At 70.3% G+C, this 40,785-nt stretch carries 37 protein-coding genes and 2 tRNA genes; 31 read left to right on the top strand and 8 right to left on the bottom strand.

From position 1 onward, the window contains the following. Nucleotides 1-207 precede the first annotated feature (207 nt). Nucleotides 208-435: a hypothetical protein gene (locus AB0I73_RS30510; RefSeq protein ID WP_363042737.1), complete on the top strand. Its 228-nt coding sequence runs from the start codon at nucleotides 208-210 to the stop codon at nucleotides 433-435. A gap of 326 nt (nucleotides 436-761) precedes the next feature. Then, nucleotides 762-1,508, top strand: a complete 747-nt coding sequence (locus tag AB0I73_RS30515) for an AfsR/SARP family transcriptional regulator (protein ID WP_363042739.1) — start codon at nucleotides 762-764, stop codon at nucleotides 1,506-1,508. Nucleotides 1,509-1,520: 12 nt separating this feature from the next. Here the strand turns inward: AB0I73_RS30515 and AB0I73_RS30520 are convergent, their stop codons facing one another. Beyond that, nucleotides 1,521-2,528 carry a DUF2156 domain-containing protein gene (locus AB0I73_RS30520; protein ID WP_363042741.1) on the bottom strand — a complete coding sequence of 336 codons (1,008 nt, stop codon included), beginning with the start codon at nucleotides 2,526-2,528 and terminating at the stop codon, nucleotides 1,521-1,523. Between the two features lie 363 nt (nucleotides 2,529-2,891). On the opposite strand from AB0I73_RS30520, the gene AB0I73_RS30525 reads away from it, so the two are divergent. The 16 genes from AB0I73_RS30525 to AB0I73_RS30600 all read left to right on the top strand — a co-directional run bounded on the left by AB0I73_RS30525 (nucleotide 2,892) and on the right by AB0I73_RS30600 (nucleotide 18,998). Next, the gene (locus AB0I73_RS30525) at nucleotides 2,892-4,448 is read left to right on the top strand and encodes an aldehyde dehydrogenase family protein (protein WP_363042743.1); all 1,557 of its coding nucleotides are present in this window, start codon (nucleotides 2,892-2,894) and stop codon (nucleotides 4,446-4,448) included. 126 nt (nucleotides 4,449-4,574) lie between these two features. After that, nucleotides 4,575-5,711: an acyl-CoA dehydrogenase family protein gene (locus AB0I73_RS30530; protein WP_363042745.1), complete on the top strand. Its 1,137-nt coding sequence runs from the start codon at nucleotides 4,575-4,577 to the stop codon at nucleotides 5,709-5,711. A gap of 12 nt (nucleotides 5,712-5,723) precedes the next feature. After that, nucleotides 5,724-7,049 (top strand): aminotransferase class III-fold pyridoxal phosphate-dependent enzyme, encoded by a 1,326-nt coding sequence (locus tag AB0I73_RS30535; RefSeq protein ID WP_363042747.1) that lies wholly within the window; start codon nucleotides 5,724-5,726, stop codon nucleotides 7,047-7,049. After that, nucleotides 7,042-7,557 carry an SRPBCC family protein gene (locus AB0I73_RS30540; RefSeq protein ID WP_363042749.1) on the top strand — a complete coding sequence of 172 codons (516 nt, stop codon included), beginning with the start codon at nucleotides 7,042-7,044 and terminating at the stop codon, nucleotides 7,555-7,557. Before AB0I73_RS30535 ends, AB0I73_RS30540 begins: the two co-directional genes overlap by 8 nt. Continuing rightward, nucleotides 7,557-8,063 (top strand): hypothetical protein, encoded by a 507-nt coding sequence (locus AB0I73_RS30545; protein WP_363042751.1) that lies wholly within the window; start codon nucleotides 7,557-7,559, stop codon nucleotides 8,061-8,063. The genes AB0I73_RS30540 and AB0I73_RS30545 overlap by 1 nt, the downstream gene beginning before the upstream one ends. Nucleotides 8,064-8,128: 65 nt before the next feature. Next, nucleotides 8,129-8,368 (top strand): phosphopantetheine-binding protein, encoded by a 240-nt coding sequence (locus AB0I73_RS30550; RefSeq protein ID WP_363042753.1) that lies wholly within the window; start codon nucleotides 8,129-8,131, stop codon nucleotides 8,366-8,368. After that, on the top strand, nucleotides 8,368-9,624 hold the full coding sequence (locus tag AB0I73_RS30555) for a beta-ketoacyl-[acyl-carrier-protein] synthase family protein (RefSeq protein ID WP_363042755.1): 1,257 nt from the start codon (nucleotides 8,368-8,370) through the stop codon (nucleotides 9,622-9,624). The genes AB0I73_RS30550 and AB0I73_RS30555 overlap by 1 nt, the downstream gene beginning before the upstream one ends. Before the next feature lie 149 nt (nucleotides 9,625-9,773). Continuing rightward, nucleotides 9,774-9,860 (top strand) — tRNA-Arg (locus tag AB0I73_RS30560). A 183-nt stretch (nucleotides 9,861-10,043) separates the two neighbouring features. Further along, complete coding sequence (locus AB0I73_RS30565) at nucleotides 10,044-10,724, top strand: methyltransferase domain-containing protein (RefSeq protein WP_363042757.1); 681 nt, start codon at nucleotides 10,044-10,046, stop codon at nucleotides 10,722-10,724. Between the two features lie 17 nt (nucleotides 10,725-10,741). After that, nucleotides 10,742-12,184, top strand: a complete 1,443-nt coding sequence (locus AB0I73_RS30570) for a cytochrome P450 (protein WP_363042759.1) — start codon at nucleotides 10,742-10,744, stop codon at nucleotides 12,182-12,184. A 43-nt stretch (nucleotides 12,185-12,227) separates the two neighbouring features. Further along, nucleotides 12,228-13,247 (top strand): hypothetical protein, encoded by a 1,020-nt coding sequence (locus AB0I73_RS30575; RefSeq protein ID WP_363042761.1) that lies wholly within the window; start codon nucleotides 12,228-12,230, stop codon nucleotides 13,245-13,247. Further along, the gene (locus AB0I73_RS30580) at nucleotides 13,244-15,775 is read left to right on the top strand and encodes an MMPL family transporter (protein WP_363042763.1); all 2,532 of its coding nucleotides are present in this window, start codon (nucleotides 13,244-13,246) and stop codon (nucleotides 15,773-15,775) included. The genes AB0I73_RS30575 and AB0I73_RS30580 overlap by 4 nt, the downstream gene beginning before the upstream one ends. Next, on the top strand, nucleotides 15,772-16,287 hold the full coding sequence (locus AB0I73_RS30585; RefSeq protein WP_363042765.1) for an SRPBCC family protein: 516 nt from the start codon (nucleotides 15,772-15,774) through the stop codon (nucleotides 16,285-16,287). Before AB0I73_RS30580 ends, AB0I73_RS30585 begins: the two co-directional genes overlap by 4 nt. A 207-nt stretch (nucleotides 16,288-16,494) precedes the next feature. Beyond that, complete coding sequence (locus AB0I73_RS30590; RefSeq protein WP_363042767.1) at nucleotides 16,495-17,034, top strand: flavin reductase family protein; 540 nt, start codon at nucleotides 16,495-16,497, stop codon at nucleotides 17,032-17,034. Continuing rightward, complete coding sequence (locus AB0I73_RS30595; protein WP_363042769.1) at nucleotides 17,031-18,431, top strand: FAD-binding oxidoreductase; 1,401 nt, start codon at nucleotides 17,031-17,033, stop codon at nucleotides 18,429-18,431. Before AB0I73_RS30590 ends, AB0I73_RS30595 begins: the two co-directional genes overlap by 4 nt. A gap of 177 nt (nucleotides 18,432-18,608) precedes the next feature. Further along, on the top strand, nucleotides 18,609-18,998 hold the full coding sequence (locus AB0I73_RS30600) for a hypothetical protein (RefSeq protein WP_363042771.1): 390 nt from the start codon (nucleotides 18,609-18,611) through the stop codon (nucleotides 18,996-18,998). Nucleotides 18,999-19,069: 71 nt separating this feature from the next. Here the strand turns inward: AB0I73_RS30600 and AB0I73_RS30605 are convergent. Continuing rightward, nucleotides 19,070-19,156 (bottom strand) — tRNA-OTHER (locus AB0I73_RS30605). Nucleotides 19,157-19,320: 164 nt separating this feature from the next. Here AB0I73_RS30605 and AB0I73_RS30610 point away from each other — a divergent pair. Next, nucleotides 19,321-20,058 (top strand): GDSL-type esterase/lipase family protein, encoded by a 738-nt coding sequence (locus AB0I73_RS30610; RefSeq protein ID WP_363042773.1) that lies wholly within the window; start codon nucleotides 19,321-19,323, stop codon nucleotides 20,056-20,058. Between the two features lie 346 nt (nucleotides 20,059-20,404). Next, nucleotides 20,405-21,274: an alpha/beta hydrolase gene (locus AB0I73_RS30615; protein WP_363042775.1), complete on the top strand. Its 870-nt coding sequence runs from the start codon at nucleotides 20,405-20,407 to the stop codon at nucleotides 21,272-21,274. A gap of 572 nt (nucleotides 21,275-21,846) precedes the next feature. Here the strand turns inward: AB0I73_RS30615 and AB0I73_RS30620 are convergent. Further along, the gene (locus AB0I73_RS30620; RefSeq protein ID WP_363042777.1) at nucleotides 21,847-23,898 is read right to left on the bottom strand and encodes a serine/threonine-protein kinase; all 2,052 of its coding nucleotides are present in this window, start codon (nucleotides 23,896-23,898) and stop codon (nucleotides 21,847-21,849) included. 632 nt (nucleotides 23,899-24,530) lie between these two features. Between AB0I73_RS30620 and AB0I73_RS30625 the strand changes: the two genes are divergently transcribed. Together AB0I73_RS30625 and AB0I73_RS30630 are read left to right on the top strand one after the other, a co-directional pair. After that, entirely contained in the window at nucleotides 24,531-25,064 is a 534-nt protein-coding gene (locus tag AB0I73_RS30625; RefSeq protein WP_363042779.1) for a 2'-5' RNA ligase family protein, read from the top strand. Nucleotides 25,065-25,259: 195 nt separating this feature from the next. After that, nucleotides 25,260-26,315, top strand: a complete 1,056-nt coding sequence (locus AB0I73_RS30630; protein ID WP_363042781.1) for an integrase — start codon at nucleotides 25,260-25,262, stop codon at nucleotides 26,313-26,315. 26 nt (nucleotides 26,316-26,341) lie between these two features. Here the strand turns inward: AB0I73_RS30630 and AB0I73_RS30635 are convergent, their stop codons facing one another. The 3 genes from AB0I73_RS30635 to AB0I73_RS30645 form a co-directional block, all read right to left on the bottom strand. After that, nucleotides 26,342-29,185: a poly(A) polymerase gene (locus AB0I73_RS30635; RefSeq protein ID WP_363042807.1), complete on the bottom strand. Its 2,844-nt coding sequence runs from the start codon at nucleotides 29,183-29,185 to the stop codon at nucleotides 26,342-26,344. Beyond that, nucleotides 29,185-30,924 carry an RNA ligase family protein gene (locus AB0I73_RS30640; protein WP_363042783.1) on the bottom strand — a complete coding sequence of 580 codons (1,740 nt, stop codon included), beginning with the start codon at nucleotides 30,922-30,924 and terminating at the stop codon, nucleotides 29,185-29,187. Before AB0I73_RS30640 ends, AB0I73_RS30635 begins: the two co-directional genes overlap by 1 nt. A 369-nt stretch (nucleotides 30,925-31,293) precedes the next feature. Beyond that, nucleotides 31,294-31,743 carry a MarR family transcriptional regulator gene (locus AB0I73_RS30645; protein ID WP_363042785.1) on the bottom strand — a complete coding sequence of 150 codons (450 nt, stop codon included), beginning with the start codon at nucleotides 31,741-31,743 and terminating at the stop codon, nucleotides 31,294-31,296. A gap of 452 nt (nucleotides 31,744-32,195) precedes the next feature. Here AB0I73_RS30645 and AB0I73_RS30650 point away from each other — a divergent pair, with 452 nt between their 5' ends. From AB0I73_RS30650 to AB0I73_RS30675, 6 genes are all read left to right on the top strand, one after another. Then, complete coding sequence (locus AB0I73_RS30650) at nucleotides 32,196-32,516, top strand: SMR family transporter (RefSeq protein ID WP_363042787.1); 321 nt, start codon at nucleotides 32,196-32,198, stop codon at nucleotides 32,514-32,516. A gap of 45 nt (nucleotides 32,517-32,561) precedes the next feature. Then, nucleotides 32,562-32,963 carry a multidrug efflux SMR transporter gene (locus tag AB0I73_RS30655; protein WP_363042789.1) on the top strand — a complete coding sequence of 134 codons (402 nt, stop codon included), beginning with the start codon at nucleotides 32,562-32,564 and terminating at the stop codon, nucleotides 32,961-32,963. An 82-nt stretch (nucleotides 32,964-33,045) separates the two neighbouring features. After that, a complete protein-coding gene (locus AB0I73_RS30660) occupies nucleotides 33,046-33,726 on the top strand; it encodes a transposase (protein WP_363042791.1) in 681 nt (226 codons plus the stop codon). Continuing rightward, a complete protein-coding gene (locus AB0I73_RS30665; protein WP_363042809.1) occupies nucleotides 33,615-33,947 on the top strand; it encodes a transposase in 333 nt (110 codons plus the stop codon). Before AB0I73_RS30660 ends, AB0I73_RS30665 begins: the two co-directional genes overlap by 112 nt. Before the next feature lie 272 nt (nucleotides 33,948-34,219). After that, nucleotides 34,220-34,615: a class I SAM-dependent methyltransferase gene (locus AB0I73_RS30670; RefSeq protein ID WP_363042793.1), complete on the top strand. Its 396-nt coding sequence runs from the start codon at nucleotides 34,220-34,222 to the stop codon at nucleotides 34,613-34,615. Next, a complete protein-coding gene (locus tag AB0I73_RS30675; RefSeq protein ID WP_363042795.1) occupies nucleotides 34,612-35,250 on the top strand; it encodes a transposase in 639 nt (212 codons plus the stop codon). The genes AB0I73_RS30670 and AB0I73_RS30675 overlap by 4 nt, the downstream gene beginning before the upstream one ends. A 142-nt stretch (nucleotides 35,251-35,392) precedes the next feature. On the opposite strand, the gene AB0I73_RS30680 is transcribed toward AB0I73_RS30675, so the two are convergent. Beyond that, a complete protein-coding gene (locus tag AB0I73_RS30680; protein WP_363042797.1) occupies nucleotides 35,393-37,225 on the bottom strand; it encodes an AMP-binding protein in 1,833 nt (610 codons plus the stop codon). Between the two features lie 218 nt (nucleotides 37,226-37,443). On the opposite strand from AB0I73_RS30680, the gene AB0I73_RS30685 reads away from it, so the two are divergent. Both AB0I73_RS30685 and AB0I73_RS30690 read left to right on the top strand, forming a co-directional pair. After that, nucleotides 37,444-38,286: an alpha/beta hydrolase gene (locus AB0I73_RS30685; protein WP_363042799.1), complete on the top strand. Its 843-nt coding sequence runs from the start codon at nucleotides 37,444-37,446 to the stop codon at nucleotides 38,284-38,286. 1 nt (nucleotide 38,287) lies between these two features. Beyond that, entirely contained in the window at nucleotides 38,288-39,547 is a 1,260-nt protein-coding gene (locus AB0I73_RS30690) for a hypothetical protein (RefSeq protein WP_363042801.1), read from the top strand. Nucleotides 39,548-40,090: 543 nt separating this feature from the next. Here AB0I73_RS30690 and AB0I73_RS30695 read toward each other — a convergent pair. Next, entirely contained in the window at nucleotides 40,091-40,267 is a 177-nt protein-coding gene (locus AB0I73_RS30695; RefSeq protein ID WP_363042803.1) for a hydrophobic protein, read from the bottom strand. Nucleotides 40,268-40,399: 132 nt separating this feature from the next. Here AB0I73_RS30695 and AB0I73_RS30700 point away from each other — a divergent pair, with 132 nt between their 5' ends. Then, nucleotides 40,400-40,573: a CsbD family protein gene (locus AB0I73_RS30700; RefSeq protein WP_363042805.1), complete on the top strand. Its 174-nt coding sequence runs from the start codon at nucleotides 40,400-40,402 to the stop codon at nucleotides 40,571-40,573. Nucleotides 40,574-40,785: the final 212 nt, after the last annotated feature.

Consider the following 40,785-nt stretch of genomic DNA (forward strand, 5'->3'; position numbering starts at 1 on the left):
GTGCCGACCGCCCCCGCGAGGCCGCTCGCCGCCACGAACACACCGACTGCAGAGCTGCTTGACAAACCAGAATGAATCATAACTTTCCGGCATTGAACACCGAAGTCGCACGCTGACAGACGATCTTGGGCGCAGGCTACCGCCCGCGACCAGTACGAGTACGAGATCGCTGACTCACACCAGCCCCGATGACCTGCGGATTCGAAGTTGGATCAGGCTCACTGGAAGATCGAGGCCCTACACCATGTCCGCGACACCACCTTCGCCGAGGACGCCTCGCAAGTACGGACCGGCAACGTGCCCCGCGCGATGGCCACCTGGCGCAACCTTGCCATCGGAGCCCTCCGGACAGCCGGAGCGAAGAACATCGCGGCCAGTCTCCGGCACAACGCCCGCGATCCCCGTTGTCCCCTCGCACTGCTCGGCCTCGGATGATCACAAACCAGGCATCACACGACTACGCCGAAGCCCTGGATAGCCCACACCGGCGAGGGTCGAGAATGAGCCAAATGCGCAGCCAGAGGATCGAGTTTTTCTCTTTCCGGCGCCTTGCCCAGGACTGGAAAGACGCCCGTTGGGTAACATGGCGAACCGACCGTGAATCCGGGCCGCCAGTGGTTTTCCGGCGTGTCCTATCCCAGCGGGCGAGACGGCACCCTGACCGAGGTGCCGACCCCGGCGGGGAGGCGTTCCGTGTGCCCACTCTGCGGTCGTATCAGGAAGGCAACGGGGGAAAATTGAAGATTAACCTTCTCGGACCGATGGAAGTCATCGACGACGGGGTTCGGATCAGGGTACCCGGGGAGAAGTTACGCTCGATCCTGGCGGCTCTCTCCCTGTCGGTGGGGCGCTCCGTTTCACGGGATGAGCTCATCGACGAATTGTGGGGCGAAGAGCCTCCGAGCGGCGCCAAAAATTCACTGCACGGCCATGTTGCCCGGCTACGGCGGGTATTGGTCGCGCACGGGGGAAAGGTCACACTGCGGAATGTCATCCAGACTTCACCGACCGGATACATCCTGGATCTGCCCGAGGAGAACATCGACGCCTCCCGGCTGCTCCAGCTGGTTTCCCGCGCCGACGCGATCAGCGCCGGCAGTCCCCAGGAAGCCGTCGATCTGCTGAACGAGGCGGTTTCCCTGTGGCGCGGCCCGGCATTGATCGACGCCGGGAACGGAATGATCTGCCAGGTGGCCTATACCCAGCTGGAAGAGGTCAGGTTGGGGGCGTACGAAAGGCTTTTCGACCTGCGTCTCCGACTGGAGCACCCCCGGGCCGTCATCCCCGGGCTGGACCAGTTGCACGCCAGGTACCCGCTGCACGAGCGCTTCTGCGAACAACTCATCACCGCGCTCTACCTTGCGGGCCGCCAGGCCGACGCGCTCAACACCTATCACCGCACCCGCGAATACCTGTCGCAGCACCTGGGACTGCAGCCCGGGAACGGGCTGCGCGACACGTTCCAGGACATCCTGCGTCAGGCTCCCCACCTGACGAAACAGTGCTGAGAGGCGGAAGGGTCACACCGATTTCGTGACCCGCAGGATCTGCCAGATGGCCCCCAGCCTCGCCCGACCATGGAAGGCCATGTACTCGGGATGCACGAGCTGCGGGCCCCACTTCTCCTTGTAGGCGAGCTGGCTGGCCGCGGGATAGATCTTGTCCCCGTGGTCGGCCAGCAGCCCGATGACCTTGCGGGTGAGCGCGCTGGCCCCGGCCGGATCGTGCTCGGCGGACAGCCCGGTGAACGGGGTGAAGCCGAAGTGCAGCCACTCCGCCTCTTCCTTGCGGAACGTCTCCAGCGCGGTGAGGTTGATGGCCTCCATCACGCCGGGGGGCGCCTCCGGGAGCCGGCGGCTGAGGTCGTGCAACCACCCGGAGCGCGAACCGTACGCGGGCGAGTACGAGATGTAGGCGATGGCCTTGCCTCCCAGCCGGCCCAGCATCAGCCGGCGCGCGTGCTGCACCGGCCCGCCCAGTTCGCCGACCAAGAACTCGATCTCCTTGACATGCCGCCCCTTGCTCCGCAGCCAGGCGCCGTCGATGGCGGCGACCTCCGCCGCGCACTCCTCGTACGGGACCTCCGTCACCTCCAGACCGCTGCGCCGCGCCCGTGAGATCTTGTTGCGGAGCTTCATGAAGCGGGTGCCGCGCAGGGTGAAGTCCGGCAGGTGCACCGAATACGACGAGCCGATCTGGTTGACGGTGAAACCGCACCGGACATAGAGGTCGACGTCCGAGGTGAGGACCTGTACGACGGCCACCTTACGGCGCCGCCGGCGCGCCTCGCGGAGGAAGGACCGCAACAGCGTCTCCTGCTGGTCCGGCGGGGCGTGGACACCGCCGAACTGGAGCAGGTACGAGCCCGCCTCGCGATAGGCGATGACCCCGTCCGTCGCCGGATCGGTGAAGTACGCGTTACCGGAGTTGAGCGCGAGGAAGCCGCTGGGATTGTCGCCGTTCTTGCGGAGCCTTTCCAGGACTTCGAGCACTTCTTCGTCGGATACCTCTCCGCTGTGCGTCGTCATCTCACTCCCGTTGCCTGATGCCCGTCGTCCGATGTGCCGAGTTACGGGGCAGAGTGCCCGGTGGCGTGCTCCCCAGCACTCTCCGCCATCCCTCTTCCATTTCTCTGAAACGCCCGTCTCAGCGCCGTCTCAGTGCCGTCTCCGGGGATTGTCAGGGAGGCGTGTGATGGTCGTAGCAGCACTTGGAAATGCGAACTTTCCCGTCAGCGGATGGGAAATGGATAGCGGAGGGGCTTCGTGAGCAGCGATATCACAACGCCTTCAGTGTCAGGAGAAGAAGATTCCGGAGCGTCTCGTTCGGAAGTCCCCACCTACCTTTCCCTCATCGAGGGAAAGAGCGTCCCGAGCGGGTCCTGGGTGTACGTGGTCGACTCGGACGCCCTGCTCGACGACGCGTTTTCCACGCTCGCCCTGAAGCGGAAGCTGGAGAGTGGACGCATTCCCGCCGACAACCTGCCGGCCACCATCGTCGCCCGGGTCGCGCGGGCCGACCGCCGGACCACTGACCTGGCCCTGGAAGCGGCGGCAGCGGCCGCTCCGGTCTGGGCCGCGTTCCCCCCGGAGACCCGGATCGAGCAGTTCGGCACCCTGGTGTACCGCCGGCTCGTCGAGCAGGCCGACCGGATCACCGAGGTTCTCGTACGGGAGGGGCACCCGCTGGCACTGGCCCGCTGGCAGGTGTCCGGGGCCCTGGAGGTCTTCGGACCCGAGTCGCTGGGCTTCTACCGGAGCCAGATGCTCCAGGAGTTCCGGCAAGGGGAGCGGCAGATCTCCGTTCGCCGTCGTCCCGACGGTGTGGTCTGCCTCAACCCCCCGCAGAACGCGCCGCTCTCCAGCGCGCTGCTCGGCGTGACCTCGATCATGGCGGGCAACGCCCTCGTCGTACGGGCGCCCCGCAGCGCCCCGCTGGGAGCGATGTACGTGCTCCAGGAGGTCGTGGCCCCGGTCCTGGCGGAGCTGGACGCTCCCCCCGGCACCCTCGGCGTGGTGTGCGGCGACCCGGCGCCGATGCTGGACGCCTGGCTGGAGAGCCCGCTCGTCGACGACATCATGTACTTCGGCAGCAGCGAGAACGGGATGCGCTTCCAGGAGCGATGCATCGCGGCGGGCAAGAAGCCGATCCTCGAACTGGCCGGCAACGACATCGTGCTGGTGTGGAAGGACGCCGACCTGGACCTGGCCGCCGAGGCCATCACGGAGAGCTTCTACGGCTCCGGCCAGCTCTGCATGATCCCCAACCAGGTCGTGGCCCACCCGGACATCGCCGACGACCTGGTCGCCCTGCTGGCGGAGAAAGCCTCGCGGATCAGGCCCGGCCCGTCTTCGCAGGAGGGCGTCCTGCTCACCCCGGTGCTGCGCAACGAGAAGTTCTTCTCGTGCCTGCGCGACGCCGTCGACCACGGCGCGGAGCTGGTGTGCGGCGGACACGCGATCCAGGAGGACGGGACCCGCGACACGGCCGGCATCTTCCTCGAGCCCACCGTCGTGCGGGTCCAGGGCCTGGCGAAGGCCCATGAGGTCCAGGCCGTCCGCGAGGAGACCTTCTTCCCGCTGCTTCCGGTGATCGTGGCCGAGCCCGCCCCCGACGAGGTCCTGCTGGACCGGTTCATCGACTTCGTCAACGGCAACGCCTACGGACTGCGGAACTCCGCGTGGGCCCGCGACCCCGAGGTGGTCGACCGGATCGTCACCCGGATCACCCAGGGCGGACTGCTCAAGGTGAACGACTCCCACATCGGGTTCCTGCCCTACCTGCCGACCCACGGAGGGACCGGACTCACCGGGGGTGTGTTCGGCGAGGCCAACTACCCGATCCTGCGCACCTCCCACGTCCAGGGTGTGAGCGTCGCCACCGGCGTCCGGCCCTCCGAAGCGGTGTTCGGCGCCTGGAAGGCCCTGAAGGCCGCCGCCGGACGCTGACGACACCCCGTACCGGGCCGCCCCGTACGGCACGCCCGGTACCACCGGCCCCCTGTACGGGAAAGGCCCCTCGCGCGCACGTCCGCGCGCCCCAGAAACCACCACGCACGGAACTGAGGAGGCTCCATGCGCTCGTTGGAAGCCGCACGCGCGACATGTGAATCATTCCTGCCCGGTCTGCTCGACCTGCTCTCCGGCATGCCGCTGGAAGAGCTGGAAGCACCGAGGAACCCGGCCCTCGACCACTTCCGCGAGACCGGCGGCCCCGGCCTCGTGATCCCCAAGACCTACGGCGGGGCCGGTGCCGACCCGGCCCAGGCCCTCTCCGTCGTACAGGCACTGGCCTCCAAGGCACCGTCCCTGGCGATCGCCACGACGATGCACCACTTCTCGGTCGCGACCCTGTTCACCCTCGCCGAGTCCATCCAGAGCAGCGGCATGGAGTGGGCGCTGCTCGAGGGGATCGCCGAGCAGCGCCTGCTGGTCGCCTCCGGCTTCGCCGAGGGCCGACCGGGCCGGGGCATCCTCTCGCCGATGATGACGGCGACGAAGGCCGACGGCGGCTATGTGATCAACGGCGCCAAGAAGCCGTGCAGCCTGTCGCACTCGATGGACCTGCTCACCGCGAGCGTGGCGCTGCCCACCGACGGCGGTGAGCCGAGGACGGCGGTGCTCCTGATCCCCCGGAACACCGAGGGGATCACCGTCCACCCGTTCTGGGGAAGCCGCACCCTCGCGGGCGCCGAGAGCGACGAGGTGAGGCTCACGGACGTCTTCGTCGACGAGCAGCTCGTCATGCGCACCGAGCCGGGCGACGCCGGGAACCTGGACAGTCTCCAGACCGTCGGGCTGATCTGGTTCGAACTGCTCATCTCTGCCTGCTACCTCGGCATCGTCAGCGGACTGGTCGAACGGGTCGTCGACGGCGGCCGGGGCAGCGACTCCGACCGTGCCCGGGTGCTCATCCGGCTGGAGACGGCCGCCCTGCTGCTGGCGGGCACCGCGCGCATGATCAGGGACGGTGACACCGGCAACAAGGACCTGGCCGACACGCTCGTCGCCCGCTACGCCGTCCAGGACGCGCTGGGCGACTCGCTGTGCCAGGCCGTCGAACTGCTCGGCGGTACGGCCTTCATGTCCGACTCCGACGTGGCCTACCTGGCCGGCGCCGCCCACGGTCTCTCCTTCCACCCGCCGTCGCGGGCGAGCTTTACCCGGCCGTTCCTCGACCACGTCGTGGGCGACCCGCTGCGTCTGACCTGACGAGGGAGCGTCATGACAACGACACCCTTCCTTCCGTCGGCCGTGCCCCCGGCCTCCGCCACCACGTCCGCCCTCGGGCGGGAGGAGCTGGGCAAGCTGTACCGGTCCCGGCTGAGCAAGGGCCGCGCCACTCTCGGCGAGCTGTTCGGCGGGCACATCGAGGTGGCCTCGCAGGGCGCCTGGGTCACCACCTCGGACGGCAGGAACTTCCTGAACTGCGGGGGCTACGGCGTCTTCCTGACCGGCGCCCGCCACCCCACGGTCGTCCGGCACGTCGCCGAGCAGCTGGCCACGCACCCCGTGGCCACCCGGCTCTTCCTCGAACCGCAGGTCGCGCTGGCCGCCGACGCCCTGGTGTCGGTCGCGCCGACCGGGCTCGAGCGAGTCCACTTCGCCGGCTCGGGCGCCGAGGCGGTCGAGACGGCCGTCAAGCTGGCCCGCACCCGGGGCCGCCACCGGCTGATCGCCACGGAGAACGGCTACCACGGCAAGACCATGGGCGCGCTCAGCCTCACCGGCAAGGACGTCTTCCAGGAGCCGTTCCGGCCGCTGCTCCCCGAGACCTCCCACGTCCCGTACGGTGACGCCGCAGCCCTCGAACCGCTCCTGACGGCGGCCCCCGGCGAAGCGTGCGTCTTCATCGAGCCGGTGCAGGGCGAGGCCGGCGTGGTGATCCCCCCGGCGGGCTATCTGCGCGCGGTACGGGACCTGTGCGACCGGTACGGGGCCCTCCTCGTCCTGGACGAGATCCAGACCGGTCTCGGCCGACTCGGCACCTGGTGGGGCGCGGACCGCGAGGGCGTCTCCCCCGACGTGCTGCTGGTCGGCAAGGGGCTGAGCGGGGGCGTCGTCCCGGTGTCGGCCGTCGTCGCCACCCGCGAGGCGTTCGGCGCCTTCGACCGGGACCCTTATCTGCACACCTCCACGTTCTCGGGCGCGCCGCTGGCGATGGCCGCCGTACGCGGGTCGCTCGCGGCGATGCACGAGGACGACCTCGTGGCCCGCTCCCACGACCTGGGCGCCGAGATCCTGCCGGAGCTGGACCGTATCGTCCGCTCGCACTACGGCGCCGCCGTGCGCGAGGTCCGGGGCCGGGGGCTGCTGCTGGGGATCGAGTTCACCGACCCCGGGCCGGCGGGCGACCTGCTCATCGAGCTGATCATGAACGGCGTCATCGCCAACCACTCGCTCAACTCGCACCTGGTCCTGCGCTTCACCCCTCCCGCGGTGCTGACCAGGGGCGACCTGGACTTCTTCTACGAGGCGGTCGACCGCGCGTGCCGCGCGCAGAGCGCCCGGTACGCACCCACTGCGGAAGGCGACACCATCCATGCGTAGCGTACGAGTGATCATCCGCGTCCACGACATCGACGCCGCGGCGGCGTTCGAGCGGGTCGGCGCCTTCAGCCGGTACCCCGAACTGACCGACGTCATCCGCTCCGTGGCCTCCCGCCGGGTGTCCGACGGCGAGGAGGTCAGCGACTGGGACGTCTACTTCCGCAACGGCATTCTGAGTTGGAGCGAGACCGACCGGTTCGACCGCGAAACCCTGACCATCACCTTCGAGCAGACCGACGGTGACTTCGCCGAGTTCGCCGGCGTGTGGCGGCTCACCGCGGACGGCGCGGACTGCCTGGTCGACTTCAGCGCCGAGTTCGACTTCGGCATCCCCAGCCTCGCGGGCATCCTCGACCCGGTCGCGGAACGGGTCTTCAAGGAGACCATCGCCCGGGTGGTCATCAGCCTCTTCGCGGGCAATGCCGCCGTGGTCGGCGACGAGGCGGTCGCCCGCGCCGTCGCCGAGGTCACGGCCGGGCCCGTCACGGCCGCGTCCGGAACGCGCTGATGGACGGGAAGAACCTCTTCGAGACGCGGATCACCTACCGGCTGATCCGGCTGGAGTACGGGCTCGGTCTGGTGATCGCCGCGGTGTTCTTCTTCGCCCACATCGACGAGGTGAGGTGGCTCCCGGCGATCGGGTTGTTCGTGTACATCGACCTCATCGGCTACATCCCGGGGGCCATCGCCTACCACCGAAGCAGGACGAAGCGGATCCACCGCGGCTACTACGTCGCGTACAACGTGATGCACAGCCTGGCCACCCAGACGCTCGTGGTGCTCACGTGGATCTGGCTGTGGGGTCCCGAGTGGGCACTGCTGGTCGTCCCCATCCACCTCTTCGGCGACCGGGCGCTGTTCGGCAACTTCCTCAAGCCCTTCGCGCTGGACTTCGAACCGGTGGTCCATCCCGAGTACGCCCGCTTCGCCGACCGGTTCGACGCCCCGCCCGCCACGAGCCCCGAACCGGCCGGCGGGACGGCGACCGCCCTCCGGCAGCCCCAGGGAAGCTGACCCCCTCGCACCGCACCGGCACACCGCCCGCCGGCACACCGGCGAACGCCTCTGGAAGGAATCCCATGGAAGACGTCTACACGCGCCTGGTCGAGCTGCTCACCAGCACCTTCGGCCTGGACACCGACAGCATCTCGCCGACCAGCACCCTCAGCGCCCTCGAACTCGACTCGCTCGCCCTCGTGGAACTCTCCGTGGCCGCCCAGGAGGAGTTCGAGGTCTCGATCGAGGACAGCGAGATGGGCCCGGAGTCGACCGTCGGACAGGCGGCCGAGGTCATCTCGCAGAAGACGGCCACCGTCTGATGAGCCGCCCACCGACGACCGCCCCGGCCCGGGCCCGGTTCGACGCCGCGATCACCGGGGTCGGCATGGCCACGGCCGCCGGGGTCGGGGTCGAGAAGAGCTGGGAGCGGATGCGCGCCGGAGCCGGTACGGCGGCCACCGAGGTGCCCGCGCTCGCCGGCATACCCGCCGACTTCGCCTGCGCCGTGACCGACTTCGACCCCGGCGGGCTCATCGACCGCAAGCAGATGTGGCGCCTGGACCGCAGCAGCCAGCTCGCGCTGGTCGCCGCGCACGAGGCCGTCACCAGCTCCGGCCTCGACCGGGACTCCTGGGACGCCACCCGGGTCGGGGTGGTCCTCGGCAACGGCATCGGCGGTGCCGCCACCTGGGAGAAACAGCACCACGTGCTGCTGGAGCGGGGCCCGCGCAAGGTCTCCCCGCTGCTCATCCCCATGCTGTCGCCCAACATGGGCGCCGGATACATCTCCATGATGTTCGGCGCCCTGGGGCCCAGTCTGGTGACGGCGACGGCCTGTGCCTCGGGCACCACCGCGGTGGGCATGGCGCGCGAGTTGCTGCGCAGCGGGGTCTGCGACGTGGTGATCACCGGGGGCACCGAGGCACCGCTGGTTCCCTCGCTGATCACGGGGTTCAGCCAGATGCGGGCCTTGGCCGGGCGCCGCGACGACCTGTCCACCACCTCCCGGCCCTTCGACGCCGACCGGAACGGCTTCGTACCGGCCGAGGGCGCGGCCGTACTCGTCCTGGAACGGGCCGAGGACGCCAGGGCGCGCGGCGCCGACATCCGGGCCATGGTCAGCGGGTACGGCGCCTCCGCCGACGCGCACCACGCGACCGCCCCCGATCCGAACGGCCGGGGCGCCGAACTCGCCCTGCGCGCCGCACTGCGCGACGCCGGGGTCGGCGCCGACGAGGTGGACCACGTCAACGCGCACGGCACCGCGACGTTGCTGAACGACGCCGCCGAGGCCCGGACGATCCGCCGGGTGCTCGGGGAGCGGCCCGCCGTCACCTCCGTCAAGGGCGTGGTGGGCCATTCCCTGGCCGCGGCCGGCGCCATCGAGGCGGTGGCGACGGCGCTCACCCTCGAAGAGGGCCGCATCCCGCCGACCGCCAACCTGGAGAGCCCGGATCCGGAGCTGGAGCTGGACGTGGTGTTCAAGGCCGGACGCGACGTACGCGTCGAGGTGGCCGTCAGCAACTCCTTCGGATTCGGCGGCCAGAATGCCGTACTGCTCTTCACCGCGGCCTGACCGGTCCGCGGCCTCGGCCCCGGCCGGCCGCGGACCGGGGGCAGGCACCCCGGCGGCGGACGGTCTCAGGAAGATCTCAGCGTGATCTCAGAACGCTGCGGCAGCATCGGGGACGCAGCGGGAACGGTGCTCGCTCCGCCCCGAGGCAAGGAGAGGTACCCGAAGTGGCCCAACGGGGTTCCGGGGCGACCCGGATCGGGTGAAAGCCCGCGCAGGTTCAAATCCTGCCCTCTCCGCCGACCATCCGATGCCGTGCCGGGCCCGGCCCCGGGCAGTCGGGCAGGATCGGGCGACGGACGCGCCGTACCGCGCGCGTCGGTCCGTACACCCTTTCCCGGAAACCGCCGGGACCGCCCCCGGAGTTGCCGGCCCGTTCCGTGGCACCACCCAGACGTTGCGAACCGTGAAGGGAAGTCCGGATGATCGAAAAGTTGCTCAGGGCGCCACTGGAGTTGGTGGAGGACAACTTCAAACGGCCGAACGGGTACGCCGGCCGGCTGATCGGCCACGTGATGGCCAGGCAGCACCGTACGCTCACCGTGTGGGCGATCGAGCACATGGAGGTACGGCGCTCCCAGCGCGTCCTGGACATCGGCTGCGGCGGCGGGATGGCCGTCAAGCTCCTCTCGGAGCGGGCGAGTCAGGGATTCGTCGCCGGAGTGGACTACTCCACGGAGATGGTCCGTCAGTCGGTACGGCGCAATGTCGTGGGCGTGGCTGCGGGGCGGGTGGAGTTCAAGCAGGGCGACGCGGGCGACCTGCCGTACGAGGACGGGTCCTTCGACCAGGTGAGCGCGATCGAGACGTTCTACTTCTGGCCCGACCCGATGCGCGGGCTCAGCGAGGCGTACCGGGTGCTCAAGCCGGGCGGCCAGGTGTCGATCACGCTGGAGATGAGCCGGGAGGCCGCCGAGAAGCCCACGCTGAAGCAGCGTTACCTGGGACGGCGGTTCACCGAGCGCTCCGAGCGCGAGGGCCTGCGCATCCTCTCGGGGGGCGATCTGGTGGAGATGCTGGGCAAGGCCGGCTTCCGGGACGGCCGTTACGTCGCGGAGCCGACCCGCTCGTTCGGCTGGGTCTGCGCCCTGGCGCGGAAGTGAAGGGGACGCGGCCTCCCATGACCACCACCCGCGACACCGCCACCCCGGTCCGCCCCGAAGCCGCCCCCGCCGCGCCGGAGGCGCGTGCCCTGCCCGTACTGGGCAGCGTGCTGGACTTCCGCAGGGACATCCTGGACGCCATGCACCAGGGCTGGCGCGACCACGGGGACCTGGTCCGCTACCGGCTCGGCCCCGTCGTCGTGCACGGCGTCTCCAGCCCCGAACTCGCCGGTGAGGTGCTGACGGACAGCGCGACCTACGGCAAGCTCGGTCCGGACAACCCGCTCCGGCTGATCCTCGGCGAGGGCCTGCTCACCAGCGACGACCACGAGAGCTGGATGCGCAACAGGCGCATGATGCAGCCGATCTACACCAAGCAGGCGATCGCAGCCATGTTCGACTCGATGTCCGAGTCGACGGCGAACCAGCTCGACCACATGGCCGCCACGTACCGGAGCGGCGACGTGGTGGACGTCCACGAGGAGATGATGCGGGTCACCCTCGACATCGTCAGCCGGTGCATGTTCAGCACCGATGTCGAACAGACCAGGGACGGCATCAGCCCCGAGGCCGTCGATGTCGCCATCAACTACGCCTTCGACCGGCTGCAGAACCCCTTCAGCCCCCCGACCCGGTGGCCCACGCCGCGCAACCGCCGCTTCCAGGCGGTGATGAAGGACATCGACGGGATGACGTACGGGATCATCGCGGAGCGCCGCAAGGCAGCTGCCGACGGTGTCCCCCGTGGCGGGGGTGCGCCCGACCTGCTCGACATGCTGCTGGACGTACGGGACGCCGACACCGGCGAGGGCATGAGCGACCGGGAGGTACGGGACGAGGTCATCACGACCTTCGGCGCCGGGCACGAGACCACCGCGATCACCCTCACCTGGGCCTTCTACCTGCTCTCCGGCAACCGTTTCGCCCTGCGCCGGGTGCAGGAGGAGGTGGACGAGGTCCTCGGCGACCGGATGCCCACCGCGGCGGACCTGGCGGCCATGCCGTACGCCCTCCAGGTCTTCGAGGAGGCGCTGCGGCTCTACCCGTCGGCGCCGATCGTGCCACGGCTGGTGCGCAAGGACACCGTGCTCGGCGGACACACCGTGCCGGCCGGCTCCCGGGTGCTGGTCAACCTCTTCAACATCCACCGCCACGAACGGCACTGGGACGATGCGGAGCGCTTCGATCCGGACCGCTTCTCCCCCGAGGGCAGGAAGGGACGGCACCGCTTCGCGCACATGCCCTTCGGCGCGGGCCCCCACCTCTGCATCGGCAAGCACTTCGCGCTGATGGAGGCACACCTGCTGCTCGCCGCCCTGGTACGGCGGTACGAGTTCCGGCACGTGCCCTCGCACCGGGTGGTCAACCAGGCGTCGATCACGCTGAGGCCCCGCTACGGGATGTCCATGACCGCGCACGCGCGTACGGGCGCGTCGACGCTCCGCAAGACGCAGACGTAACACGGCAGAACCAGTACCGGTATCGGATGGGAAGACGGACCCGATGAACTACGACCCCAGCACAGCGGACGCGGATCGCCTGAACTGGACGCAATACCGTCCGGGCCAGGAAGCCGGCCACTACGAGAGCTTCTACCAGCGGGGCAACCACCCGACGGAGCCCCGGGCCTTCTGGATCCGGTACACGATCTTCAGCCCGGCCGGGATGCCCGACGCCGCCATCGGTGAGCTGTGGGCCATCTACTTCTACGGGACCACCGGCCGTCATGTCGTGGCCAAGGAGGAGTACCCGATCTCCGAGTGCCACTTCAGCCCCGACTCCTTCGGCGCCCGGGTCGGCGACCGGGTCCTGGAGCCGGGCAGCCTGAAAGGCGAGGCCGTCGGCAGCAACGGCCGCATCGGCTGGGACCTGACGTACGAGGGCTCGGAACCGCCGCTGCTCCTGCTCCCGCCGTCCATGTACACCGGCGGATTCCCCAAGGCCAAGAGCCTGGTCGGAACCCCGCTGGCCACCTACAGCGGCAAGCTCACGGTCGACGGCGAGACGATCGACGTCGACGGCTGGACCGGCAGCCAGAACCACAACTGGGGCAGCCGCCACACCGATCACTACGCCTTCGGCCAGGTGGCCGGGTTCGACGACCACCCGGACAGCTTCCTGGAGATCGTCACCGGCACGACGAGGCTGGTGGGCCCGGTCAAGACGCCGAAGATCACGTTCCTGGTGCTCCGTCACGACGACCGTGAGTACACCCTGTCCGCGCCCCGCCAAGCGCTCAAGGCCAAGGCCGACTTCGGGTACTTCTACTGGAACTTCGCCAGCTCCGACGAGTCCACCGCCGTCCGGGGCCGCTTCACCGCGGCCCCCGAGGACTTCGTCGGGCTCAACTACTACAACCCCCCGGGCGGTATCAAGCACTGCCTGAACACCAAGATCGGCAAGTGCGAGCTGCAGATCCTCAACAAGGCGACGCGCAAGATCCAGCGACTCACCACGAGCAACCGCGCGCTGATGGAGATCCTGACCGACGACCGCGAACACGGAATCGGGATCCGCGCATGAGTGAGGGTCGCGCCGTCCCGGACGGGCCGCCCGACGGGCCGGTCCGCCCGGGACGGCCCACGCGCGGGGGCGAGCCCCGGTTACCGACGTGGCTGTCCCGGCTGACCGGCCGTCACCGGTGGCCGCTCGCCGTGTTGTGGTTGCTGCTGCTCGGGGTGGCCGGCTGGCAGGCGGCTCCACTGCCGGGCCTGCTCAGCGGCGGCGGCTGGTACGTCTCCGGCTCGGGCTCCGCCGTCGCCGCCGAGCGGCTCACCGAGGGCTTCACCGGGCGCGGCGCGACCTCACTGACCCTGGTGGTCAAGGACACCCGGCACCGGGCCGGGGACTCCGCCTTCGACACCCGGGTACGGGAAGCGGCCGAGGCCGTGCTGCGTGACGACGGCCTCAGGGCCACGGGCGGATACGGCTACACCACGCTCACCGGCGAGGGGCCGCGCGCCGCCTTCCTCGGCGAGGACGGCCGGACCGCGACGATCCGCGTCGGCTCCGAACTGGACGACGGCACCGCCCGCCGGCTGCTGCCCGGCATCCAGGAGGAACTGAGCGATCGGTTCGAGCCGAAGGGCCTCCAGGTCTCCCTGGTGAGCCAGGCCGCGCTCTGGGGCGAGGTGAACCATCTCAGCGAGCGCGGTCTGATCTCCGCCGAGTTGGTCACCCTGCCGCTGATCCTGCTGGTCCTGCTGCTGCTCTTCCGCAGCGTGGCCGCCGCGCTCGCCGCCCTGCTGGTCGGTGTCACCTCGGTGGTCTTCGCGCTGGCGGTGCTCGCCGTCGTCGCCGGGCGGACCGAACTGTCGGTGTTCGTGCAGAACGCCGCCACCATGCTCGGTCTCGGTGTGGGCGTCGACTACTCGCTCTTCATGATCATGCGCTTCAAGAGCGAGCTGCGCGCCGGGGAGGGACCGGTCTCCCGGGCGGACGTCGAGCGCGCTCTCACCCGTACGCTGCGCACCTCGGGCGAGACCGTGGTGGCCTCCGGGCTCACCATCATGGCCGCCATGTCCACGCTGTTCCTGGTGGACCTGAGCGTCATCCAGTCGATGGCGCTCGGTGTCGTGGTCGTGGTCGCCTTCTCCGTCCTGACCAGCGTGCTGCTGCTGCCCGTACTGCTGCACGTGCTGGGCCCCGGGATCGAGTGGGGTCGGATCGGCCGCCGGAAGCTGGACTCCGGTCGGACCGTCCCCGGCCGGGCCGGCCGGGGACGGAGCGACGAGGGACGGGCCGAAGGGAGCTGGGTCGCCGTGACCCGCGCGGTCATGCGCCGTCCCGTGCTGTTTCTGGTGGTCGGCGTCGCGGCACTGACCGCTCTCGCCCTGCCCGCGCTGCGGCTGGAGACCTTCACGCCCGACGCCCGGGTCGTGCCCGCGGACGCGGCCGTACGCCAGGGGTACGACGCGGTCAGGGACGAGTTCGGGGTGGGCGGCGCCGCACCGCTCCAGGTGGTCGTCTCGTCGGACACACCGCTCCAGCAACGCTCCGGGACGGACGTCGCCCGACTGCTCCGCTTCCACGACACGATCGCCGGCCTGCCCGGGGTGGTACGGGCCGACTCGGCGATCGGGACGCTCCGTCAGACCGACCGGGAGCGCCCGTTCGCGGCCCTGGCGGGGCGGGACCGGCTGCCCGGGGACGCGCGCGCCACCGTCGACTTCTTCGTCTCCCGGGACGGCAGGACCACGCTCGTCGAGGTCGTCGGCGACGACACCGCCTCCTCCGACGCGGCGCGGAAGCTGCTCTCCTCGGTACGCGCCGAGGCCGCCGGCTTCACGGCCGGCGACCGGGGGTGGACGGTCGACGTGGGCGGGGAGACCGCGGAGGGCGTCGACGCGAACAAGGTGATCGAGGACGGTCTCGTACCGGTCATCGCGACCATGCTCGCCGTCATCTACCTGCTGCTGCTCTTCACCTTCCGCTCCGTGTTCCTGCCGCTCAAGGCCATCGCGATGAACCTGCTCTCCGTGGGCGCCACCTACGGTGTGCTGGTGCTGGTCTTCCAGGACGGTCTGGGAAACGCCCTGTTCGGCTTCGACGTGGACGGACACCTCACCAACTTCGTCCCCGTCCTGCTGGTCACCCTGTTGTTCAGCCTCAGCACGGACTACGAGGTCTTCCTGCTCAGCCGGGTCCGCGAGGACTACGTCGCCACCGGGGACGACATCGGCAGCGTGGCGCGCGGCATGTCCGCCACGATGCCGCTGATTTCCGGCGCGGCCGTCCTCATGGTCGCGGTCTTCGCGGCCTTCGCGTTCACCGGCATCCTCCCCATCCAGCAACTGGGCCTCGGCATGGCGCTGGCCATCGCGCTCGACGCGACCGTCGTCCGGCTCCTGATCGTCCCTGCGTCGATGCGCCTGATGAGCAGGGTGAACTGGTGGTTGCCGGGCCGCGGGAACCCGGCGGTCCCCCCGCTCACGCCCCACGGCGCTCGCACTCCGGTCGGGGGCGCTGCCGGCCACGGCACCACGGCCGGATCAACCGGATCCGTACACCCCGAACCCACGGACAGCATGAAAAGGAAGGCCCCCCAGTGACCGACCGGACCGCCCCGGTGCAGGAGGAACCTGACACCCCCTCACGGATATCCGAGAGCATCGTCATCCGCGTACCACCGGAGACCGCTTACGCGGCGATCAGCGATGTGGCGCGGATGGGCGAGTGGAGCCCGGAGTGCCGTGGTGCGTGGATCATCGGACGGGGTGGCCCGGCCAGGACGGGGATGCGGTTCATCGGCCGCAACCGCGCGCGCTGGCTGCCGTGGCCCACCCTGTGCCGGGTGGTCGAGGCCGATCCCGGCCGGCTCTTCTCGTTCCACGTCAGCTTCCTCGGTATCCAGGTGGCGGGGTGGACGTACCACTTCTCGCCGCTGCCCGAGGGGTGCGAGGTGCGGGAGGAGTGGCGGGACCGCCGGGCCGGCCCGTTCGGCATGCTGCTCACCGCCGTCACCCCGCTGGTGACCGGCGTCGTACGGCGCAGGGCGCGCAACCGGGCGACCATGCGCTCCACCCTCGTCGCCTTGCGCGATTCTCTGGAGTCCGGCCGTTAGGGCGTGTCCGCGGAGGTTCTGGGGGCTGGGGCCCGGGGGCGGGTCCCGCCATGCCCCTCGGGGGGATCTTCGCCGGACCGCGAAACGGAGAACCGGCCCCAGGACGGGAGAGCCGGTCCGCGGCACAGGGAACCGGTCCGCAGCGCGGAGAATTTCTCCGGTCCATCCGAACAGAGAACAGGAACCCGGACAGGAAGGAGCCCCCTCATGCCGCACGTCATAGCCGACGCGCGTACCGGCGGGCCGGAAGTGGACCAGATGCCCGTTCCCGGCACCGGCCTCTGCCTGGACTTCTACGCCCGTCTCGCCTCCGGCACCGCCGTGGTCACGGCGCCCTCGGACGACGGGCCGGTGGGGACGACCGTATCGACCGTCACCTCCCTCTCGGCCGACCCGCCGCTGCTGCTCGTCTGCCTGTCCCACTCCTCGCGCACGCTCGCCGCGATCAAGCTGGGTTCCGCCTTCGCGGTGCACCTGCTGAACGAGGAACAGCGCGGCCGGGCGCGGCTGTTCTCCACCGCCACCCCCGCCGAGCGCTTCGCCGGGGAATCGTACGAGGAGGTGCTCGGCGTCCCCGTGCTCGCGGACACCTTCGCCTGGTCGATCTGTGTGACGGAGGAGGCGCGCGCCTACGGCGACCACTGCCTGGTCGTCGGGCGGGTCGCCGCCCTGCACCTGGCCGACGGGCGGCCGCTGATTTGGCACGACCGCGGATTCCACGCCCTGGCGGACGGGGCGGTGCGATGAGGGCCCCGGCCAGGGAGGAGCTCCGGGGCGGGGAGGCGTCCCCGGCCGGCGGGGTGCCCTGCTGGGCGCCCTCCGCGGACAGTGCGCCCGGCAGGTCCACCACCGTCGCGCCCGCCGCGCGGATCTCCGGCGAGCTCACCGCCGACGTCGCGGTGGTCGGAGCCGGTCTGGCCGGCCTGTCCACCGCGTACCACTTGGTGGAACGCGATCCCTCACTGGACGTCGTGGTCGTGGACGCCCGGCATCCCGCGGCCGACGCCAGCGGCCGGGGCACCGGACTCCTCGGGCCCCGGGTCGGCCCGTCCATCGACCGGGCCGCCCGCCGTTTCGGCCCGTCCACGGCGCGGCGCATGTATCTGGCCTCCGTCACCGCCGTGGAGCGGGTGATCACGCTCGCCGGCAAGTTGGGCACACCGTGCGGACTGCGGACCGGGGAACAGATCGTGGCGACCCGCAGCGCGGCCGGTCTGGCCTCCCTCGCCCGGCAGGCGGAGACCTACCGGGCATTGGGCCTGGACGTCCCCGTGCTGTCGGCCGCCGCCATCCGCGAGCGCGTCGACGTGCCGTACCACGCCGGTTTGCTCTACCGCTCCGCCGCCACCCTCGACCCCGCCGCGCTGAGCGGCGCGCTGGTGGCCGCCTGCGCCGCGAAGGGTGTCCGCTTCCACGACGACAGCCCGCTGCGCGGTCTGCGTCCCGGCAGCGGCGCCGCCCCCGGCGAGCTGCTCTTCCCCAGCGGTACGCTCCGGGCGCGCAAGACCGTCCTGGCCGTCAACGCGGCGGCCGGACAGCTCGGGCTTCCCGTCGGCACGGTCCTGCCCCTCCAGGTGCACGCCGTCGCCACCGACCCGCTCGACGCGGAGACGCGCGAGGCGCTGGGCGGCGCCACCGCAACCGCCGTCGTGGACAGCATGTCCCTGGCGCCGTACTTCCGTCTCACCGACGACGGGCGCCTGGTGCTGGGCGGCGGCCGGGCCGTCCACCTGCCGGGGCTGAGTCCCGACCGGGCCGCCGCGCTGCGCACCGCCACCTGGAACTGGCTGGAGGAGCGGCTGCGGTTGCTGCACCCCGGCCTCGCCGAGGTACCGGTCAGCCACCGCTGGTCGGGGCAGATCGGCATGACCCTGGACGACCTTCCCGTGGTCGGGAACGTGGGGGGGCGCCCGGATCTCTGGTACATCGGCGGCTGCTGCGGTCACGGTCTGGCCATGTCGGTGGCCCACGGTGCGCACGTGGCGGAATCGATCGCGGAGTCCCCCACGGCGGCCCGCGGTCCCCACGCCTACCCCTGGCACCGCGATCGGGCGCCCCGGGCGCCGCTCACCGCGCGCCCGGTCAGGGGGCTTCTGCGGGCCTACCTGGGCAGCCTGGACCGGGAAGCCCGTCGTACGCCGTGAGGCCGGAGACACGACCGCGGCGGGCCGTGACCCGACGACCGCCGCGGCGCGCCCCGGCCGCCTCCTTCCCCGCCGCGCGCCCTCGCCACGATCCTTCGCCGCGCGCCCGCCACAGACCCCGGCCACGAACCCTCGCACCACACCCTCGACCGAATCCTCCGCGAACGGAATCAAGACATGTGGACCGACCGACTCATCACCGCGCTCTTCTTCGTCGTCGGTGCGGTGAACCTGCTGCCGGGCTTCGTCGCGCTCGCACCGTCGCAGATCACGACGGCATACGGGGTGTCGGTCGCCGGCTCCGGCTCCGCTGATCTGACGGTGCTGCTGCGGCACCGCGCGGTGTTGCTGGGACTCGTCGGAATCGGCCTGCTCTGCGCAGTCTTCCTCAGGTCGCTCCGGGTGCCCGCGCTCAGCGCTGGCGCGGTCAGCATGGGGACGTTCCTGCTGCTCGCGTACTCCACCCCCGGGCTCAACGACTCGACGATGCGCGTCGCACGCATCGACATCGGGGCGTTCGCGGCGCTTGCGGTGGCGGCGGTGCTGGTCTGGCGCAGAAGGGCCTGACCGCCGGGGAGTCGCCTCTTTCGCGCACGCCCCGGGATTCCGGCTCACCGGAGCCCCGGGGGCGCGTGGTGCGGAGAGGGCAGGATTCGAACCTACGAAGGCTTTCACCCGATCCGAGTTGCCTCGGAACCCCGTTGGGCCGCTTCGGGTACCTCTCCTCACGGTGGGAGGGGGTCTCGGACCGTCCCGCCGTGCCGATGATCCTGCCGGTCCGCCCTGATATTTCGCTGAGACGGTCCTGAGATCGCGGCGCATTCAGGAAGAGGGCCGCTGCCGCGTCGGGCAGATGCGGACCCGTAGCCCTGTGAACAGGAGAGAGCTCGTGCCAGAACCGTCAGTATCCGTCGGCAGTGAGGCGAACGACCCCGGTTGCCTGAGGGACGGTGAGGCGGCCCGGCTGCTGGGCGGGTTGCGCTGGCGCCGACTTGTGGTGCTCGGCGACGGCAGGGCGCCCCGACGCGTGGAACGGGTGCAGGGCTGCGACCGCACGCCCTGGTACGACCGGGTCGCGGACGCCCTCCGCGTGGTGGATCCCCGGCTCGCCTGCCTCAGTCTGCTCGGCGGCCGGGAACAGAGCGCCGCCGCGGTCCGCTCCCGGCAGTTGCCGCGGGCGCTCGCGTTCGACGGCGATCTCGCGGTGGTCCAGCTGGCCGGCCATGACGTGCTGCATCCGGCGTTCGACCAGAACGCGCTCGGGACGGAGGTGGTCCGGATCGTCGCGCCGCTACGCGAACACGGCTACGACGTGATGCTGGTGACGCCCTTCGACCTGACCCGGTTGCCGGGCGCGCGGCTGCTCGGCGAGAAGGTGCTGCGGACTCGTCAGCGGGTGCAGTCGGACATCTGCGCGACCCTCGCCCTGCGGCACGGGGCGCTGCACGTGGACCTGGCCGCCCGGCATCCGGCCCCGGGGGAGGAGGTGTGGAGCACCGACGGCCTCGTTCCGAACAGCCGCGGCCAGGCCATCCTGGCCGCTACGGTGGTCCGTGCGCTCGGGCAGCATCTGCGGGCGATCCGCACCGTCCCGGGGCTCCGGTCGTCCGTCGACCGCGCGAGCTGACCGGGCCGCCGCACCTGGCCCGGTCCCACCACACGCCGACTCCTCACCGGCAGTGCCGCGTTCCTGGCCGGTTGGTCGTCGCCGCCCGCCCTCCCCGGCCCGCACGCGGCCACTGCGGCGGTCGTCCTGCCCCGCGCGTTCCGCACCGTGGTCGTCGCCCGCGCCTGCGCGAACACCGAGGCCCGGGCCCTTGGGCCAAGCGGCCTCGGAGGCCGCGACCAAGCCGCTGCGGTGGGGGGTCTGCGACGATCCTCATGCAGAACCTGCGCTGCCTGACCCGGCAGCTGGAACTGCTGCGCGTCACCGGCTCGCTGGGCTGACCGATCACCCCGCCGATAGGAACCCCATGAGCAACAATTCCCGTATCTCCCCGGTCACCGGCCACTACGTCACCATTGATGTCGAAGGCGTCGAGTACAAGGTTTTCTACCTGGAGAACGGCGAGGGCCAGCCGCTCGTCTGCCAGCACACCGCCGGCGCCCACAACCACCAGTGGCGCGATCTCCTGGAAGATGAGGAGATCACCAGCAATTACCGCGTCATCGCGTACGACCTCGCCCGTCACGGAAAGTCCGACCCGCCACGGAATACGGACTGGTGGAAGGAAGAGTACAAGCTCACCGCCGACCACTACTTGGCGTTCATCACCGCATTCTGCGACGCTCTCGGGCTGGAAGACCCGATCTTCATGGGCTCCTCCTTCGGCGGCAACGTCGCACTGCAACTGGCGCTGCGCCACCCGGACCGCTTCAAGGCCGTCATCCCGGTCGAGGGCGCCGACTACTCGCCCGGCTTCTACCTCGACTGGTGGCAGCACCCGCACGCCAACGCGGCCCAGGTATGTGCCAGCGGCGTGTGGGACCTCATGGCGCCACAGTCCCCGGAGCGTGACCGCTGGGCCACGTGGTTCTACTACAGCCAGGGGTCCGAGGCGTTCAAGGGCGACCTGTACTTCTACTCGGTCGACCACGACCTGCGTGACCGCCTCGGCGACATCGACGGCGACGCGTGCCCGGTGATCATGCTCACCGGCGAGTACGACTACCTCACCACCCCCGAGGACGGCGAGCGCACCGCCAAGCAGATCCGCGGCGCGGAATTCATCGAGATGAAGGACATCGGCCACTTCCCGATGAGCGAGAACTACCCGCGGTTCGCGCAGTACCTCAAGCACGCACTGCAGCGCATCGAAGAACGGACCAGCCTCCCCGGCTGAGCCGCCTTCGCCCCGCCCCGAAACCACAGCCCGGGCATGCGCCTGTGGTTCCGCCGCGAGTGCCCGGCCGTGTCCGGGGCGGAGACTGCCGAGAAGCAACCCGTGGTGTACTCCACCAGGTCTTCGACAGCGGCGCCGCACCAGGTGAGAAACAGCGGGTCGCACGCCATGTTCGTGGCACTTTCGTGCCAGCGCGCAAACGCCGTCGCGACTGCAGTCGGCCCACCGGGGCGGACTGGTGGTCGTGGTGCTGGGAGGGCTCCCTCTGCGCTCCCCGTATCAGTGCCTTCCCCCCTGCGGGCGCCGAGCGGATCACGACAGCCACGGGAAAGGGCGGTCTGTGCGGTTCCGAACGGCGTTTTGCCGGCTCTCCCGTCGGCAGGCCTGCAATCCGGCTGTCCTGGCGCAGCGCGCGGAGTCGGCCCGTGACCGCAAGCGCCGTGGAGGTCAGTGGCCGGTGGGGGTGACGCCGAACATCAGGGTGCGGCGGGCGACGGGCACTGCCACGTTGACTGACCGGGTGGGATGGTCTGATGGGCAGCCGAATCCCGCAGCACCGTCGCCCCGCGTCCTCACGGTGTACAGATGCCCGAGGAAATGATCTCCGGCTCAACCTCCCCCGCCGGGTACACCGCCACCGACCAACGGGTGTAGTTCCAGCTCTTGTTGGCCTTGTACTCAGCGAGCAGCTTGGGGCACAGGGTCGACGAGGTGACGCCCTGGAAGTTGGAGCGCTGGGCACGGCCGACGAGGACCCCGGAGCTGTCCGAGGCCCATACGTACGCCGCCTTCTCCACGGGGTCGAAGCCGAGGTTGATGGCGTTGTCCGTGGCAAAGGGCTCGTTGCCGTTGCCCTCCGCGACGGCGGCGTCCCAGGCTGCGGTGATGGCCTTGTCCGCGTCGTCCGCGACGCGGATCTCGTTCTGGTCGGCGCTCGGGATGCGTGCGGTCGCGATGCCAAGGTCATCGCCTTGCCACTGTCCGGCGACCTCGTTGAAGCATCCGCTGATGGCCTGGCCGAAGCCGAGGGTGATCGGCTCGGGATCGGTTTCGCCCCACTTCCAGTGGACGGAGTAACGGCCGTAGGGCCAGGTGCTGGGGTGGTCCTTCAGCCGGTGCGCGGAGGCGGAGCACATCGCCATCTCGGCGGCCCTGCGGAAGACCTCCAGATTCTCCTCGGGGATCTGGGGGATCGGCCCTCCGGTGACCATCATCGTCTGCGCTCGCTTGTTGAAGGTGACGGTGGGCTCCATGAAGTCCATGTTTTTGGTGGCGAGCACGGTCTTCATGTCGGCCAGCACGGACTGTGCCGCTTCCTTCTCCTCGTCGTCGCTCGACGAGGAGCTGGCCCTCCACTCGGCGGACGACGGTTGCGCGTCGTCTGTGGCGCGGGTGTAGGCGGGGTTGGACACGCCGGCCAGCGGATCCTTCGGAATCCGGGCCTCCCTCGGGTCGCTCGGAGGTGCCGGCGTGGCGGCGCCTCCGCCGCCGGACCCACCACCGTCCTGGTCTCCTCCCTCGGACAGTCCTGCACGGTTCGGTGCGGACGTCTCCGCACCACCACCGCCTTCGCTGTCGCCTGGCCGGAGGGCCAGGGCTCCTCCGACGAGCCCGCCGATCAGCGAACCCGCGACGAGGACCGCCGTCACGGCGCGCCGCCGGACGGCCGACCGCGGGGCGTGCCAGGTGGGGTCGTCGATGGTGGGCATCTGCCACTCGGCGGAGACGAGTTCGCCGACCAGGGTGGGCTCGGGGCTCGTCCCGGCACCGAGCACCTGGGTCGACTGGGTCGCCAGGAGGGCCAAGGACTCGTCGGCCGCCGACGCGGCGGTGATCCGGGTTGCGGGATCCTTCCGGAGTGCCCGCTCCAGGATGTCCCGAAGTTCCCGCCCCACTCCGTCCAGGTCGGGATCGCCCGACAGCACACGAAAGGCGACCACGTCCGGCGCGCCCGAGCCGAAGGGCAGCCGCCCTGTGGCGGCGTACGCGACAAGCGCGCCCCATCCGAACATGTCGCTCTCCGGTCCGGCGCTGCCGGTGCGATAGTGCTCGGGACTGATCCAGCCGGGCGTTCCGGTCATGACCCCGGTGCGGGTCACGCTCGTGCCGTCGACCGCGTGCGCGATACCGAAGTCGAGCACACGCGGCCCGCCCGGCGTGAGGATGACATTCTGCGGCTTCACGTCCCGGTGGACCACGCCGGCACTGTGGACGGCGGCCAGTGCCTGGGCGGTGCCCGCCGCGAAGGCGTACAGCATGCCACCGGTGAGCGGGCCGTGAGCGGTCAGGTGGTCGTTGAGGGTGAGCCCGGGGGCATACTCGGTGGCCAGCCACGGCGCCTCGGCCTCGGTGTCGGCCGCGAGGAGCGGGATGAGGCACGGCCCCTGGACGCGGGCGGACAGCTGCACCTCACGGCGGAACCGGGCGCGAAACTCCGGGTCCTGGGCCTGCGGGGCGTGGATCACCTTCACCGCGACGCGAGCCCCGGCGGGGTCGAGACCCGCGTGGACGGTGCCCATGCCACCGGCACCGAGACGGCCGATGATCCGGTAGGGGCCTATGCGGGCGGGATCACCGGGACGAGTCGGCTGAACCCGGCCGCTGGAAGCGACAACAACGCTCAACGTGGTTCCATTCAGGAAGTCTTCGCGCGGGAACGACCGCACCTCCGAGTGAACTCGGGACGGACGAAGGGGTCGTTTCCGGGTGGCATTCCTCAGCCACCATGAGGTGGACTGCCACGGGGGCCCCTTGGTTGTGTTGTGATCATGAAATCGGCCTGGCCGCCACAAAGCCAGTGCCCACGTCCCCGCGTCCGGCCGGACGCCGCACCCTGAGCACCGGCCCCTCCCCTCCCCGCTCCGGGCGCTCCAGCGGCCGGGTGTTGCGCGGCGGCCCCGCCGACGCGCAACACCGAACCCGCGCAACGTGCCGCAGCCAGCGCGGCGCCAGCCCCGGCGGCGTGGCCACCAGCAGCACCGCCCCCAGAGCCCCGGCCCCACATAGAAGCTCCACGAGCCTCCCACCGTGGCACCCGGCCTGCGGAACGGGCGCCCGCCACCCGCGCGGCATAAGGTGCAGCCCAGACACGGCGCACGGCGAACAGGGGGACCGGGTGGATGCGGCCCGGTGGATGCCCCGGCGCCGCCGGCGGCGGCCCGTCCTCGGGCGTCATCGGCCCTGCCGTTGCCTTCCGCCACGCTTCCTGAACAGTACGGCCTGCCCGCGAGGACCAGACCGCCGGTAGGCTGCGGCGGTGCGCACGGTCGAGCTTCTGTTGGATGAGGCGGCAGAGCTGGCGGTTCGGAAGGCCTGGCGGCGGCTCGCGGACGCGGGGCTGCCCAGTCAGGCGCGCCACCGCTCACCGACCAACAGCCCGCACCTCACCTTGGCAGCCTGCCCGGAGCTGACCGCCCCGATCCGCTGGGAGCTCGCCGAGGTGGCCGCCGCCCTGCCGCTGCCGGTGCGGTTCACCGGCGTGGTCCGCTTCGAGAGGCCCACCTCGGTGCTGGCCTGGTCGCTGGATCTCGACTCCGCGCTGGCCGACTTGCACCGCCGGGTGTGGGAGGCGGTGGCCTCGGACAGCCCGCCCGAGACCCTCAGCCCATTCCACGAACCTGGGCTCTGGAGGCCGCACATCACCCTCGGCCGTACTCGGCGGGCAGGTGCCTTCGTCGGCCGGCGTGTCCCCGAACTGCTGCCGGCGCCGCCGCTGTCGGTCCGGCTCATCACCCTGCGCAGCTACGACACCGAGACCGGTGCCCTGGAGGTGCTGGAGCCCCGCCCCTGAGACGTCCCGATGCCAACCGGCCGGCGCCCCCACCGAAGTGGTGGCCCAGCGGCCAGTGGCACCGTCCGCAATGCCCCTGCCGCCACAGCGCTCCCTGATCTGGTCGTGTCCCGCTCGGAAGCACGATTCCGGGGCCTGACCTGGAAGTTCCCAGGTCACAGGACCGGCCGGCACAGCATCTGCGACGATCCTTCGATGCCGCTGTCCATCGTCACCGCGCTGGTCCGGAATCTGATCACGGTACCCGCCGCCATGCTGCGCAGCCGTGTAGCGAAGGATGCGGAGGTGCCGGCGTTGCGGCACGAGGACGCGGTGCTGCGCCGCCAGATCGCCCGGGTCCGCCACGAGCCCGCCGACCGGATCCGGCTCGCCGTGCTCTCCCGGCTGGTCCCGCGCGAGCGCCGGCGTCAGGTGTTCGCGGGCCCCCACCACGCCGGCGGCCTGGCACCGGCGACTCGTCGCCCGGACGTGGGCGCATCCTCAGCGCAGCCACCCAGGACGGCCCTCCACGCGCCCACCGCCAAGCAACTCATCCTGAGCCCGGCGAAGGAGAACCATGCCTGGGGCCACCGCCGGATCCCAGGCGAACTCGCCCGCCTCGGCTACTCGATCGCCCCGTCCACGGTCTGGGAGATCCTGCGCACCGCCGGCATCGATCCCGCTCCGCAGCGCTCCGGCCCGTCCTGGCGTGAATTCCTCACCGCCCAGGCCCACGGCATCCTCGCCGCCGACTTCCCGCGCCTCGGCACCATCTCCCTCAGGCGCCTGTACGCCCTGGTCTTCATCGAGCACGACACCGGACGAATCCACCTCGCCGGTGTCACCGCGCAGCCCACCGCCCGGTGGACCGTTCAACGGGCGAGGAACCCCGCCCTGGCACTGGACCGCCGCATGGATTGCCTGCGTTTCCTTCTCCGCGACCGGGACAGTAGGTACACCAGCGCCTTCGACGCCGTCTTCGAGGCCGACGACGTGGAGGTCCTGCTCGGTCCACCGCGGGCACCCAAGGCGAACGCGATCTGCGGGAGAGCCGTGGGCACCCTATCTGCGGGTGGGTCGGCGAGGGCACGGCGGCCGTCGCGCTCTTCGAGGACAGCACGCTTGCCGATGCGGGAAAGCTCTTCGTCGAGATGCGGAGGGACCTGGAGCGCTGACCGACCGGCGGGCGAGAACGAGGCCGCAGCCCCAGTCGGCGGGCCGGACACCCTGTCCCGGCGGGCTCCCGGGGCCGCGGGACCGCGTTCGGGGTGACGTTCCTTGACGCGTCACCCCTCCCGTCAGCGCAGGGACGGTACGGTGCCGCACTCCGCCCACGTGACGTCGACCCCGCACAGGTCTCTGCCCCACCCTTCGGAGATTTCCGCGAGCCGGGCAGCGTCGGGCGGGGTACGGCCGAGGCCGATGGCGTACCGTGCGACCACCGGCCCGGTCTCGAACGGGCGGGGCCAGGCGTACGCGTCCCCCGCTCCGGCGTCCTCCAGCGCGGTGAGCAGCGCTCGCAGACGCCCCCGGACGCGCCCCAGAGTCTCCTCGAACTCCTCGGCGGGGCCCGGGCCTACGGTCAGGATCGCCCAGGCCGCGTGCCGCCGGTGCGGGGAGGGCGGCGACAACAGCTCGGGCCAGGGGTCCGTGCCTGCGTCCGCTGCCGTTTCCAGGACAGTCCAGGCGCGGTAGAGCTCATCGGTCAGCAGGTCCCGGAAGCAGGCGCCGACCTGGCCGGTGCAGTTGCGGACGGGACTGGTGGGCGTCATGAGTGCCACGGGTGTGCCCGGTCCCGTTCCGGTGGATGTGAGGCCGATCGGGTCCCGCCAGTCCCAGGCGACCCAGGTACCGAAGAAGTGGCGGAGCAGGTCCGGAGCGGCCGGGTCCGTGGCCTCGCATGTCGTACGGGCCGCCAGCACCGACCAGGCCAGGCCCGGCAGCCCACCGAAGGGAGCCGAGTCGAGGCCGCGCGCCCGGGCCCATGCTTTGACTTGCCTGGCGAGCCGGATGAAAGCGGTGTGGCGGTCGCCCACCGCGGCCCGTACGGCGTCCGCGTCGCTCACCGCACTCAGGGCGATCGCCGCCCCCTCGCCCAACTCGGCGCGACGGGCCACTGCTTCGCCGGGGTCGAGCGTTCCGGTGGCGACGATGACCAGGTCGACGTCCAGATCACCGGTGCGCAGCCGCAGGCCCGGCACCCGGGCACCGGTCACCTGCCGCACCCGGGTGGCGTCCGGCAGCGCGGCGGTCACCCGTGCCCGGACGTCGGCCGGGTCGGCGCTGCCCGGCAGTGCCGCGACCAGGTCCAGGTCCGCTCCGGCCAGGGCGCAGCCCATGCGCCGTGACCCGACGATGTGGACGACTCCGTCACCCAGCGCCGCGGAGATGCGCTGCGCCGTCCTGCGCGCCAGGGCGGCGCGGTCCTCGCTCTCCGCGGCCGGCTCGGTGGTAACGGGTCCGGGGTTTTCGGGCAGCCACCGTACGTCGCCCGTTCCGAGAGCGATCGTGGCGCGTGGACGCATCGGTTCATCGCCCCGGCGGGAGAGCAGGACCAGTTCTCCCACTCGTGCAGGCATGCGGTCGAGCCGGGTGGCGCATGCGGCGGCGAGGCGCTGCGGATCCTTCGTCCGGCCCAGGGTGAGATGGGGGGTGAAGCCCTCGGCGCGCCCGCGGCAGCGCGGAAAGCGCTCCTCCAGAGCGCGACGCAGTCCTGCCCACGGTGCTGCGCCGGCCGCCGCCGGGTCGAGCCAGACGGTGGCGTCGTCCCGGTGCCCGAAGGTGTGCACCCCGTCCAGCCGGGCGGTGAAGGCCGTCGTGCCGGCCGCCGCTTCGGCCAGCAACGGGGCGGCCCGCTCGAAGTCGGACTCCGGCACGAAACCGAAGAGCAGGTTGACGTGCGGCGGCCAGCGGTGGAACTGCGGATCGTGCTCCCGGCGGATGCCCTGGAGGCTCGGCCACAGCTCCTGGGGAGGGATCCACGCCAACGCGGTGCGGGTGGTCGGCCGGGCGTCGAGGACGTCCGTGGGCTCCGTACCGCTCAGCTGAAGGTCCGCCTCCACGCCGTAGTGGTCCGAGGCGTAGAGCCCGTCCGTCGTCGGCGAGTCACCCCGCAGGAATGCCCCGGTCGCCCGCAGCCGCCCCGCACGCAGGAAGATCCGGTCCAGCCGGGAGGCCCGGCCGGACAGCGAGGACACCGCGGCCAGCGGATTGACGCCCGGGTCGAACGTGGGCGTCCGGTCGCCGGGCCCGTGGACCTCCGTCCAGGCGTCCCGCAGCCCGAGCACGGCGGTCGGTTGGTCGCCGCCGTCGTTGAAGTCACCGACCAGGACCAGATCGCCGTCCACGCCGCCGAGTCCCTCGGCGAGTCGGCCCAGTTCGGCCTGCCGCCGGGCCGGGCCGTTGGGGGAGTGGTCACTGCTCAGATGGGTCGTGGCCACCACGAGTGGACCGGAGACGGTCTCCACGGTGATGGCGGTGACGGCCTTGTGCGGTCCGAGTTCGTGCCGCCCCGCCTCCCGTACGGGCAGTCGGCTGAGCAGCAGCAGCCCGCTGTCCTCGACGTCCTTTCCTCCCGGGGCAGTGCCCAGGGTGTAACCGGCGCGGACCCAGGGTGCCTGCAGCAACAGGGCGAGCAGACCGGCTTCGACCTCCTGGAGCGCGAGGACGTCCGCGTCGGCGTCCTCCAGGGCTGAGAGCAGCAGGGGGCGGCGCCGGGCGGTGTCGATGCGGTCGCTGTCGTACCGGTCCCACAGCGTGTTCCAGGTGAGTACGCGCAGACTTCCCGCGCTCGGCGCAGTCGTCCGGGGTGCGCCGTCCGCGGGTCGCCATCCCTCTGCCGGTTCCCATGCGTGGGGCGTCCCGGCTGTGAAGAAGGGCGCTCGCAGCAGGCGCGGGTGCCGTACCCGGCCGGCACCCGACGTGTCGATGCGGTCCACGCCCGTGGTGCGGTCCCAGACCAGCTCGCCGTCCGCCTCGACGAACAGCACCCGGTGCCACGGGATGTCGCCGCCGGGCACGAAGGAGGGCAGCGGGACCCGTTCGGGGGCGGCACCGCGCTGGGTGATCCCCAGCACGAACCGGGCCGGATCGAACCGCGGGTCCCAGCGAACCCGGTGGTAGATCTCGTCGCTCGTGCGCATCACGCCTCTTCTCCATCCACGATGCCGTCCAACGTGCCTGCGGTGTCGTCGACGGTTCCGCCCGCTCCGATGTACCAAGTGCGGTGGGCCTCAGCCGGGTAGGGCGGGGTGAACCGGTGCAGCTGCGAGGCGAGCACCTCGGGCGGCACCGGGTGGGCACGCCCCTTGTTGCGCCGTGCCAGCTCCTCCTCGTCGACCAGCGCGACCACGTGAGTGACCAGGGCGTCGCGGCGCCGTGCCACCCCGTGCACCAGAGAACGTTGGTGCCGATTGAGGGACGTGGCGTCCCACACCACGGTCCCGCCGCCGGCCAGCGCCGAGTCGAGTCGGTCCAGCCCCTCCCGCAGGACCTCCCCGTTGGCCCGCTGGTCGGCCCGGGAGCCCCGGGCCTGACGCAGATCGTCGAGGGAGACGCACGAGTCGGTCCGGGAGAGACTCCCGGCGAAGGTGCTCTTCCCGCTGCCCGACGGCCCGACGAGATGGATCAGCCGGGGAAACGCCCCGGAACGCCACCGCCAACTCGCCGCCACCGCCTCGTCGACGGAGGAGATCCGCTCTTCGGCGAACGCGTCCCGCGCCTCCGCCCAGCACCGGTCGGCGGCAGCGGAGCCGAGGCCGGCGAGTGCGTCCCGCAGCCCGGCCCGCAGCGGCTCCAGTGGCGATTCGCCGAGCAGCCCGGCCTCCTCGGCGTGCAACGCGGACCATTCGACCTGTTCGCGAGCCTCGGCGGTGTGCGCGACCGCCCCTGCGACCGCGTGAAGCACCCCCAGGTCGGCGGCGAGAGCGAAGCGTGCCAGGCCGGTCCGGCGGTCGCCGTCCGGGTACGGGCGCTGAAGCATCGGGGACAGCCCGACCAGGTCTGCGACGCGGCGGGCGCCGGGCATGTCCAGCGGCCCCGCGAGGCGGGGCCCGAGCCATGCCCGGCGCGTGCTGTGGAGCATCGCGGCCAGGACACCCTCCAGCCGTGCGTCCCCGGACCGGCCCAGCACGTCCAGTCTCGCGGACACATCGGCGACGGCGGCCTCGGCGGCGGCCGGATCCTCAGGGGCGACGTCCAGCGCGGCCGACAGGGACGGCACGTCGGCGGCCGCCCCCGAACGCACCGCCCACAGCGCGGCGTTCGGGCCCAGAGCATTCTCCACGACAGCGGCGTGCATCCAGTGCGTATCGTTTTGAACGTGCCCTTCGCGCACCCACTTGGCCACCCGCTGTCCGAACTCCTGCCGGCCGAACCCCTCAGTGGTGCGTACGACGTAGCCCTCCTGGCGCACGGTGTCCAACCGCAGCGCGCGCAGCGCGCGCTCGTCGAAGACACCCCGCCACAGCACCCGCGGCACCGGAACTCCCAGCCGCCGCAGGAACCGGACCGTCCGGTCCCAGTCCAGGCAGCGGTTGCCGCCGTCCCAGACGGAGAACCCGTAGAACCAACTCTCCAGGTCTCCGTATGCGATCGAGTGCCGTGCGAAGAGGTTCTCGCCGCACACCCGCCAGCCATGCGGGATCTCCGCGCCGATCCGTCCCTGCAGGCTCTTCACCCACGCCCGCGAGGGATGGTGCGCGGAATCCAGCGACCGGGCGTGCAGCCCGTCGGCATAGAGGGTGGTGTTCTCCCCGTCGAGCTTCTCGGTGACCACGACCTCGCGGCCGCGCAGCCCGGACAGATCACCGGTTCGTATGTCGTCCGACGCCGCCCCCGGCGACCACGGGAGATGAGGTGTACGGGGGTAGGGCACACGCATGATCCGCTTTTCGTGACGATGTCGGGTCCGGTCACTGTAGGGACCCGAGGAGAGCAGATCCACCGAATAATCGTTGACCGGTAGGACACCGCCGTGTGGGTGGGTGACGTGCCGTCGGCTCGGTGTCTCCCGCCCTCCGGCCGCTCGCATGAGGGCGGCCGGGCGTGCAGCTGACAACTTCATGACCGGCTGCGATCGCGCGGCCGCTCGAATCTTCCGGTGTTGAACCTGAAAGTATCCGGCCGGGTACATGCTCAGCCAAGCACCTACTGGAACAAGCACGTAAAAATTTTCTGTTGTTTATACAATTAAAATGACGTGCCGGGGGTCGGAGGGCCGCGCCGCGCGAACCGGTTCGCGCAGCCGGGGTCAGCTCTGGGCTGCGCGCAGGGCCTGGACCGTGGGACCCAGCCGGGGGTCGCCGGTGAAGGTGTTGAGGGCGGACGACAGTACCTCCGTGTAGGTGGCGCGCGCGGCCTGATAGCGCTCCCGTCCTTCGTCGGTGATGACGGCGTAGACGCCGCGCTTGTCCGACGGGCACAGGTCCTTGTAGGCGAAGCCGGCCGTCTCCAGCCGCCCCACCAGGCGCGTCACCGACGACTGCCCCAGGCCTACCTTGTCGGCCAGGTCCTGCATGCGCAGCTCGCTCTTGTCGGAGTGGTGCAGGTGTTCCAGGGAGCGGTACTCCGAGAGGCCGATTCCGTGCTGACGCTGCAGTGCGTGGGTCAGCTCGCGCTCGACGTGCGCGTGCAGCGCGAGGACCCGGTTCCAGGCGGCCTGGTCGGACGTGTGCAGGGGTGCGGCGTGTGAAGTTGCCATAGATGCGTCCTCCCCGAGTCGCTGTTGACAGCAGGATACATGCTCATGCAAACTCCTGCCGTTCGATATCTAGTTGCAAGTACAAGCAATTTTACTGGAGGATTCGTGTCCGCGACATCGACGAACCGTCCCCGGAGCGTGAACGTGGGCCGGGCCTGGCTGCCGTTCTCTGCGGACTGACTCCATGCGGATCCAGCCCCTTGGTCACCTCACTGCCCACATGTAGGTGCGTGCCGTGACGGCAGTGCATCCCGCCCTCACCGCCATCGGGTCCGCAGGGCTCGGCTTGCGCAACCGACTCGACTGAGCCCGAGCCGGACGCTCCCGCTTCCGCCCGACGGTGTCCCGGCGGACTACTGCTTCGCCGTACCTGCCACCGTTCCCGCGGTACAGCGCACTCCACGGCGGGCCGACCCCGCAACGTCGACCTCCATCGAATGAAAGGACCACCCATGCAGTGGCTCTGTCTCGCTGTCGCAGTCATCTTCGAGATCGCCGTTGCCCTCGCAGCCGGCAAGGCCGAAGGCTTCAGGAACCGCAGGTGGACTGTCGCAACCCTGCTCAGCGGTGCCATCGCGACCTACTTCCTCAGCAAGGCGCTGCTGACCTTCAACGTCGGTGTCGGCTACGCCCTCTGGACATCCGTTGCCGGCATCGGCATCACCCTTCTCGGAGCGCTGCTCTTCGGTCAGCGCCTGAACTGGCGCAAGGTGCTCGGCATCGTCGTCATCATCGCCGGGGTTGTCGGCCTCCAGCTCAGTGGTGCCGCCTGACCTCCCGCTCTCGCCCGGCTCATCTCCACGAAAGGACTCGCGCACATGCCCAACGCAGCCCGCCACTCAGCCAACTCCTGGTTCATGCTCCTCCTTGCCGGAGGGTTCGAAGTCGGCTACGCGCTCGCCGTCGGTGGAAGCCACGGCTTCACCCGCCTGTCGTGGTCGCTGGTGGCTGTCGTGTTCTTCCTCCTGACGCTCTGGGCGCTGAGCGCCGCACTGCGCACCATTGACGTCGGCATCGGCTACGCGGTCTGGGCAGGAATCGGGGCAGTCGGTGCGGCGCTGCTGGGGCCCGTCTTCTTCGAAGAGACCCTTACCCCGGCCCAAGCCCTGTGGCTGGGCGCCATCATCGCCGGAGTGGTCTGGCTCAAGCTCGCCGACAGGCCGCAGGACACCCAGGAGGCCGCCGCCGGGCCGAGGGAAGTCCAAGGCGTAGAACACTGACGGTTGCTCAGCCCCACAGTCCTCAGCCTCGATCCTTCGCGACGGTCCGCCGCGGGAGTCCTTTCCGGACGACCTGCTCGCGGTGGTGCCGAGGCCGGTCGTTGAGCATCTGGCCGAGTACCTGGATATCGAGGGACCTGTCGGTGGTGAAGAGGACATCGAGGTGACCGAGGTCAACCAGCCCGACAAGGCCGCCCGGCGCCGCCACGGCAAGACCGACGCCGTCGACGCCGAGGCCGCCGCCCGCGCCGTGCTGTCCGGACGCACCACCGCGACGGCGAAGACGAGCGGCGGCCCGGTGGAGATGCTGCGGCTGTTCAAGCCGGCCAAGAGTTCTGCGATCAAGTCCAGGACCCAGGCTCTCAACCAGCTCAAGAGCGTCCTCGTCTCGGCCGACGCCGCCCTGCGCGAGTCCCTGGCCGGGCTGACCGACCCGCACCTGTTCGCGCGGTGCGCCGGGCTGGAGGTCCCGGAAGTGGCCGGGTCGGCCGGGGCCACCCGCCACACCCTGCGGCTGCCGGTCCGCCGCATCCAGCACCTGACCGAAGAGAGCGACAACCTCAACAAGCGGATAGCCGAGACGGTCGAGGCAAGCACCTCGACCTGCTCGACGCGCGCGGCGTCGGCCCGGACAGCGCCGCGGCCCTGCTCATCGCGACCGGCGACAACCCCGAACGCCTCGCCGACGAGGCGTCGTTCGCGACCTTGTGCGGCACCAGTCCGGTCGAGGCGTCTTCCGGCAAGACCCAGCGCCGCAGGCTGAACCGCGGCGGCGACCGCCAGGCCGACGCCGCCCTCTACCGCATCGTCCTCAGCCGCCTGCGCTGGGACCACCGCACCCAGGACTACCTGCACCGACGCCTAGCTGAGGGCAGAACACGTCGAGAGACCATCCGCTGCCTCAAGCGCTGCGTCGCACGCGGGATCTACCGGCTCATCGTCCCCACGGGCCCTGCGACAGACCACGGCGGAACCGTCGCTTGACATCCATAGGGGCATCAATGCCCGCCGGCATGACTCGCCAGATCAACCTCGGCATGCCCGCCGTCCCACCCCGACGCCGACCAACCCCCTCCTGAAGGAGCCCATCGTGCGCCACCAGCCCAACGAGCTGTTCACCTCCGCCGCCCCTACTACGCCAAGTACCGGGCCGCATACTCCACCGAGTTCTTCACCCACCTCGCCGCGCGGATCGGCCTCGACGGCACCGAGACCGCTCTCGACCTCGGCATGGGCACCGGGTCGTCGCCATCCCCTTGTCCGAGCATGTGCGCGAGGTCATCGCCGTCGACCCCGATCCCGGCGTGCTGGGCCATGGCCGCGAACTCGCCGCCGAACGAGGCATCACCAACATCGACTGGCGCCTCGGCGACTCCCACCACCTCGACGACCTAAATCTCGGCCCGCTCCAGCTCGTCACCCTCGGCCAAGCCTTCCATTTGACCGAACGCGACGCCCTCCTGTCCGCACTGGACAAGCTCGTCACAGCCAGCGGAGCCGTCGTCGTAGTCGGCGGGCCAGTCCCCGGCAGCATTGAACCACCCTCCTGGCTGGACGTCGTTGCCGAAGTTCGCACCCGCTGCCTCGGGGCCGAGCGGCGGGCAGGATCGGCCACCGGTGCCCCTTGTACGAAGGCGGCGCGGACGGCATGAGCCGTTCCCTGTCCGGCACGATCGACCACAAGATCATCCCAGGTCGGTCAGCCGACGTGACAACGCCGGCCGGAGTGTTTGTCCAGCTTGCCGTTGTGATCGGGCTGGGGGCGCGTAGCCTGCCGGAGGCCGAGCAGCTCCAGCTTCACCACCAGGGTCTGTTCGGCGCCGCGGCCTCGGACTCGACGATGCGCAGGCTGCTCGCGGGAGTGGACAACCAGACCCTGACGCGGATCGCGAATGTGCGGCGGTGGGTATGTCGGCACGTGTGGACTCTGCTCCGCCTGCAGCCTGGCGGCTTCCCGTGGCTCACGGTCGCCGGGTGGCATCTGGAGGGCTGGGTCGTCGTGGACCTGGACGCCACGCTCATCACGAGCGCATCCAAGAAGGAAGGGGCGGCCACGTTCAAGGGCATGTCCGGCTTCCACCCGCTGGGCGGCCGGCTGGCGAACACCGGCGAGAGCCTCGCGAGGGAACTTCGGGCGGGCAACGCAGGAGCGAACACCGTGGACGCCCACGTCCGCGTCCTCGCCGCGTGCTTGCACCAGATCCCGCACTCCTCCCAGGCCAAGCCGCTCATCCGCGCCGACAGCGCCGGGGCCACCACGGCCTGCTGGAGCACCTGCGAGCCCTGAGCGCGGGGCGCGGGAAGCGACAGCACACCCCCGAGGGGCTGGGCACCCGCTACGGCCGGACGAGAAGGGCTACGACGATCCGTGGCACGTCAGAGAACAGACGGGAACGGCGGGAGGACGGGGCGGGAGGAGCCCGGCCACGTCAGCCCTCGGTCTCCAGCCGGGTCACGATGTCCTGGCGCAGCCGTACCTTGTCCGTCTTGCCGATCGCGGTCAAGGGGAGTGCCGGAACCTCGACGAGCCGTTCGGGCAGCTTGAACCGGGCCAGTCCGCTGTCCTCCAAATACCCGCGGAGCTCCCGCAGGGACGGTGCTCCTTCGTCACAGCCCACGACGTACAGGCAGACGACCTCACCCAGGACACGATGGGGCATCGCGACGGCCGCGGCGGCCCGCACACCGGGGTGCTCCAGCACCAACGCCTCCAGTTCGTCCGCCGGGATTTTCTCTCCCCCGCGGTTGATCACGTCTTTGACGCGCCCGGCGACCACGAGGTTCCCGGACTCGTGGCGGCGGACGAGGTCGCCGGTGCGGTAGAAGCCGTCGGAGGTGAACGACGAGGCTGCCGCGCCTCCGTGGTATTCCGTGATGACACCCGGACCCCTGACCAGGAGTTCGCCGATCTCACCGTCGGCGACGGGCCGGCCCTCGCCGTCCACCACCAGGGTCTCGTCACCGGGCGAGGAGGGGCGTCCCTGCGTGGCGAACGCCACCTCGGGCGGATCATCGAGCCGGGTGAAGTGCAGCCGGCCCTCACTCATGCCGTACACCTGCTGTATTCGGCAGTCGAAGGCACTGGCCAGTTGGGCAGCCGTGGATTCGTCCAGGCGCGCCCCGCCGACCTGCAGGACTTGCAGGCTCGACAGGTCAGGACCGCTGGAGGCGGCGCGAGCGACGAGCCACTGCCGGGCGAGCGCGGGGGTGAGCGCGCAGTGTGTGACGCGTTCTCGCTCGATCAGTGCCATGGCGGCGGTCGCGTCGTCCGGGGCGGCGAGTACGACCTTTCCGCCGCTGGCGAGCGTGCCGAGTACCCCTGGAGCGGAGAGGGCGAAGGCGTGCGTCACCGGCAGGACGGCGAGGAACACGGATTCGGGTGTCAGCCCCGAGATTGCTGCCGCGCAACGGATCACGTGACCCAGCGCCTCATGGGTTCGGGCAATGGGTTTGGGGGCGCCCGTGGTTCCGCTCGACAGCAGGAAGAGGGCGGTGTCCGAGGGACGCCGGTCCGGATGGGCGGGAGCCGGGACACCGGCCTCGATGAGACGGTCGATGTCCACGTGGCCGACGGTCCGGTCGCCGGCAACCGAGACGAACAGGGTGCGTACCGACGGGTGCCGCTCGAGGAGCTTCTCGGCGAGCCGCAGGTGGTCGAAGCGCTGATGTCGGGCCGGTACGGCCAGCGCGGTCGGCGCCAACGCGGTGATCACCGGCTCGAGTTCGTGCTCGCGCAGGGCTGGAAGGGCGAGGGCCGGGCGCGCACCGAGCCTGATCAGCGCGAGCGCGAGGACGATGATGCGGGCCTGGTTCGGCAGTTGCACGAGTACGGTGTCGCCGGGCCGGATGCCGGTGTGCGCCAGCCGGGCGGCGCAACCGGACACCGCCGCGTCGAGCTCGGCCCTGGTGAAGGTGCGTTCGGCGTCGACCACTGCCGCGCGGTGGCCCGCGTGCACGCGGGTGCTCAGCACGGTGTCGTCCAGGAATTCCGGGCGCCACCAGCCGCGGTCCCGGTACTCCCCGCAAGCTCCCGCGCCAGGCCGGCGGTCGCCGACGATGTCGCCGAGCTGCCGCACGGTGAAGTCGTGCTCTGCCCAGAGATCGACGCGGGTGTCGAAGCGCTCGGCCAGGTCCAGCTGGATTTGCGTGAGGTCGACGGAATCGAGTCCGATATGCGCACGCAACTGCGCGTCCTCGCGTAGCAGCTCTTCCTCGATTCCCAAGTCGCGGAGGATCTTTCGCACTTCTTCGATGCCCGTCAACCGGGCCTCCTTGCCTGAGGGCTGTGGTGAGAACAGGGACCGACGTGGCCGGTATGCCCAGTGCGTCTCGCCATGAGACCGGCGTACGGGAGCAGTGGGAAGCGCATGCGACGACGAGGGGCTCACGAAGCAGGCAGTCCCACTCCCGTGCGCCCTGCACGGTCCGTTCTGGCCGTGCGACGCTGTGTCATCACACCGGTTTCGCCCCCTGGAGTGTGATGACCCCAGTGAACAGCGGGACGCTCGCGGTACCGGGCGCGACAATCTATTTCGAAGTGCGGGGTGAGGGGCCTTTCCTGCTGCTCGTCGGGGGAGGGAACTCCGATGCGGCGGTGTACAAACGCTTGGCTGCCGTCCTGGCCGGGAGTCACCGCGTCGTCACCTATGATCCACGCGGGAACTCACGCAGCGTGCTCGACGGCTCACCGGTGGACCAGAGGGTCGAGGAGCACGCCGACGACGCCTACCGCCTGATCGAACATCTCGCCAGCCCGGACGAGCCCGTGTCCGTCTTCGGGAGCTGCTCGGGCGGGCTCATCGCCCTGGAGCTCACCATCCGCCACCCGGGCAGAGTCCGGCTGGTCGTCGCCCATGAGCCACCTGTTCTGAGCGTCCTTCCGGACGCCGAGCGGCATCTGGCACTTCTCGACGACATCTGCGAGACGTACCTCCGTGAAGGAATGGCGCCGGCCCTCACCAAACTGCAGGCCCTCCACGGCGGCCGGCCCGCGCCGGCCCTCCCCGAAGTGCACAACAACACCGACTTCTTCCTGACCCACTTCGTCCGGCCGTTCACACGCTTCGTACCCGACCCCGCCGCGCTGGAGGAAGTAGCCGACAAAGTGGTGTGGGCCGGTGGCCGTGCCTCACGCGAGGACCTCGTGCACCGTCCGGCTCTCGTCCTCGCCGGCCGGCTCGGCCGCGACGTGGAACTGTTCCCCGGCGGACACGTCGGCTACGCGAGGTACCCCGCCGACTTCGCCGAGCGGCTCGTCGAGGTGCTCACCTTCGCGGCCGGGGCGGCAGACGCTTTGCGGGGAACCACCGGCGGAGGGCGGTGACGTGCGGATCGTGATGGGGGCGCAGAACTGCGGCTTTGGCCCGGTCGCCGAACTCGTCGCGGTTTCCCGGTCGCTCCATGAACACGAGCGGGTGTTCGTCGGAGACGGCGTCGCCGCTGTCTTCGCCCGGCGCAACCCCGATGCCTTCGACACCATCCACGACATCAGCGGGCTGTCGGAGAACGCCAGGTCGGCAATGATCGACGACCTGCTGCGGTGCAGTGATCACGTGGTCTCCGTCATGAACGCCGAGTTGGTGTTCCGGTCCGTCGTGGCGCGGCGACCCGTGACCATGGTGGACAGCCTGTTCAGTTTCTGGCAGCTCACACAACCGCCTGCCAGAATCCGCGACTTGTGCACGACCATGCCACGTTCCCGCTTCGCGGCCGCCGACCAGCACCTGTCAGGTCTTTCACCGCACGAGCGGGTTGTCGCGGCTCATCTGCTCGCCACACACAGCATCGTTCAGAACTTCCCCGGCGTCACCGAGCGGGCAGCCGGGCTCGCCGCCCTGGGCGAGGGGCCCGAGATACATCTCACCGGCTCGATCATCGACGTCGAAGGCCTGCGGAACGTCACGCACACCACCGAGCCCGAATACGACCTGTTGATCAACATCGGCGGGTTCAAGAACTTCCTCCTGGACTTCGACGTCAACAACGACTACGTGCGCCTGCTGCACCAGTGGCTTCCCGATCTGCTGCGCGACTGGCCCCAGTTCCGTCGCGTCCTCGTCTGTGGCGGCCCGTTCGGCGAGAGCCGGGAACGGACCATCTGGGCCGCGGGCAGCCGGGCCGACTGCCGCCTCCTGCGCCAGCGTGAATTGCTCCAGGTGGCGGCGAGCACCGCGGACTACCTGATGGCTCCCGGGCTCACGGCACTTCACGAATCGATCGCCCTGGGGCGGCTGCCCCTGGCAATCCACGAGCAGCACTACGCCCACGTCTTCACCATGCGCGCACTGGACGGCACGTTGTTCGGCCGAGCCGGGGGCCGATTCACAGACGTGGTTCCGTGTCACCCGCTGCCGGAGGACGACTTCGCCGGGACCGCCGCCCTGGTCGAGCTGGCCGGCCGCGTCCGGGAGGACCGCGGGCTCTACACGAAGTACCGGCGGACGTTCAACGAACGCATCGAGCAGTACCTCTCGCTCACCCCACCACAACGCCAACACGGCGTCGAGGAAATCGGGAAACTACTGAACGGCGCCCCGATCCACTCGGTGATGACCGAGGTCCTGGGCACGCCACACGCTGCGTGAAGCGGGGAAGATCCAGCATCAGATCTCCCGGCACCCTTCCTGATCCTTCCGCGGACACTTCCGTGACATGGGCGAAAGCGGCTACAACGGGGATGTCAGCGGCCCGACCACCCCGAAACAGCGTGGTGGCCTGCACTGAGGTTCCTCCGTTGCTCGGGAGGGGCTGATCAGCTGGTCAGAGCGGGGCGGCGGAGTTTCAGGTTCGCTCGTTCGGCCGCTGCCTGCTCGGCGTAGTGCTCCTCTTCGAACTCGACGGGGCTGACGTAGCCGAGGCGTCACCCCTGGCCATGACCGGGTGGGGCGTGCTGAAGCAAAGGGCGGGGCGACGGCACGAGCAACCCGTGACCGTCTTCGCAGCACCCAGGTCAGCCGGGTTCTTTTCGAGCCGCTGTCGGCGCGGGCGGTCTTCGCCTTCTTTGCCCAGATCGTGCCGCCGCGGTGATCCGGTGGGCCGACACGATGATCGATTTCTCGCGTGGTGAATGCTTCTCCGGCCGACCACCCCGCTTGCCGGGACGGGCCCTACGGGGTTGCGATATCAGGTCACCATCGATACCAGCGGCCACGGCCACCGCCGACGCTCGTGGAGCGCACGACGAAGCCGAGCAGCCACAGCACCAGGACGGCCAGGGCCACCCACCAAAGGATCTTGACGGCGGAACCGACGCCGAAAAGGACGAGTGCGAGAAGCAGAACGAGCAGCAAGGAAACCGTAGTCATCGAGCTCCTGGGCCGCCGTATGCCCAGCGGCTGTTTCTTCATTCCGCAAAGGTGACTTGTTTGTGCAGGGAGAGCCGGGGCACTAGTGGGCTACTGCGAAAGCGGCACCGAAGTGACGAGGAGGCGCATTCCATGACTGCCGGCGAGAAGGCCAAGGCGAAGACCGAGCAAGCCAAGGGCAAGACGAAGGAGGCTGCGGGAAGCGCCATCGGGAATGACCGCATGGTCGCCGAAGGACAGGCTGAAAAGAGCACGGGGGACGCCCGTGAGGCCAAGGAGAAGGCCAAGGACGCCTTCAAGCGCTGACGGCATCTCTTTTCTCGAAGGGCCTTCCCGTGACACCACGGGAAGGCCCTTCGAGATATCCCGGTGGAAACGGTGGCCACCGCAGTCGCTCGACCGCGCATAGGGTTTCACGGAGCCCAGTGAACTCTTCTCGGTAATGTCTCGTGACGTTTTGTGATCTTCGTTCAGGCGGTGCGACCGTGTTCGAGCTGGAGCAGGACGAGGGCAGCTCG

The sequence above is a fragment of the Streptomyces sp. NPDC050388 genome, assembly GCF_040655635.1.
Classification (GTDB): domain Bacteria; phylum Actinomycetota; class Actinomycetes; order Streptomycetales; family Streptomycetaceae; genus Streptomyces.

What these genes read in the sequence shown, in the direction of transcription:
- AB0I73_RS30530 (WP_363042745.1), top strand. Translation starts at nt 4,575, where the DNA reads ATGCGCTCGTTGGAAGCCGCACGCGCGACATGTGAATCATTCCTGCCC.
- AB0I73_RS30600 (WP_363042771.1), top strand. Translation starts at nt 18,609, where the DNA reads ATGTGGACCGACCGACTCATCACCGCGCTCTTCTTCGTCGTCGGTGCG.
- AB0I73_RS30580 (WP_363042763.1), top strand. Translation starts at nt 13,244, where the DNA reads ATGAGTGAGGGTCGCGCCGTCCCGGACGGGCCGCCCGACGGGCCGGTC.
- AB0I73_RS30555 (WP_363042755.1), top strand. Translation starts at nt 8,368, where the DNA reads ATGAGCCGCCCACCGACGACCGCCCCGGCCCGGGCCCGGTTCGACGCC.
- AB0I73_RS30520 (WP_363042741.1), bottom strand. Translation starts at nt 2,528, where the DNA reads ATGACGACGCACAGCGGAGAGGTATCCGACGAAGAAGTGCTCGAAGTC.
- AB0I73_RS30630 (WP_363042781.1), top strand. Translation starts at nt 25,260, where the DNA reads ATGCCGCTGTCCATCGTCACCGCGCTGGTCCGGAATCTGATCACGGTA.
- AB0I73_RS30675 (WP_363042795.1), top strand. Translation starts at nt 34,612, where the DNA reads ATGAGCCGTTCCCTGTCCGGCACGATCGACCACAAGATCATCCCAGGT.
- AB0I73_RS30570 (WP_363042759.1), top strand. Translation starts at nt 10,742, where the DNA reads ATGACCACCACCCGCGACACCGCCACCCCGGTCCGCCCCGAAGCCGCC.
- AB0I73_RS30635 (WP_363042807.1), bottom strand. Translation starts at nt 29,185, where the DNA reads ATGCGCACGAGCGACGAGATCTACCACCGGGTTCGCTGGGACCCGCGG.
- AB0I73_RS30650 (WP_363042787.1), top strand. Translation starts at nt 32,196, where the DNA reads ATGCAGTGGCTCTGTCTCGCTGTCGCAGTCATCTTCGAGATCGCCGTT.
- AB0I73_RS30590 (WP_363042767.1), top strand. Translation starts at nt 16,495, where the DNA reads ATGCCGCACGTCATAGCCGACGCGCGTACCGGCGGGCCGGAAGTGGAC.
- AB0I73_RS30655 (WP_363042789.1), top strand. Translation starts at nt 32,562, where the DNA reads ATGCCCAACGCAGCCCGCCACTCAGCCAACTCCTGGTTCATGCTCCTC.
- AB0I73_RS30540 (WP_363042749.1), top strand. Translation starts at nt 7,042, where the DNA reads ATGCGTAGCGTACGAGTGATCATCCGCGTCCACGACATCGACGCCGCG.
- AB0I73_RS30575 (WP_363042761.1), top strand. Translation starts at nt 12,228, where the DNA reads ATGAACTACGACCCCAGCACAGCGGACGCGGATCGCCTGAACTGGACG.
- AB0I73_RS30640 (WP_363042783.1), bottom strand. Translation starts at nt 30,924, where the DNA reads ATGCGTGTGCCCTACCCCCGTACACCTCATCTCCCGTGGTCGCCGGGG.
- AB0I73_RS30615 (WP_363042775.1), top strand. Translation starts at nt 20,405, where the DNA reads ATGAGCAACAATTCCCGTATCTCCCCGGTCACCGGCCACTACGTCACC.
- AB0I73_RS30695 (WP_363042803.1), bottom strand. Translation starts at nt 40,267, where the DNA reads ATGACTACGGTTTCCTTGCTGCTCGTTCTGCTTCTCGCACTCGTCCTT.
- AB0I73_RS30515 (WP_363042739.1), top strand. Translation starts at nt 762, where the DNA reads ATGGAAGTCATCGACGACGGGGTTCGGATCAGGGTACCCGGGGAGAAG.
- AB0I73_RS30545 (WP_363042751.1), top strand. Translation starts at nt 7,557, where the DNA reads ATGGACGGGAAGAACCTCTTCGAGACGCGGATCACCTACCGGCTGATC.
- AB0I73_RS30535 (WP_363042747.1), top strand. Translation starts at nt 5,724, where the DNA reads ATGACAACGACACCCTTCCTTCCGTCGGCCGTGCCCCCGGCCTCCGCC.
- AB0I73_RS30565 (WP_363042757.1), top strand. Translation starts at nt 10,044, where the DNA reads ATGATCGAAAAGTTGCTCAGGGCGCCACTGGAGTTGGTGGAGGACAAC.
- AB0I73_RS30700 (WP_363042805.1), top strand. Translation starts at nt 40,400, where the DNA reads ATGACTGCCGGCGAGAAGGCCAAGGCGAAGACCGAGCAAGCCAAGGGC.
- AB0I73_RS30595 (WP_363042769.1), top strand. Translation starts at nt 17,031, where the DNA reads ATGAGGGCCCCGGCCAGGGAGGAGCTCCGGGGCGGGGAGGCGTCCCCG.
- AB0I73_RS30685 (WP_363042799.1), top strand. Translation starts at nt 37,444, where the DNA reads ATGACCCCAGTGAACAGCGGGACGCTCGCGGTACCGGGCGCGACAATC.
- AB0I73_RS30550 (WP_363042753.1), top strand. Translation starts at nt 8,129, where the DNA reads ATGGAAGACGTCTACACGCGCCTGGTCGAGCTGCTCACCAGCACCTTC.
- AB0I73_RS30645 (WP_363042785.1), bottom strand. Translation starts at nt 31,743, where the DNA reads ATGGCAACTTCACACGCCGCACCCCTGCACACGTCCGACCAGGCCGCC.